General features: G+C 72.3%; 54 protein-coding genes (1 of these 54 running past the window's edge). 19 read left to right on the top strand and 35 right to left on the bottom strand.

Features of this window, described 5'->3' with window-relative positions; genetic code table 11:
• Positions 1–145: 145 nt before the first annotated feature.
• Genes ABEA43_RS45205 through ABEA43_RS45215 form a run of 3 tightly spaced genes read left to right on the top strand, consistent with a single transcriptional unit; the run spans position 146 to position 3,767 of the window.
• The gene (locus ABEA43_RS45205) at positions 146–1,195 is read left to right on the top strand and encodes an ABC-2 transporter permease (protein WP_345572236.1); all 1,050 of its coding nucleotides are present in this window, start codon (positions 146–148) and stop codon (positions 1,193–1,195) included.
• A complete protein-coding gene (locus tag ABEA43_RS45210) occupies positions 1,192–2,610 on the top strand; it encodes a S41 family peptidase (protein ID WP_345572237.1) in 1,419 nt (472 codons plus the stop codon). The genes ABEA43_RS45205 and ABEA43_RS45210 overlap by 4 nt, the downstream gene beginning before the upstream one ends.
• A gap of 11 nt (positions 2,611–2,621) precedes the next feature.
• A complete protein-coding gene (locus ABEA43_RS45215) occupies positions 2,622–3,767 on the top strand; it encodes an alpha/beta hydrolase family protein (RefSeq protein ID WP_345572238.1) in 1,146 nt (381 codons plus the stop codon).
• 3 nt (positions 3,768–3,770) lie between these two features.
• On the opposite strand, the gene ABEA43_RS45220 is transcribed toward ABEA43_RS45215, so the two are convergent.
• The 4 genes from ABEA43_RS45220 to ABEA43_RS45235 all read right to left on the bottom strand — a co-directional run bounded on the left by ABEA43_RS45220 (position 3,771) and on the right by ABEA43_RS45235 (position 7,273).
• Complete coding sequence (locus ABEA43_RS45220) at positions 3,771–4,499, bottom strand: TetR/AcrR family transcriptional regulator (protein ID WP_345572239.1); 729 nt, start codon at positions 4,497–4,499, stop codon at positions 3,771–3,773.
• Positions 4,500–4,535: 36 nt separating this feature from the next.
• The gene (locus ABEA43_RS45225) at positions 4,536–5,810 is read right to left on the bottom strand and encodes a cytochrome P450 (RefSeq protein WP_345572240.1); all 1,275 of its coding nucleotides are present in this window, start codon (positions 5,808–5,810) and stop codon (positions 4,536–4,538) included.
• Positions 5,811–5,932: 122 nt separating this feature from the next.
• Positions 5,933–6,793 carry an SDR family NAD(P)-dependent oxidoreductase gene (locus ABEA43_RS45230; protein ID WP_345572241.1) on the bottom strand — a complete coding sequence of 287 codons (861 nt, stop codon included), beginning with the start codon at positions 6,791–6,793 and terminating at the stop codon, positions 5,933–5,935.
• Between the two features lie 126 nt (positions 6,794–6,919).
• The gene (locus tag ABEA43_RS45235) at positions 6,920–7,273 is read right to left on the bottom strand and encodes a hypothetical protein (protein ID WP_345572242.1); all 354 of its coding nucleotides are present in this window, start codon (positions 7,271–7,273) and stop codon (positions 6,920–6,922) included.
• Between the two features lie 84 nt (positions 7,274–7,357).
• Between ABEA43_RS45235 and ABEA43_RS45240 the strand changes: the two genes are divergently transcribed.
• Complete coding sequence (locus ABEA43_RS45240) at positions 7,358–8,029, top strand: TetR/AcrR family transcriptional regulator (protein ID WP_345572243.1); 672 nt, start codon at positions 7,358–7,360, stop codon at positions 8,027–8,029.
• Positions 8,030–8,074: 45 nt separating this feature from the next.
• Here the strand turns inward: ABEA43_RS45240 and ABEA43_RS45245 are convergent, their stop codons facing one another.
• The 3 genes from ABEA43_RS45245 to ABEA43_RS45255 all read right to left on the bottom strand — a co-directional run bounded on the left by ABEA43_RS45245 (position 8,075) and on the right by ABEA43_RS45255 (position 9,719).
• Entirely contained in the window at positions 8,075–8,407 is a 333-nt protein-coding gene (locus tag ABEA43_RS45245) for a YnfA family protein (RefSeq protein ID WP_345572244.1), read from the bottom strand.
• 40 nt (positions 8,408–8,447) lie between these two features.
• Positions 8,448–9,236: an enoyl-CoA hydratase/isomerase family protein gene (locus ABEA43_RS45250; protein ID WP_345572245.1), complete on the bottom strand. Its 789-nt coding sequence runs from the start codon at positions 9,234–9,236 to the stop codon at positions 8,448–8,450.
• A 108-nt stretch (positions 9,237–9,344) separates the two neighbouring features.
• On the bottom strand, positions 9,345–9,719 hold the full coding sequence (locus ABEA43_RS45255; RefSeq protein WP_345572246.1) for a winged helix-turn-helix transcriptional regulator: 375 nt from the start codon (positions 9,717–9,719) through the stop codon (positions 9,345–9,347).
• Between the two features lie 133 nt (positions 9,720–9,852).
• On the opposite strand from ABEA43_RS45255, the gene ABEA43_RS45260 reads away from it, so the two are divergent.
• Positions 9,853–10,218, top strand: a complete 366-nt coding sequence (locus ABEA43_RS45260; protein WP_345572247.1) for a DoxX family protein — start codon at positions 9,853–9,855, stop codon at positions 10,216–10,218.
• Between the two features lie 100 nt (positions 10,219–10,318).
• Positions 10,319–11,185: an AfsR/SARP family transcriptional regulator gene (locus tag ABEA43_RS45265; protein WP_345572248.1), complete on the top strand. Its 867-nt coding sequence runs from the start codon at positions 10,319–10,321 to the stop codon at positions 11,183–11,185.
• Here ABEA43_RS45265 and ABEA43_RS45270 read toward each other — a convergent pair.
• The 3 genes from ABEA43_RS45270 to ABEA43_RS45280 are packed head-to-tail and all read right to left on the bottom strand — an operon-like array spanning position 11,106 to position 17,850.
• A complete protein-coding gene (locus ABEA43_RS45270) occupies positions 11,106–13,679 on the bottom strand; it encodes an NACHT domain-containing protein (protein ID WP_345572249.1) in 2,574 nt (857 codons plus the stop codon). The two genes, ABEA43_RS45265 and ABEA43_RS45270, sit on opposite strands and share 80 nt — an antisense overlap.
• Positions 13,604–14,296, bottom strand: coding sequence for a hypothetical protein (locus ABEA43_RS45275; RefSeq protein WP_345572250.1), 693 nt, complete (start codon positions 14,294–14,296; stop codon positions 13,604–13,606). Before ABEA43_RS45275 ends, ABEA43_RS45270 begins: the two co-directional genes overlap by 76 nt.
• Complete coding sequence (locus tag ABEA43_RS45280; protein WP_345572251.1) at positions 14,287–17,850, bottom strand: NACHT and WD repeat domain-containing protein; 3,564 nt, start codon at positions 17,848–17,850, stop codon at positions 14,287–14,289. Before ABEA43_RS45280 ends, ABEA43_RS45275 begins: the two co-directional genes overlap by 10 nt.
• Positions 17,851–18,048: 198 nt before the next feature.
• On the opposite strand from ABEA43_RS45280, the gene ABEA43_RS45285 reads away from it, so the two are divergent.
• The gene (locus tag ABEA43_RS45285; RefSeq protein ID WP_345572252.1) at positions 18,049–19,410 is read left to right on the top strand and encodes an NB-ARC domain-containing protein; all 1,362 of its coding nucleotides are present in this window, start codon (positions 18,049–18,051) and stop codon (positions 19,408–19,410) included.
• A 91-nt stretch (positions 19,411–19,501) separates the two neighbouring features.
• On the top strand, positions 19,502–19,963 hold the full coding sequence (locus tag ABEA43_RS45290; protein WP_345572253.1) for a YdeI/OmpD-associated family protein: 462 nt from the start codon (positions 19,502–19,504) through the stop codon (positions 19,961–19,963).
• 60 nt (positions 19,964–20,023) lie between these two features.
• Here the strand turns inward: ABEA43_RS45290 and ABEA43_RS45295 are convergent, their stop codons facing one another.
• Together ABEA43_RS45295 and ABEA43_RS45300 are read right to left on the bottom strand one after the other, a co-directional pair.
• Positions 20,024–21,727 (bottom strand): hypothetical protein, encoded by a 1,704-nt coding sequence (locus ABEA43_RS45295; RefSeq protein ID WP_345572254.1) that lies wholly within the window; start codon positions 21,725–21,727, stop codon positions 20,024–20,026.
• Positions 21,708–22,211, bottom strand: a complete 504-nt coding sequence (locus ABEA43_RS45300) for a MerR family transcriptional regulator (protein WP_345572255.1) — start codon at positions 22,209–22,211, stop codon at positions 21,708–21,710. The genes ABEA43_RS45295 and ABEA43_RS45300 overlap by 20 nt, the downstream gene beginning before the upstream one ends.
• A gap of 60 nt (positions 22,212–22,271) precedes the next feature.
• Here ABEA43_RS45300 and ABEA43_RS45305 point away from each other — a divergent pair, with 60 nt between their 5' ends.
• Complete coding sequence (locus tag ABEA43_RS45305) at positions 22,272–23,405, top strand: NAD(P)/FAD-dependent oxidoreductase (protein WP_345572256.1); 1,134 nt, start codon at positions 22,272–22,274, stop codon at positions 23,403–23,405.
• Between the two features lie 53 nt (positions 23,406–23,458).
• Positions 23,459–24,829, top strand: coding sequence for an MDR family MFS transporter (locus tag ABEA43_RS45310; RefSeq protein ID WP_345572257.1), 1,371 nt, complete (start codon positions 23,459–23,461; stop codon positions 24,827–24,829).
• Here ABEA43_RS45310 and ABEA43_RS45315 read toward each other — a convergent pair.
• Together ABEA43_RS45315 and ABEA43_RS45320 are read right to left on the bottom strand one after the other, a co-directional pair.
• Positions 24,819–25,292, bottom strand: coding sequence for an SRPBCC family protein (locus ABEA43_RS45315; RefSeq protein WP_345572258.1), 474 nt, complete (start codon positions 25,290–25,292; stop codon positions 24,819–24,821). The two genes, ABEA43_RS45310 and ABEA43_RS45315, sit on opposite strands and share 11 nt — an antisense overlap.
• Positions 25,289–25,531 (bottom strand): hypothetical protein, encoded by a 243-nt coding sequence (locus ABEA43_RS45320; RefSeq protein WP_345572259.1) that lies wholly within the window; start codon positions 25,529–25,531, stop codon positions 25,289–25,291. The genes ABEA43_RS45315 and ABEA43_RS45320 overlap by 4 nt, the downstream gene beginning before the upstream one ends.
• Before the next feature lie 42 nt (positions 25,532–25,573).
• Here ABEA43_RS45320 and ABEA43_RS45325 point away from each other — a divergent pair, with 42 nt between their 5' ends.
• Positions 25,574–25,843, top strand: coding sequence for a hypothetical protein (locus ABEA43_RS45325; protein ID WP_345572260.1), 270 nt, complete (start codon positions 25,574–25,576; stop codon positions 25,841–25,843).
• Here ABEA43_RS45325 and ABEA43_RS45330 read toward each other — a convergent pair.
• From ABEA43_RS45330 to ABEA43_RS45340, 3 genes are read right to left on the bottom strand one after another with little or no spacing between them, the layout of a single operon-like run.
• Positions 25,818–26,804, bottom strand: a complete 987-nt coding sequence (locus ABEA43_RS45330) for an NAD(P)-dependent alcohol dehydrogenase (protein ID WP_345572261.1) — start codon at positions 26,802–26,804, stop codon at positions 25,818–25,820. The genes ABEA43_RS45325 and ABEA43_RS45330 overlap by 26 nt on opposite strands.
• Positions 26,805–26,832: 28 nt before the next feature.
• Positions 26,833–27,057, bottom strand: coding sequence for a helix-turn-helix transcriptional regulator (locus ABEA43_RS45335; protein WP_345572262.1), 225 nt, complete (start codon positions 27,055–27,057; stop codon positions 26,833–26,835).
• Between the two features lie 2 nt (positions 27,058–27,059).
• Entirely contained in the window at positions 27,060–27,473 is a 414-nt protein-coding gene (locus ABEA43_RS45340) for a hypothetical protein (protein ID WP_345572263.1), read from the bottom strand.
• Between the two features lie 305 nt (positions 27,474–27,778).
• Here ABEA43_RS45340 and ABEA43_RS45345 point away from each other — a divergent pair, with 305 nt between their 5' ends.
• Positions 27,779–28,582, top strand: coding sequence for an IclR family transcriptional regulator domain-containing protein (locus tag ABEA43_RS45345; protein WP_345572264.1), 804 nt, complete (start codon positions 27,779–27,781; stop codon positions 28,580–28,582).
• A gap of 48 nt (positions 28,583–28,630) precedes the next feature.
• On the opposite strand, the gene ABEA43_RS45350 is transcribed toward ABEA43_RS45345, so the two are convergent.
• Genes ABEA43_RS45350 through ABEA43_RS45370 form a run of 5 tightly spaced genes read right to left on the bottom strand, consistent with a single transcriptional unit; the run spans position 28,631 to position 32,975 of the window.
• The gene (locus ABEA43_RS45350; protein WP_345572265.1) at positions 28,631–29,749 is read right to left on the bottom strand and encodes a quinone oxidoreductase family protein; all 1,119 of its coding nucleotides are present in this window, start codon (positions 29,747–29,749) and stop codon (positions 28,631–28,633) included.
• Positions 29,749–30,111 (bottom strand): hypothetical protein, encoded by a 363-nt coding sequence (locus ABEA43_RS45355; protein ID WP_345572266.1) that lies wholly within the window; start codon positions 30,109–30,111, stop codon positions 29,749–29,751. The genes ABEA43_RS45350 and ABEA43_RS45355 overlap by 1 nt, the downstream gene beginning before the upstream one ends.
• Entirely contained in the window at positions 30,108–30,974 is an 867-nt protein-coding gene (locus tag ABEA43_RS45360; protein ID WP_345572267.1) for a DODA-type extradiol aromatic ring-opening family dioxygenase, read from the bottom strand. The genes ABEA43_RS45355 and ABEA43_RS45360 overlap by 4 nt, the downstream gene beginning before the upstream one ends.
• On the bottom strand, positions 30,967–31,779 hold the full coding sequence (locus tag ABEA43_RS45365; protein ID WP_345572268.1) for a citryl-CoA lyase: 813 nt from the start codon (positions 31,777–31,779) through the stop codon (positions 30,967–30,969). The genes ABEA43_RS45360 and ABEA43_RS45365 overlap by 8 nt, the downstream gene beginning before the upstream one ends.
• Positions 31,776–32,975, bottom strand: coding sequence for a CaiB/BaiF CoA transferase family protein (locus ABEA43_RS45370; RefSeq protein WP_345572269.1), 1,200 nt, complete (start codon positions 32,973–32,975; stop codon positions 31,776–31,778). Before ABEA43_RS45370 ends, ABEA43_RS45365 begins: the two co-directional genes overlap by 4 nt.
• Before the next feature lie 210 nt (positions 32,976–33,185).
• On the opposite strand from ABEA43_RS45370, the gene ABEA43_RS45375 reads away from it, so the two are divergent.
• Positions 33,186–34,628: an amidohydrolase family protein gene (locus ABEA43_RS45375; protein ID WP_345572270.1), complete on the top strand. Its 1,443-nt coding sequence runs from the start codon at positions 33,186–33,188 to the stop codon at positions 34,626–34,628.
• Positions 34,629–34,632: 4 nt separating this feature from the next.
• On the opposite strand, the gene ABEA43_RS45380 is transcribed toward ABEA43_RS45375, so the two are convergent.
• Positions 34,633–35,298: an alpha/beta fold hydrolase gene (locus ABEA43_RS45380; RefSeq protein WP_345572271.1), complete on the bottom strand. Its 666-nt coding sequence runs from the start codon at positions 35,296–35,298 to the stop codon at positions 34,633–34,635.
• 78 nt (positions 35,299–35,376) lie between these two features.
• On the opposite strand from ABEA43_RS45380, the gene ABEA43_RS45385 reads away from it, so the two are divergent.
• Positions 35,377–35,970: a TetR/AcrR family transcriptional regulator gene (locus ABEA43_RS45385; protein ID WP_345572272.1), complete on the top strand. Its 594-nt coding sequence runs from the start codon at positions 35,377–35,379 to the stop codon at positions 35,968–35,970.
• Positions 35,971–36,089: 119 nt separating this feature from the next.
• Here the strand turns inward: ABEA43_RS45385 and ABEA43_RS45390 are convergent, their stop codons facing one another.
• The 4 genes from ABEA43_RS45390 to ABEA43_RS45405 form a co-directional block, all read right to left on the bottom strand.
• Positions 36,090–41,558 (bottom strand): ATP-binding protein, encoded by a 5,469-nt coding sequence (locus ABEA43_RS45390; protein WP_345572273.1) that lies wholly within the window; start codon positions 41,556–41,558, stop codon positions 36,090–36,092.
• Between the two features lie 380 nt (positions 41,559–41,938).
• Complete coding sequence (locus tag ABEA43_RS45395) at positions 41,939–43,183, bottom strand: hypothetical protein (protein WP_345572274.1); 1,245 nt, start codon at positions 43,181–43,183, stop codon at positions 41,939–41,941.
• Positions 43,180–43,845: an ABC transporter ATP-binding protein gene (locus tag ABEA43_RS45400; RefSeq protein WP_345572275.1), complete on the bottom strand. Its 666-nt coding sequence runs from the start codon at positions 43,843–43,845 to the stop codon at positions 43,180–43,182. Before ABEA43_RS45400 ends, ABEA43_RS45395 begins: the two co-directional genes overlap by 4 nt.
• Entirely contained in the window at positions 43,838–44,344 is a 507-nt protein-coding gene (locus tag ABEA43_RS45405) for a PadR family transcriptional regulator (protein ID WP_345572276.1), read from the bottom strand. Before ABEA43_RS45405 ends, ABEA43_RS45400 begins: the two co-directional genes overlap by 8 nt.
• A 71-nt stretch (positions 44,345–44,415) precedes the next feature.
• Between ABEA43_RS45405 and ABEA43_RS45410 the strand changes: the two genes are divergently transcribed.
• On the top strand, positions 44,416–45,006 hold the full coding sequence (locus tag ABEA43_RS45410) for a DinB family protein (RefSeq protein WP_345572277.1): 591 nt from the start codon (positions 44,416–44,418) through the stop codon (positions 45,004–45,006).
• Between the two features lie 211 nt (positions 45,007–45,217).
• A complete protein-coding gene (locus tag ABEA43_RS45415) occupies positions 45,218–46,219 on the top strand; it encodes a TerC/Alx family metal homeostasis membrane protein (RefSeq protein WP_345572278.1) in 1,002 nt (333 codons plus the stop codon).
• Positions 46,220–46,242: 23 nt separating this feature from the next.
• Here the strand turns inward: ABEA43_RS45415 and ABEA43_RS45420 are convergent, their stop codons facing one another.
• Positions 46,243–47,151, bottom strand: a complete 909-nt coding sequence (locus tag ABEA43_RS45420) for a LysR family transcriptional regulator (RefSeq protein WP_345572279.1) — start codon at positions 47,149–47,151, stop codon at positions 46,243–46,245.
• A gap of 107 nt (positions 47,152–47,258) precedes the next feature.
• Between ABEA43_RS45420 and ABEA43_RS45425 the strand changes: the two genes are divergently transcribed.
• On the top strand, positions 47,259–47,660 hold the full coding sequence (locus tag ABEA43_RS45425; RefSeq protein ID WP_345572280.1) for a carboxymuconolactone decarboxylase family protein: 402 nt from the start codon (positions 47,259–47,261) through the stop codon (positions 47,658–47,660).
• Here the strand turns inward: ABEA43_RS45425 and ABEA43_RS68325 are convergent.
• Together ABEA43_RS68325 and ABEA43_RS45435 are read right to left on the bottom strand one after the other, a co-directional pair.
• Positions 47,567–47,992, bottom strand: coding sequence for a lactonase family protein (locus tag ABEA43_RS68325; protein WP_425570494.1), 426 nt, complete (start codon positions 47,990–47,992; stop codon positions 47,567–47,569). The two genes, ABEA43_RS45425 and ABEA43_RS68325, sit on opposite strands and share 94 nt — an antisense overlap.
• 60 nt (positions 47,993–48,052) lie before the next feature.
• Positions 48,053–48,550: an FBP domain-containing protein gene (locus ABEA43_RS45435; RefSeq protein ID WP_345572282.1), complete on the bottom strand. Its 498-nt coding sequence runs from the start codon at positions 48,548–48,550 to the stop codon at positions 48,053–48,055.
• 73 nt (positions 48,551–48,623) lie between these two features.
• Between ABEA43_RS45435 and ABEA43_RS45440 the strand changes: the two genes are divergently transcribed.
• Positions 48,624–49,193 (top strand): TetR/AcrR family transcriptional regulator, encoded by a 570-nt coding sequence (locus tag ABEA43_RS45440; RefSeq protein WP_345572283.1) that lies wholly within the window; start codon positions 48,624–48,626, stop codon positions 49,191–49,193.
• Positions 49,194–49,301: 108 nt separating this feature from the next.
• Here the strand turns inward: ABEA43_RS45440 and ABEA43_RS45445 are convergent, their stop codons facing one another.
• The 4 genes from ABEA43_RS45445 to ABEA43_RS45460 all read right to left on the bottom strand — a co-directional run bounded on the left by ABEA43_RS45445 (position 49,302) and on the right by ABEA43_RS45460 (position 52,997).
• Entirely contained in the window at positions 49,302–50,516 is a 1,215-nt protein-coding gene (locus ABEA43_RS45445; RefSeq protein ID WP_345572284.1) for a cytochrome P450, read from the bottom strand.
• 67 nt (positions 50,517–50,583) lie between these two features.
• Positions 50,584–50,910, bottom strand: a complete 327-nt coding sequence (locus tag ABEA43_RS45450) for a hypothetical protein (protein ID WP_345572285.1) — start codon at positions 50,908–50,910, stop codon at positions 50,584–50,586.
• Positions 50,911–51,010: 100 nt separating this feature from the next.
• On the bottom strand, positions 51,011–51,862 hold the full coding sequence (locus ABEA43_RS45455) for an oxidoreductase (RefSeq protein WP_345572286.1): 852 nt from the start codon (positions 51,860–51,862) through the stop codon (positions 51,011–51,013).
• 100 nt (positions 51,863–51,962) lie between these two features.
• Positions 51,963–52,997, bottom strand: a complete 1,035-nt coding sequence (locus ABEA43_RS45460) for an alpha/beta fold hydrolase (RefSeq protein ID WP_345572287.1) — start codon at positions 52,995–52,997, stop codon at positions 51,963–51,965.
• 259 nt (positions 52,998–53,256) lie between these two features.
• On the opposite strand from ABEA43_RS45460, the gene ABEA43_RS45465 reads away from it, so the two are divergent.
• Positions 53,257–53,799, top strand: a complete 543-nt coding sequence (locus tag ABEA43_RS45465; protein WP_345572288.1) for a TetR/AcrR family transcriptional regulator — start codon at positions 53,257–53,259, stop codon at positions 53,797–53,799.
• Between the two features lie 74 nt (positions 53,800–53,873).
• Here ABEA43_RS45465 and ABEA43_RS45470 read toward each other — a convergent pair whose 3' ends face one another.
• On the bottom strand, positions 53,874–54,332 hold the 3' portion of the coding sequence (locus tag ABEA43_RS45470; protein ID WP_345572289.1) for a TetR/AcrR family transcriptional regulator. It continues 198 nt past the right edge of the window; the window shows 459 of its 657 coding nt (coding positions 199–657); the start codon falls outside the window, past its right edge — the gene reads right to left on this strand; it ends in the stop codon at positions 53,874–53,876.

Genomic DNA, 54,332 nt, shown 5'->3' on the forward strand with positions numbered 1-54,332 from the left:
GGCAGAGCACCTACGTCGTCCGCACCGACGCCCCGATCCACGACCCCGCCTGGATGGTCAGCCGGCTCAGCATGGAAGACCTCGTCCTGGCCTACATGGACCAGCGCACCGCCGAGAACCGCCGCACCGCCCTGGAGGTGCAGCGATGATCTGGCTGACCTGGCGCCAGTTCCGCGGCTCGGCCCTGATGGTGGCCGCCCTGCTCATCCTCCTGGCCGCCACCCTGGCGTTAACCGGGCCGGACATGGCGTCCGGTTACTCGGCCGGGATCGCCGACTGCACGCCGGACAACACCTGCGGTCGCTTCTTCGACCGCTTCTTCGACGAGTACGAGCTCCCCTTCCTGGCCGTCAGCCTCCTCGTGCTGCTGCTGCCCGCCCTCGTCGGGCTCTTCTGGGGAGCGCCGCTGATCACCCGCGAGCTGGAAGCGGGCACGCATCTGCTGGTGTGGAACCAGAGCATCACCCGGGGCCGCTGGCTGGCGGTCAAGCTGGGGCTCACCGGCCTGGTCGCGATGGCCGCCGCCGCCGTCTGCGGCCTCACGGTGACCTGGTGGTCCGGCCCTCTCGACAAGTCCGCCCCCGAGGGCTTCGCCGTGATGGATCCCCTGGTCTTCAGCGCACGGGGCATCGCCCCGATGGGGTACGCGGCCTTCGCGTTCGTCCTGGGCGTGACCGTGGGCATGATCGTGCGCCGCACGCTGCCCGCCATGGCGCTCACCCTGGCCGCCTTCGCCGCGATCCAGCTGGCCATGCCGCTGCTGGTCCGGCCGCATCTCAACGCTCCGGTCACCGCGGCCTTCGAGCTCAGCCAGGCGAACGTGGAGAACTTCGGCATACCTCAGGGCGGATCTCCCGAGATCTTCCTGAGGCTGGCCATCCCCGGCCACGCGGGCTCCTGGGTCCTGTCCAGCCGGCTGCTCGATCCGTCCGGACGTACGATCGCCGAGAGCGGCAGCTCCGGTCCCGTCCAGGTCTCCACGACGTCGGGCCCCTGCGCACCGCAGTCGGTGGGGCCGGGGGGCATGGACTCCTGCATGGTCGAGATCAACCGGCTCGGCTACCGGCAGCAGGCGACGTACCAGCCTCTTGAGCGGTTCTGGCCCTTCCAGTGGATCGAGACCGGCCTCTACGCCCTGCTCACCCTCGGCCTCACGGCGTTCTGCTTCTGGTGGATCCGCGGGCGCCTGTCATGACCGTCATCAGGACCGCGACCGCCGGGCTCGCCCTGCTCCTGGCGGCGGCCTGCACCGCGCCGACGCCGCCGCGCGCCGAGGCGAACACGTCGGCCGGCATGGTCTGCTCGCCCCCTCAAGGACCGCCAGGGGCGGAGACGGCCACCACGATCGACGTGATCGAACAGGCGTACTTCTGCATCCTCGGCACCTACTACAGCGGCGCCACCCTGGACGCCCGCCAGCTGCTGGCGGCCGGGTTCATCGCCCTGACGCAGGAGCTCAACCGCAACGGGCGTGACCTGCCCGAAGCCAGCATGCCCGCGCTGACCGGTGACCGCAAAGCCGACTGGGCCGCGTTCGAGGCCGTCTACCGCAAGACCACCGATCAGGTGCCCGGCCTGCGCGACAAGCTGGCCGTCGTCACCCTGGAGGCCATGGTCGCCGCCCTCGGCGACAACCACGCCAACTGGGCGCACGACATCAAGCGCCCGCCCGACTACTACGACGGCGACGGTTACGGCCTGGGTCTTCAGGCGAACATCAGTGGTCCGCAGGTGAGCGGCAACCCCGGTGTCGCCGTGCCGCCGCTGTTCGTCACCACCGTCCAGGGCGGCGCCGCGCAGGCGGCCGGGCTGCGGCCGGGCGACATCGTCGAATCGGTCAACGGGTCGGCGCCGTTCATCGACGGCAAGGCCACCCCCGCGATCGCCGTCCTCTACCCGCGCTATCCGGAGGCGCGCCCGGTCAAGCTGCGGCTGCTGCGGCAGTCCACCGGCCGCCGCTGGAGCGTGACGCTCAAGCCCGGCCTCTACCAGCGCGACCTGGCCGCCCTGCAGGTGGTGCGGTCGAAGCTGCTGGAGGACGACCTCGCATACGTGCGGTTGTCCGGGTTCGCTCCCGACTCCGCGAACCGGGTGCTCAAGGCCATCGCCAGGCTGCGGAACGGCCGGACGCTCAACGGCGTCGTGCTGGACCTGCGCGGCAACGGCGGCGGCAGCCCGGTGGAGGCGATCCGGCTGCTGAGCGCGTTCGCCCACGGCAAGGTCACCGCCTATCAGTGCACCGTGGACGGCAAGTGCGAGACCGGGCGGACCGACGACACCGTGGAGCTGCTCGGCCTGCCGCTGGTGGTGCTCACCGACCGCAGCTGCGCCTCGGCCTGCGAGCACGTGAGCGCCGCGGTCAAGGATCTGCGCATCGGCCGGCTGGTCGGCACCAGGACCGCCGGCGTCATCTCCGGCCCCGCGCAGCCGCACCTGCTCAGCAACAACACCACGCTGGGCTTCCCGACGAGACATCATCTGGGGCCCAATCGCGAGGTGATCGACCGGGTCGGCGTGCCGCCCGACCACTACGTGCCCCTTACGCCGGAGGACGCGGCCGCCGGGCGCGATCCCGCCCTGGCCAAGGCCCTGACCCTGCTGCACAAGTGAGGACCGCCTCCATGAGACAGATCCTGGCAGCCGCCGCGGGACTGGCCGTCCTCGCCACGTCGGCCTGCACCGCGCCCACACCGCCCCGCTCCGCCGCAAGCCCGTCGGCCACGCCGACAGGACCCGCCACCCTGCCCGCCCCCACCGGCGGCCGTCCGATCGGCACCACCGTCCTCTATCTGAAGGACACCTCCCGCCCCGACCCGTGGAACCTCGACGTCAACGCCAGGGAGCTGAAGGTCACCCTGTGGTATCCGGCCGGGCAGCGGGACGGAGAGCGCGCGCCGTACATGACGCCGAAGGAGTCGGAGCTCCTGGTGAAGGGCTTGCGGGTCACGGGCATCCCGTACGACACGTTGAGCAAGACGCGGACGAACGCCGTCAAAGACGCCGAACCCGCAGGGGAGAAGCTGCCGCTGGTGGTGCTCTCCCCCGGCTTCACCAAGCCGGTGAGCACGCTCACGTCCCTGGCCGAGGATCTGGCCGGACGGGGGTACGTGGTGGCCGGGATCGACCACACCTACGAGAGCTACGCCACGACGTTGGCCGACGGACGGGTCGCCGAATGCCTGGCCTGCGACAGCGACACCGACGCGGGCTTCGGCACGGCGGTGGTCGCGGGCCGGGCGGCCGACGTCTCCTTCGTGCTCGACCGGCTGCCCTCGAAGTGGCCGATCGACCGCTCCAGGATCGCGATGGTCGGACAGTCGATCGGCGGGGCCGCCGCCATGGCGGCCATGGTGAAAGATCCCCGGGTGCGGGCCGGGATCGACATGGACGGCACCACCTACGCCCGGATCCCCAAGGGCGGGTTCTCCCGGCCGTTCATGTTCCTGGGCTCGCCCCAGCACATCCCCGGCGGGCGCGACAATTCATGGGACCGCGACTGGAAACTGCTGACCGGGTGGAAACGCTGGCTCGTGCTGACGGGGGCCGAACACCAGTCCTTCACCGACGGCCCGCTGCTGTCGGGCGTACTCGGCGTCAAGACCCCCGCCAACGTCCTGCCGGCGGCGCGCTCCGCCGAGCTCACCCGCACCTACGTGGCGGCCTTCCTCGACCAGCACCTGAAGGGCAGGCGCCAGGCCGTCCTGGACAAGCCGTCATCGAGCTATCCCGAGGTCACGTTCTGCCCGGCGGGCTGTGCCCAGTCCTGAGTCTCAGGTGTCCGGGTGGCCCGGGCGGTCCAAGCCGGCGGCGAGCTCGGCGATCACCGCGTCGAAACGCGGCCCCAGCGTCGCCGTGGTCGGCGGCCCGTCCAGGCCGGCCGCCTGTTCGAGCCACTGGTCCACGACGACCCGCAGCGCGGCCAGGGCGGCGGCGGCGCACACCGCCGCGTACGCCGACGTCCGCCCACCGATCGGCCCCGCGACCGGCCCCGCGACCGGCCCTTCCGCCGGCCCGGCGCCGGTGCGGTCGGCGATGGCCTCGGCCAGTGCCTTCTCCTGGGCGGCGAGCACGGCCAGCTGGTGCGGCACCAGCGACGGCGCCGACCGGATCAGCCGCAGCGCCTCGATGTAGTCCCGGCTGGCGGCGTCGCTCTCGTTCATGATGACGAGCACCGCCTCCCGGAACGCCCGCAGCACCGACTCCGTCCGCGGCCGGGCACGGAACTCGGCGATGAGCGCCTCCGCCGCGGACGCCACGGAGGCCATCACGGCCTCTTCCTTGCTGGAGAAGTAGTTGAAGAAGGTCCGCAGCGCGATGTCGGCTTCCTCGGCGATCTGCTCCACGGTGACGTTCTCGACGCCATGGCGGATCGACAGGCGGAGCGCCGCCTCGCGCAGCGCGGCCCGGGTCAGCTGCTTCTTGCGCTCACGGCGCCCGACCGTGCCCGCCGCCGGGCCCGCCGGGCCTGCTTCAGTGCCGGTCGGTGCTAGGGGAACCATCGCACCAGCCTAGAGAACGATTGTCGTCCACCGTGCTCACGACCAGGTCACCGGCAGCGAGTGCACGCCGAAGATGAGCATCTCATCACGCAGCGGCACCTGGTCGGCGGGGACCGCCAGGCGCAGATCCGGCAGGCGGGTGAACAGCTCGCCGAGCCCGATCTTCATCTCGACGCGGGCCAGCTGCTGCCCCAGGCACTGGTGCACGCCGTGCCCGAAGGCCAGGTGCGGGGTACGGGGGCGGAGGAGGTCGAGCCGGTCGGGCTCGGGCCAGTGCTGGGCGTCCCGGTTGACCTCCGGGGTGGCGATCACGACGGTGGCGTCAGCGGGGATGTCCACGCCGCCCAGGGTGACGGGTTCGGTGGTGACCCGGTTGACGCCGAGCTGGATGATGGTCAGGAAGCGCAGCAGCTCCTCGACCGTGTTGTCGATCAGGCCGGGGTCGGCGCGCAGCGCGGCGAGCTGTTCCGGGTGCTCCAGCAGCGCGAACGTGCCCAGGCCGAGCATGTTCGCGGTGGTCTCGTGGCCCGCGCCGAGCAGGACGAGCGCGACGTCCACCAGCTGGGCGTCCGTCAGGGGCGGGTCCGCGTCGTGGACGAGGCCGGAGAGCAGGTCGTCGGCGGGCTTGGCACGCTTGCCGGCCACCAGCCGCTGCATGAACGCGTAGAGCTCCAGACCGGCCTTGGCCCGCTCCTCCTCGCCGGAGTTGGCGTTCAGCCCGATGGCCGTGCGCTCCTGGAACTCCTCCCGGTCGGCGTAGTCGACGCCGAGCAGCTCACAGATGACCAGCGAGGGCAGCGGCAAGGCGAACGCCGGGACGAGATCGGCCTCGGTCCCGGCGGCCTTCATCGCCTCGATGTGCTCGATCGCGATCTCGGTGACGCGCGACTCCAGCTCGCGCATCCGCCGTACGGTGAACTGGCCGGTCAGCAGCCGCCGCAACCGGGTGTGCTCGGGCGGGTCCATGAAGACGAAGAACCCGTCCTCGCGGCTCTCCACCGCGGGGGGCGGGGCGGCCTCGGCCACCTCGTGCGGCTGCAGGGAGGTGGCGTCGCGATGGCGTACCTTGTCGGCGCTGAAACGCGGGTCGGCCAGCACCGTGCGGGCTTCCTCGAACCCGGTCACCAGCCACGCCTGAGCACCGTTGAGCAGGTGCAGCGGCTGGACGGCGCCCTGGCCGCGCCGCTCGCGCAGACCCGTCGGCGGGTCGAACGGGCATGTGCCGCGCTCGACCATGTCGGCGGGCAGGATGCGGCGCATCGCCGTGGGGCTGGCGCTCGGGGAATCCTCGGTCATGCTGCTGTCGGTCATCGCCCCACCCTACAAACGTACACGGTGCGCATCAATGCGCGTCGTGCATCTATTTGCGGATCCCGCTGTCCCGAAAGCTGTACGGCCGGCGCCGGCCGTACAGCACATACGTCCGGGGCACCTCAGGCCGGGTTCCCGCTCTCCTGGCCGAGCGTGCCGTGCGCCGCCACCGAGAGGTCCTGCCAGTCGGCCCAGACCTTGAGCCGGTCGGCGTAGGCCTGCTGGATCATCGGGTAGAAGCCCTGACCGAACAGCACCCGCAAGGGCGGGTTGTCGGAGTCGACGAGCGTGAGCAGCGCCTGGGCCGCGGCGACCGGATCGCCGGCGGGCTGCTTCCCGGCGACCGCGCCGAGGCGCCGGCGCAGAGCGTCGTAGGCCGGGTCGAGCTGGGCCATGTGGCCGTTGGCCAGCGGATCCGGGTTATTGCCGGACCGGGTGGCGAAGCCGCCGGGCTCGATGATGGTCACCTTGACGCCGAAGTCGGCGACCTCACCGGCCAGGGCTTCGTTCAAGCCCTCCAGCGCCCACTTGGAGGCGTGGTAGGCGCCACCGAGCGGCATCGCGATGACCCCGGCCGCCGAGGACAGCTGGATGATGTGCCCAGAACGCTGCTCGCGCAGGTACGGCAGCGCGGCCTGGATCACCCACACCGCACCGAACAGGTTCGTCTCCAGCTGGTCGCGCAACTCCTGCTCGGTCAGCTCCTCGACCGCGCCGACCTGGGCGTAGCCGGCGTTGTTCACGATGACGTCCAGCCGGCCGAAGTGCTCCTTGGCCCGCCGCACGCTCTCCACGGCGGCGGCCCTGTCGCTCACGTCCAGCTCCAGCGCGAGCACCGCGTCGCCGTAGGCGGCGACCAGGTCGTCCAGGCTCGCGGTGTTCCGGGCGGTCGCGGCCACCTTGTCGCCACGGGACAGGGCCGCCTCGACGAAGTTACGGCCCAGGCCGCGGGACGAACCGGTGATGAACCAGACCTTGCTCATGATGTCTTCCCGTTCCTTGTGCAACGGCGGTCCCCATGGCGGGCACCGTGCTGCTGTCATCGACTGTCACCCCCCACAGACGAGACAGGCCGGCAAGCTGTGACATGCGTTGCGGCTGAATGCTCCTCAGCCGTCGAGGCGGACGGTGACGGTGACCCGCCCTGATGCGTCACGCCTGGCGACCGCGTGCCCGGTGCGGTCGGTCCCCTCCAGCTCCAGCGAGATCGGGCCGCCCTCGCCCAGGAAGTTGCGCCACCACTTCTTGGCGTCGGGGAGCTGCACGCCGATCGTGACGGTGTCGCCCGTCCGGCGGAAGGCGACGGGCGTGCTGAAGGTGCCCCCCGAGCGGCGTCCGGTGTAGGTGACGACCGTGAGGTGCCGGCGGATCCGGCGGCCCCATCGGGGAGAGGAGCGCAACGTCACGACACAGGAGTTGAACCGGCCGACAGCACGCTTGGGGAGCGGCGCCTGAAATATCACAGAACCTCCATCACGGGGAATCTCTCACCGCCAACGTATTACGGTAAGTGGAGAGCCCCGTCCACTTGAGCTGAAGTGAGAAACATGAGCGCTACGACCTCTCACATGCCCGCCGTCCCCGAAGCGGCGGAGCTGCGGGCCGACGCGCGGCACAACCGCGACCGCATCGTGGAGGTGGCGCGGGAGCTGTTCGCCGTGCGCGGGCTCGACGTGCCGATGGCCGCGATCGCCCGGCACGCCGGCGTGGGGGTCGCGACCCTCTACCGCCGGTTCCCCACGAAGGAGTCGCTGGTCACCGAGGTGTTCGCCGACCAGTTCGGGGAGTGCGTGTCGGTCGTCGACGACGCGCTGGCCGATCCGGACCCCTGGCGCGGGTTCTGCGCGGCCATCGAGAAGATCTGCACCATGCAGGCCGTCGACCGCGGCTTCAGCACGGCATTCGTCGCGGCGTTCCCCGACGCGGTCGACATCGGGCACGAACGCGACCGTGCCATCCGGGGCTTCGCCGAGCTGACGCGACGCGCCCAGGCGGCCGGGCGGCTGCGCGCCGACTTCGTGCCGGACGACCTGCCCCTGCTGCTCATGGCCAACTGCGGCGTCATCACCGCATCCGGCGAGGCGGCCCCGGCCGCGTCCCGGCGGCTCGCCGCCTACCTGCTCAGCGCCTTCCGCGCCGAACAGGCCGGCCCCCTCCCGCCGCCCGCTCCGCTCACCCTGCACGACATCCTGAACTCCACGGGCGCCGCAACCCGGTAGGACGCCGGTCACCCACGGCGACGCCGGTGCCGCGCCGACGGCCCGTCAGCTGCGCGGCGCGTACATGATCACCAGGACGCCCGCCAGGCAGATCAGTGCGCCGATCACGTCCCAGCGATCGGGCCGGAAGCCGTCGGCGACCACGCCCCACACCAGCGAACCGGCCACGAACACGCCACCGTAGGCGGCCAGGATCCGGCCGAAGTGCGCGTCCGCCTGCAGCGTGGCGACGAACCCGTACAGGCCCAGGGCGATCACCCCCGCGCCGGCCCAGATCAAGCCGCGCTGCTCGCGCACCCCCTGCCACACCAGCCAGGCACCGCCGATCTCGAACAGGGCGGCCAGCGCGAACAACACCAGAGAACGCACGATCGTCATGCCACCCATTGCAGCACTCCCCCGCAGCGTGACCGGCCGATCAGGGTCCGGACGCCGTGCGCCCTCCCGACCTGACCGTCCGGTCCATGAACGCCCGGATCCGTCCGTCGGCGGCCGCCCTCGTCCACAGCTCCTCTGTGGCCGCCTCTGTGGCCGACTCTGTGACACCGGCGAGCCGCTCGTTCGCCTCCTGCCGAAGCTGCGCCTTGGTGTGACGGAAGGCGTCGGCCGGGATGGCGGCGGCCAGGCCGCCAGCGACGGCCACCGCCCGCTCCAGCAGCGCGTCCGGCTCGGCCAGCTCGTCGACCAGCCCCAGCTCCAGCGCTGCCGCCGGCTCGTGGTTGGCGCCGCCGAAGATCGCGCGGCGGGCGGCGACCGGTCCCAGCGCGAACCGCATGATCTCCAGCGCCGCGGCGGGGAACGGCACCCCGACCCGCAGCTCCGGGACCCCGATCGTGCCCGCCCCTGAGGCCATGACGACGTGGTCACAGGCCGCGGCCAGCACGCAGCCACCGGCGATCGCGTGCCCGTTGACCGCGGCGACCACCGGCTTGCCGAGATCGAAGACGGCACGGAAGGCGCCGCTGAGCGCGGGCAGGAACTCCGCCACGTACGCGGCCCCGCCGTCCACGACCCGCTTGAGATCGACGCCCGCCGAGAACGCCCGCCCGGTCCCGGTCACCACCACGGCTCGTACGGGGCCCTCGGGCTCGTCCAGATCGCGCATCGTCCGCTCGATCGCCCGGCACAACTCCAGATCCAGGGCGTTGACCTTGCCATGGGCCAGCCGTACGACCCCGATGCCGTCCACCACGTCGACCTCGATCACCGTGTTCCTCCCGCGCCTCGGCTCCACCCGGCCAGTGACTCAGGACCATATGCCCGGCACCCCTGCCACCGCACCCGTCAGAGCACCCCTGGACCTGCCCGGGCCGGCTCAGCCCTTGGCCTCGTAGGCCTCCCGGCTGGCCTCGATGTGCGGAACGTGCTCGGTGGCCCAACCGGCCAGGGCCAGCGCCGGCGGGATGAGGCTCTTGCCGGTAGGCGTCAGCGCGTACTCCACCCGCGGCGGCACCTCGGCGTGCACCGTCCTGGACACCAGCCCGTCGCGCTCCAGGTTCCGGAGCGTCAGCGTCAGCATGCGCTGCGAGATCCCCGGAATTTGACGCTGCAGATCGGTGAACCGCACACTCCCCTGGTCAAGGGTCGCCACGACCAGCAGCGTCCACTTGTTGCAGATGCGGTCGAGAATGGCGCGGATCACCCGCCCGCCGTCCCCACGGATCATGCAGGTGTGCCGGTACTCCGACATGACGACCCCCCTGTACATAACGCACACGGATGTGCCTTTTGTAAGACTCTCAATAGTGACGCATCATAGGGCTGCTTACGACTGGTAACCATCGTGGCCAGCGCCACATCACCCAACCCCCGAGGTGTCCTCCATGGAGATTTCCTACTGGATCGTCGCGGCGCTCCTCGCCCTCGTCTACCTCTACGCCGGCGGCCAGAAGATCATCCAAAGCAAGGAGCAGCTCCAGCCGATGATGGGCTGGGTCGACACCATCCCCATGCCGTACGTCCGCGCCATCGGCGTCCTGGAAGTCCTCGGCGCGGTGGGCCTGATCCTGCCCCCGCTGACCGGGATCGCGCCCTGGCTCGCGATCGCCGCGGCGATCGGCTTCGTCCTGATCCAGATCGGCGGCATCGTGCTCCACCTGAGCCGCGGCGAAGCCCGCCTGATCGGTATCAACGTCGTCCTCCTGGCAGCCGCGGTGGCGGTTGTCTGGCTCGGGACCGTCTGGCTCTGAACCCAGCGCCTTTACAAAGTAGATCAATACTGGAATGCCCGGTCTATGCCCGGTCGCATGCCCTGGCGACGTGCTCTCCGCTGACCAAGAGTGGGGAAGCATGAGACTCGGACCTCAGCGCACGGCGGAGACGCGCGGATCACCCGCCGAATTCGGGCTGCTCGGCCCGCTGACCGCCCGGGTCGGCGGGCGGCAGGTGGACCTCGGCTCGCCGAAGCACCGGATCGTCCTGGCGACGCTGCTGCTGAACGCGGGGCGAGCAGTGGCCGTCGAGGAGCTGGCGAACGCGGTCTGGGGCGACGAGCCGCCCAGGAATCCCCGGCGCGCGATCCAGCTCTACATGGCCCGGATCCGGGCCTCCCTGGGCGGGGGGCCCGGCCAGGTGATCGTCACCGCGCGGAACGGCTACGCGATAGAGCCGGCGGCCGATCACTTCGACCTCCGCCGGTTCGAGTTCTGGCAGGGCCAGGCGCGGCAGGCGGCCGTCAGGCGGGATCTGGACGCGGAGGCGGCCATGCTGGGGCTGGCCCTGGCGCAGTGGCGGGGAGAGCCGCTGGCGGACGTGCCCTCGGACGCGCTGCACCAGGAGGACGCGCCCCGGCTGCGTGAGCAGCGGCTCAAGGTGCTGGACCGGCGCATCCAGGTGGACCTGCGCCAGAGACGGCACGCCGAGCTGATCGGCGAGTTACGTGCGCTGACCGCGCAGTACCCCTTCAACGAGCGATTCCGGGGCTACCTGATGACGGCGCTCCTCGCGGTCGGCCGCCGGGCCGACGCGCTGGAGACCTACCGCGCGGCCTGCGGGCAGCTGGCCGAGGAGCTCGGCATCGCCCCGGGCGCGGAGCTGCAGGCGTTGCACAGGCGGATCCTGGAGGACGGCGGCGAGCTCACCTGCCACCGGCGTCCTCGGACGGAGTCAGGAAGTGCTGGAGCTCGCGGTGCCGGAACTGGTATGTGGCACCGCTGACGCGCAGCAGCCGCGCCTCGCAGGCCCAGTCGAGGAACGTCCACAGCCGTAACGGCAGCAGCCCGCGCGTCGCCGCCACCACCAGGCCGATCATCGTACGGGCCCAGGCGATCGCGCCGAAGGCCAGCCCGAACGTCACGCCGCCGATGAGCGCGCACACCAGCGACTCCACGATGTCCTGGCTCATGACGAACACCAGGAAGGCGGCGACCCCGCCGGTGAGGCCGAAGGCCAGCCCGATCGTCGGGTTGCGGTGCAGCGCCTCACGCGGGTGGGCCAGCTCCGCGTCCCTGCTCCAGCCCCCGGTGGCGATCTTGAAGACGACCCCGAGCGCGAACGCCAGCGCGAAGGCCCCGGCGACCCCCACGGCCAGCGGCAGCGGGTCCGCCTGAGCCAGCCGTAGCGGCCGCAGCCCGGTGAGCGCGCCGCACAGCCCGAAGCCCAGCAGGACGAAGGGCTCGGCCCGGACCGCCTCGGACACGGTCATGCGCTCGGCTCCCCGCCGACCTGCCGCGGTCAGCCCGATGACCGCGCCCAGCACCAGTCCCCCGGTTCCCCCCGCGGTGACGGCGAAGGCAGGGCCGAAGACCCTCCCCCCGGTCAGGACGAGCCCGGTCAGGCCGCCGAGCACCCCGACCGGCACACCCGCCAGGCCGCCCAGCAGACCACCGATCACCCGCCGCCGCCGGGGGACGTCGGTCCGCCCACCGGCGGCGGCCGGCCAGGGCGACAGCGACAGGCCGGTGGCGATGGCCACCCAGCCCGCCATGATCGCCAGGGTGAGCAGCTGCTCGGGGCCGAACCCCCCGCCCGCGCCGTCCACCGCCGAGCCCGTCCAGAACGCCAGCATCGCGATGACCGCCAGGACCACGCAGCACAGGCAGTGCAGCACGCGGACCCGGCGCCGGCCGCCGATCGGCCACAGCAGGTGCGGAACGATGTCGATCGCCGTCAAACCGGGCGGCGGCCGATCGGCCTCGGCGCCGCGGGCGGCCTGCCGGCGCAGGTGCGCCGCCAGTTGCACGAGCCACGACCGCACCTGGTCCGCCTCGTACGGAGTGCCATGGGCGGCGCGCGGCGTGAGATCGGTCGCCGCCGGCACGTACGCCTCCAGCAGCCTCCTGGCGATGTGCGCCGCCCCCTCACCGGGATCGTCGCCCGGGTCGGCGCGGAGCAGCTCGACCGGGTCGGCGCCGGACTCCACGGCGGTCACGGTCAGCAGCAGCCGCCACGGGGTGGCCAGCGCGGCGTGCACGGCCTTGCCCGCCGGCCCGGACAGCGCCGCCTGGATGAAGTCGCGGTGCGGCCCGCAGGGGTGGGCGTCCGGCCAGCGGGCGGCCAGATATGTACCGATCTGCTCGATGGTCACGTTGTGCAGCTGGATCAGGGCGGCGTTGTCCAGCCCGGCACCGGCGTCGTGCAGCTCGGCGTGCCGATCGGCGCGGCAGGTCACGACGACCGCGCCGGGCCGCCGCCCGGACAGGTCGCTGTAGCGGTTGAGCTCGGCCAGCAGCCCGATCGCGCGGCGTGGCGGGCCCACCGACGGCTCCGGGTCGAGCTCGTCCAGCCCGTCCACCACCGGCAGCACCCGGCGATCCCGTACCAGCCGCCGCGCGTCCTTGTCCGCGAGCCCGAAATCGTGCGCCAGCTGCTCGGCCAGCCAGGCTTCGAACGGCCTGCCCAGGGTCCAGCGGGCCGCGTTCAGCCGCACCGGCACCAGCTGCCCGTGATCAGGTTGTCCGCCGGCGGCGAGCACGGGCTCCAGCAGCTGCAGCACCAGCTCGATCGCGAGCACCGTCTTGCCCGCCCCCGACTCCCCCACCACCAGCAGGCGCTGCGGGCGCAGGCCGCCGAAGAACCGGCCGATCGCGGGCAGGTCGTGCTCCACCTCGCCGGCGGCGTCGTACAGGCCGAAGGAGATGGGCGCGAGGCTGTAGCCGCCGAGCAGCCCCTTGCGCGCCCGGTCCTCCTCCCTGACCACGCGCCGCGCCAGCAGCTCGGCCGCGTGATCGGGCCCGGTCACGGGCCTCGCCGAAGCCGGAGCCGGCGGCTCCGGCTCCAGAGGCTCCGGCGTACGGACCGCCGGCCCCGCCAGGGCCGTCCTGGCCGCCCGCCAGCGTTCGAGCTCCCCGGGGATCAGCTCGGCCGGATGGTCGCAGAAGTGGAGGCAGGCGGTGACGAAGGCCCGCACGAAATCCCACCGCGGCAGCCGGTCGGCCTGCCGCAGGACGTGCGAGGTCGTGCTCTTCGGCAACGCGTCCACGGTGGCCCCGTCCGAGGCCACCGTCTGGCCGCCGAGCGTGCGCAGCCTGCTCAAGGACGGCTCGCCCGCCCACCGCCGGAGCCGGACCAGCGACTCGACGAAGTCCGCCGCGCTGCCCGCCTCGGTGGGATCGGGGGGGCTGGGACGCTGCGCGATCATCCGCCCGCCGTCCGCACCAGCGACCATCCGAACCTCGTCCTCTCCCGTCGCGGCCACCGGCCGTCCCGGCATCGGCCCTCCAGCGTCTGGACGTGGCGCGACTCCATCAGGAAGTTGCGCGCCTCGTCGGCCTCGACCAGCTCACGGCCGACCGCGATGGGCACGAACCCGTGCCGGGGGATGTAGACCCACCGGCCGCGGTCCCAGTCGTAGGGGTCGAACCAGCGGTGCCGGACCGTGCCGGACACCCGCACCTCCGGGCCGTCCCTGGTCAGGACGAACGAGCCCTGCGAGCGCAGCAGGCTCATCCTGCTGACGTAGAACAACTCCGTGCCGATGAACGCGTTGATCCGCGCATCCCAGTAGTCGTGCAGCCAGCTCGACCCGCCGTCGCCCAGCGACCGCGCCTCCCGGGCGAGCTGCCGTTCGAAGCGGCGCTGGTTCTTGCGCTCGGCCTTCTTGATCACTTTGAACGAGCGCAGCCAGCGCGGCGACATCGTCCTGGAGCCGCCCGCGCCGTCCATGAAGTGCTCCAGGAAGTCGGACGCGATCGGGTGGAAGTCGCGCCCGCCCTCGACGATCGACCGGAACAACGCGACCAGCTCCGGGACGGGCCTGCCCGTCCGCCGCTTCAAGCCTCGCAGGAACATGCTCGCTCTCTCCGTGGTGCGGTCCAGGGTCACGGACATGTCTGGCGGTACTCCTCCAGCGGCACGAGAATCTCCCATTCTTCCCGGGTGAGCGGGGTGCCCGCGTTGGCGCAGGCCGCGGCCTCCAGGTCGGCGGGCGTGCGGACGTTCCACAGCCGCGCCGTCTTGTCCCCCGCGACCGTGGCGACGGTCGTCCCGTCCCTGCTGTAGTCGAGTGCGATCACGCCGCGGGTGTGACCGGTCATCGGGGTCCCGAGCCGCCGGTAGGTGTGCAGGTCCCACATCTGCATGTCGCCGTTCGTGAGACCGGTGGCGAGGACCTCGCCGTCCGGGCTGAACGACATCGTGTTGAAGCCGCTGTCGGTGGAGATCAGGGCGACGCCGACCGGGCGGCGGCGCGGCACGTCCCACAGCCGGATGCTGTTGTCGGCGGCCGTGTAGGCCAGCCGCCGGCCGTCGGGGCTGAACGCCACCGCGTTGACGAACCCGCCCTGGACCGCCCCGGCCGGGCCCGGGATCTCGCGGCGGGTGGCCACGTCGAAGATCCGTAGCCGGTTGTCGAAGCCCGCGGTCGCCACGGTCGAGCCGTCGGGGCTGATCGCCATCCCCGTGACGATGTCGGTGTGGCCGGGTACGGTGACGTGCCCGATCTCCCGGCGGCGCGCGACGTCCCAGAACACGACGGACTTGTCCCGCTCGGCGGCGATGAGCCTGCCGTCGGCGCTGATCCTGGCGCCGGACAGGGCCGGCTCGTGGGCGATCTCGCGGCGGCTCGCGACGTCCCAGAACCGCAGGCCGTCCGAGTGGTCCGTGAGGAGCGTGCGCCCGTCGGGGGCGAAGGTGACCCGGTACACCGCGCGGCGCGCGCCCTCGGGTTTGAGCGGGGGGCCGAGCGGGCGCTGGGTGGCCGCGTCCCAGAGCTGGACCGCGGGGTCCATGTCGTCGGGCATGCCGGTGGCCAGGATCCGTCCGTCAGAGCTCATCGCGACGGCCGCCAGTGCGGGCATGGGGGTCCCGAGCTGCTGGTGGGTCCGCGTGTCCGCCAGCCGCGTCACGCCGTCGGCGCTGGCGGCGGCGGCCAGGCTCCCGTCCGGGCTGAACGCCACGCTCTCGACGCCGCTGTAGTTGTCGGCGAGCACGAACATCTGCTGCCGGCTGGCCGTGTCCCACAGGACGGTGCGGCCGCTGTCCCCGCCGGTGAGGATCCGGGTGCCGTCCGGGCTGAAGGCGATCGCGTGGTAGCCGGCGCGGCGGTCCTTGAGCGCGCCGGTCTGCTTGCGCGTGGCCACGTCCCAGAGCCGGCCGGTGCGGTCCCAGCTGACGGTCGCGAGGGTGGTGCCGTCCGGGCTGATGGCGACGCCGGTGACGGGCTGGTCATGCCCGGTGAACGGGGCGCCGAGCCGGCGGGACGTGGCGGTGTCCCAGAGCCGCGCGGTCTTGTCGTCGCTCGCGGTGGCCAGGGTCTTGCCGTCCCGGCTGAACGCCACCCCGTTGATCTTGCTCGAGGCGCCTGTCCTGTGGTCGGGGCGGCCCATGGGAGCGCCGTGCGGGCGGTGCGTGGCCGCGTCCCACTGCTGGACGACACCTAGGTAGTCGCCGGTCACGAACGTCTTCCCGTCCGGGTTGTACGCTAACGCCGACACGATCTGCTTACCCTGCAGCGGCGTGCCCAGCTCGCGCCGCGTGGCCACGTCGTAGAACCTGACGGTGGTGAAACACGCCACGGCCAGCGTACGGCCGTCGGGGCTGAAGGCCAGGCGGACGCTCGAGCATTCGTATTTCTCGCGGGTGATCGGGGCGCCGAGCAGCCGCCGCGTCGCCGCGTCCCAGAGCCGGGCGGTGCCGTCGTCGCTTCCCGTCGCGATGATCGAGCCGTCGGGGCTGAACGCCACCGCCGTGAGCTTCCTCGTGTCCCCGCTGAAGGTCCCCCGGCCGGTGCGGGTCACCGCGGACAGCAGGCGGTTGTGCGCCTCGTCGGTGTGCGCGATCTGCCAGGCCGCCACGGCGAGCTTCGAGGCCAGCGCGGTGTCGCCGGTGACCTCGCTCTGCGCCGCGAGCTGACGGGAGGTCGCCACCCTGCGCTGGTCGACGGCCAGCCCGCGCTGCTCGCCGGCCTCGTTCGCCGCGTTGACGGCGGTGCCGGCCGCGATGATGGCGAGCACCGACAGCGCTGCCAAACCGGCCACGACGAGACGGCGGCGGCGGCCCGCGCGACGCGCCTCTCGCGTGGAGGCGGCGACGAAGCTCTCCGCCGTGGGGCCGGGCGGCGGGAAGCTGTCGGGGTCGCGGTCCCAGCGGGGCCGGCTGTCCTGTACGGCCAGCAGCCGGGGGCCCCGGTAGAGGAAGGCGGGATCGCGATGGTTCCCGGCCCATTGCGCGGCGGCGTCCAGGAGCCGGTCGTACACCTCCTGCGCGGCCAGGTCGGGTTCGAGCCACTGCCGCAGGGTCGGCCAGGCGGTCAGGAGCGCGTCGTGCGCGATCTCGGCGGTGTCCTCGTGCAGGGTGAGCAGCCGCCGGCCGGCGAACGCGGACAGCAGCGTCCCGGCCCGCTCCCGTCCCTCCGCCGACGAGGCGGACGCGGCGGCGCGCAGCTCGGCCAGCGTGGCCCTGCGCCGGGCCACCTGCCCGCCCGCCGTGATCACCGTCATGCGCCTGAAGAACCTGAGCGCGGCCTTGCGGTCCTCCGGCGGCAGTTGTTCGAGGACCTCGTCGGCCGTACGCCGCACGGAGTCGCGGACGCCGCCGGATTTCTCGTAACCCCGGACGGTCAGGGTGCCGTCCTCGCGTCTCTCCCAGGTGTTGCGCAGCGCCTGCGAGAGCAGGGGCAGGGCGCCGGCCTCGTAGCGGTCGCCCGCGGCCGGGCCGGCGCGCAATTCGTCCAGGATGACGTCGACCAGGCCAGGCTCGAGCTCCAGGCCCGCCGCCGCCGCCGGACCGGCGATGGCCAGCCGCAGGTCGGGCTCCGCCATCGGCTCGACGATGACCTGGCCGTCCTGGATGGCCTCGGCGAACTGCGGGTAGGCGGCACAGCGGTCCCAGTAGTCCGCGCGCACCCCGATGATCACTCCGGCGCCGTCCTGGCCCGCGGCCATCGCATGCAGGGCCCGGACGAACGCCTGGCGCTCCCGCTCGTCGGTCACCAGGGTGAACAGCTCCTCGAACTGGTCCACCACCAGGATCAGCCGGCCGGCCGGCGCGACGGCGACCCGCGGATCGTCCCGTAATCGCTCGTCCACCGTTTCCGCGCGCCCCCCGAACCCCCGCGACCACGCTTCGGCGAGCGCGTGGCCCGGGTTCGCGGTCGGCGTGATGAGCAGGCGCGGCCAGCGCTGTGCTCCGGCGACCGGCAGCATGCCGTCGGCGAGCGCCGGCAGCAGCCCCGCCCGCAGCAGCGACGACTTGCCCACGCCCGAGGCGCCCGAGACCAGCAGGATGGAGCCGTGCTCCGTCAGCCGCCGTCCGAGGCGGTCGAGGAGGCTTCTGGTCGCCCGCGTCCGCCCGAAGAACAGCTCGGCCTTCCCGCTCTCGAACGGCACCAGACCTTGGTAAGGGCACACCTCATGTGCATGGTCGCCGTCCTCCCGATCGCCCATGGCGCTCATTCTGGCCAATCGCCGCCGCTCCCATCAATCACGTTTGCACGTTAGGCCGGAAAGGTCCGGCCTGTCCGCGTGCCGTCCGATTCCGTGCAAAGTCGTCCGACCAGTGGCCTGAACAGCCGGGACCCGGTTTTCATGGTCGTACTGCCCGCACCGGGCAGGCCGACGAGGGGAAACGGGGGTGTCGGAGTCGTGGGGGATCCCGGTGCTGGGCCGTCTGTGGGAGTGCTGCTGCGCGGGTGGCGGGAGAGAGCACTGCTGACTCAGGAGCAACTCGCCGAACGGGCCGGCCTCAACGTCAGGACCGTGCGCCGGCTGGAGAACAGCGGTCTCTGGCAGCCCCGCACCACCTCGATTCTGCTGCTGGCGAAAGCGCTGGAGCTGAATCGCGCGGAGCGGGCCATGCTGAACTCCGCCGTGCGCGGCGGGCCCGCCGAACGCGACGATCCTGCGGTGGCCGGCCCGCCGCCGGTGACCGTTCCGCGGCAGCTGCCCGCCGACGTCGCCGCGCTGGCCGGGCGGGAGCGCGAGCTGGCGATCGTGGAGGGTCACCGGAGCGCGGGCACGGTGCCGGTCGTCTGCGTCAGCGGCATGGCGGGGGCGGGCAAGACGGCGCTGGCGGTGCACGCCGCCCACCGGCTCGCTCCGCTGTTCCCCGACGGGCAGCTCTACGTGGACCTGCACGGCCACGCGACGGCACCGGTCGAGCCGGGCGCGGCTCTCGCCCGCGTGCTCCGCACCCTGGGCGTCCCCGCCGAGCACATCCCCGGGTTCCTCGACGACCGCGCCGCGCTCTACCGCAGCGTGCTGGCCGGCCGCAAGGTCCTGATCGTCCTGGACGACGCCGCCGACGAATACCAGATCCAGCCGCTGCTGCCGGCCGGACGGGGCTGCCGGGTGATCGTCACCAGCCGCCGGCGCCTGACCTGCCCCGGCGACGCCCGGAACCTGCCGCTGGACGTCCTGCCCGTGGCGGAGGCGGTCGCCCTGTTCGCCCGCTCGGCCGGGCCTGAGCGGGTGGCGGGCGCGCCGGCGGGCGAGCTGGCCGAGGTCGTACGGCGCTGCGGGCTGCTCCCCCTCGCCATCCGCATCGCCGCCGCCCGGCTCCGGGCGCGTCCCGCCTGGGGTGTGCCGCAGCTGCTCGACCGGCTGGCCGGCGACCGGCTGGCCGAGCTGTCGGCCGGACGGCACAGCGTCGCCGCCGCCCTGGACCCGTCCTACGAACGGCTTCCCGCCGAGCAGCGGCGCGCGTACCGGCTGCTGGGCTCGTTCGCCGGCACGGACTTCGACCTGGCCACGGCCGCCGCCCTGCTGGGCACGACCGCCGGCCGGGCGAGCCGGCTCCTCGACCACCTCCTGGACGCCCACCTCGTGCAGGAGCCGGTCCTGGGCCGGTACCGGCTGCACGACCTGGTCCGCGACCATGCCGCGGCGTTGTTCCGGGCGGCGCAGTCCGGCGTCCCTCCGGGGCGGCCGTGGGTCCAGCGCGCCGTCCCGCTGACGACGGTGCCGTCGTGCCCGCCCGTGGAGCCGGGCACGACGGTCCTGGTCTAGCAACGGGTTTCACCCTTCAGCCGGGCGGGGCGGCCGGCTCGTGACGGCACGGCTACCCGGCTCGGCGTTTCCGTCGTGGCAGGATCGGGGCGTGCAGGAGCAGAGGTACACCGTCCAGAGCCGGTCAGGCGGCCGGGGACGCATGTTCGTCCCGGTGCCGTTCGATCCGGACGTGGTGTGGGCCCCCAAACCGGTGCATCACGTGACGGGCACGCTCAACGGGAGGGGCGTCCGCGCGGTGCTCATCGAGCACGAGGGCGAGCGCGGCTTCCTGCTCGGCCCCGCCTGGCTGCGGTGCGGGGTGGAGCCGGGGACACAGGTGAGCGTGGTGCTGAGGCCGGAGGGGCCGCAGCGGGCGGATCTGGCCGAGGACGTGGCGGCGGCGCTGGCGGCGAGCCCGGCGGCGGGCGCGTTCTTCGACTCGCTCGCCCAGTTCTACCGGCGGGGCTATCTGCGCTGGATCGACGGCACCAAACGCCGTCCCGAGGTGCGGGCGCAGCGGATCGCCGAAATGGTGCAGCTGCTGGAGTCGGGAGTGAAGCAGCGGCCGTGACGCAGCCGTCGTGAGCCAGCGGCCGTGAAGCAGCCGTCGTGAGGCGCGCCTGACCGCCGGCTACTTCGTGGGAGGGCCGGGCCGTCGGTCGTCGTACTCGCTTCGCAGCCGGGCGATCGCCGCCGTGAGCGCGCCGGGATCGCGGGGCTCGGCGGCCTCTTCCAGCAGTTGCCTGCGGCGCGCGTCGAGGATGACGTTGCCTCCTGGGTGGTGCTCCAGATCCTGGAGCTGCTTGACGGCCTGGCCCCCTGGCAGCCGGGCGAGGAAGTCGCGGGCCCTGTCGATCGAGGCGAAGATGCCGCTGACCGACGTGCTCTCCAGCACTTCGGCGAGGCGGGCGGCGTACAGCGGCGCGGCCTCGTGCGGGGTGGCCAGCAGCGTGGCCAGCATGGCCGCGCCCTCCTCACGTGCGTCCTTCAGCCACAGCCCCATGACCTCGTCGCCGGCGAGGAACGCGTGCCGTTCCACCGGCTGGCTCATGTAGCCGCCCAAGCCGGCGGACGGTTGCAGATATCCCCGCTTGTTCAGCGCGAACAGCGCGGCCTGCAGGTGGCGCTGGTCCTCGGAGGTCATCACCTGCTCGGGGGTGAGCTGGGCGGCCAGCCACATCTGGTAGTGGTGCGTGTTCTCGTGGATCACCGTGTTGAAGACCTCGTCGATGTCGTTCCACAGCGACGAGCGCGGGTTCAGCAGGATGGCCCCCGTCACGAAGTCGTAGTTCCCGCACGAGCCGGTCTGCTCGTCCGCCTTGGGGACGAGCACCAGCGCCGGGGGCGCGCCGGTCATCCCCAGCGCCGAGCCGTGGAGGGACAGGGCCCGGTTCAGCAGGTCGAGCCGCACGCCGTCGTCGATGCGGGCCCACTGGCGGACCTCGTGCCTGAGCCGGTCGCGCAGCAGCTCGCGAGCTTCGCGCCGCATTTCGGCGTCGGCCGCGGCGAAGCCCGGTTCGAGGTCGATGGCCGCGTAGAGCAGGGCGAGGTCCGCCTCGCCGGGGTCCCTGACCTGGCCGCCGACGAGGTCGCGGAGCAGGTCGCGCTTGGCCGTGAGCGGCAGGCGGGCCAGGTCGTCGGGCCCGTGCCTGCGTACGGTCTGGGCGGCGGCGTCGTGCCTGCCCTGCGCTTCCTGCAGGATCGCCTCCATCCGGTCCGAGAAGGAGCCGATGGTGGCGGGGGCGGCGGGGGCGGCGGGGACGGCGGGGGCGGCGATGGCGGCGGCCAGCGCGTCCAGGATGGCGCGCCTGTGCTGCGGCTGCAGCCGCAGCACGACGCCCGCCTCCCAGACCGGCCGCTGCAGCCGCTCCAGGATGAGCTCGGCCAGGGCCTGGTCCGCCGGGTCCTCGATCGGGTACTGCGCGTTCAGCTCCTCCGCGAGGATGCCCAGGTCGAAGCCGGGATCGCGCTCCAGCCCGGCGAGGATGTGCGCGGTCAGCCGGTGATCGTCCAGGAGCGGCGACGCCGGCAACGGCGCAGCGAACGGTGTGGTCGGAGAGAGCTCTGCGAGCGGCTCAGCGAGCGGCGTCATCCGAGGTGGCTCGGCGAGCGGCTCAGCAAGCGGCGTCGTCCGAGGCGGCTCGGCGAGCGGGGGCGTCTGCGGCGGCGCATCGAGCGGCCCAGCGAGCGGCCCAGAGAGCGGTGTCGTCGGAGGTGGCTCGGCGGGTGACACGGGGGTGGCCATCTGCCGCTTGTTCCGGATCTTTCCGTCTTGGGCGGGCGGCGGCGCGGGGGTGCCGCTCGGCGCGCCCGCGTTACGGGGGTTGTTCTTCATCACGGCGCTCCTCCTGAAGGCGGCGGACCGTGCCGCCGGAACCCGTTCCTGCCGCCGAAAGCACGCACCCGTCCTCGTCGAGGTGCTGGAATTCGGCCGAGGTCTCCACGAGGCGCCGGTACGCAGGGCATTGGGTGAAGTCGTCGGCCTGGCATTCCATGAGGTGCTCGATCAGCGCCTTGGAGGCCGCGATCTCCCGCAGCCGGCGCTCCAGCTCCGCGTGGTGCCGCTGGAGGAGAGCGTGGCGTTCGGCCTGGCCGGAAACGTTGATGATCTCCCGGATCTGCTCCAGGCTCATCCCCGCCGCCTTGGCCCGGATGATCGTCAGGACCCGGACGGCGTGGTCACGGGTGTAGCGGCGGCGACCGTTCACCCTGGTGGCGGGGGTCAGCAGGCCCATCGCCTCCCAGTGGCGCAGCACGTGCGACGCGAGCCCGAACTGCTCGGCGAGCTCCCCGATCCGCAGGGAATCGCTTGACTTCATGTTGACATTAACTTGCAGACTTGCCTCCACGTCAAGTGATGACCGTTTTTGGAGGCAGACATGTCCGACGTCATCGTGGTCGGCGGAGGCCCGGCCGGGCTCGCCGCCGCCCTCGCCCTGGGACGGGTGCACCGCACGGTGCTCCTGCTCGACGCCGGTCAGGGCCGCAACGCCACCGCCGGGCACGTGCACAACTTCCTGACCAGGGACGGCACTCCCCCAGCCGAGCTGCGCGAGCTCGCCCGCGCAGAGCTGTCCGGCTACCCGGCGGTGCGAATCAGATCCGGTACGGTCACCGGCGTCCGCGCACTGGGCAAGGGCCGCCTCCAGGCAGACGTCTCCGGCGGCGAGGACCGCTTCCAGACGGACCTCTCCGGCAACGATGGCCGTTCCCAGGCGGATCTCTCAAGCCGCGAGGACCGCTTCCAAGCGGACCTCCCCGGCGGCGGCACGGCGGAGGCCCGGCGCCTCCTGCTGGCCACCGGACTGGCCGACGAACTGCCCGGCCCGCGCGGGGCCGAGGCGCTGTGGGGCCGTTCCGCCTTCCACTGCCCCTACTGCCACGGCTACGAATGCACCGGCAAACGCGTCGCGGTGCTCGGCGCCCAGCCGGGCCGCGTCCGGCTGGCGCTGCAGCTGAGCCGCTTCGCCGCCGACGTCGCACTCTGCACCGGCGGCGAGCCCCTCGACGCCGCGTCGCGCGCCACGCTGGAGTCGAACGGCGTCACCGTGCGCTGCGAGCCCATCGCCCGCCTGGAGGGAACCGGCGACCGGCTGGACCAGATCGTGTTCGAGGGCGGGCCGCCGCTGGCCAGGGAGGCGGTGTTCGTCGTCAACATCACCCGGCAGCGCTCCGGCCTGGCCGCCGGCCTCGGCTGCGCGTCCTTCGCCGACGGGTGCGTGGAGGTGAACGAGTTCGGCCAGACCAGCGTGCCCGGCGTGTACGCGGCCGGTGACATGGCGCGGCGGGCCACCGTACCGGTGCCGCAGGCCGCGGTCATCACCGCGGCGGCGAGCGGCACGGTGGCCGCGGCGATCATCGACCAGGACCTCCTGAGCGCCGACTTCGGCCTGAGCAACCCGTTCGCGCAGCCCCCGCTCAAGCCGGCCCCGCACGAACCAGCCACGCACGAACCAGCCACGCACCAGCCGGCCGCGTCCGAGCCAGCCCCGTCCACTCAGGCTGGGGGCTGATCGGCGTGGCCGCGAATCTCGTAGCGCCCAGCCCCCCACGGCGGGCGAGCCATGTGCCGCTCGCCACGGCCGGTCTCCTGATCGGCATGCTGCTGTCGGTCCTCGACCAGACGGTGGTCGCCATCGCCCTGCCCGACATCGCCGCCGACCTGGGCGGCATGAGCGCGATCGGCTGGATCGTCACCTCCTACGTGCTGGCCTCGACCGCCACCGGCGCGCTCTACGGCCGCGTCAGCGACCGGTTCGGCCGGCGGGCCGTCTTCGTCACCGCCATCGCCGTCTTCCTCGCCGGCTCCGCCCTGTGCGGCCTGGCCCAGACGATGCCCCAGCTGATTACCGCCAGGACGGTGCAGGGCATCGGGGCCGGCGCGCTGTTCGTCCTGCCTGCGATCGCGCTGTCGGAGCTGTACCCGCAGCACCTGCGCAGCAGGGTCCAGGGTTTCACCGGCGGCGTGTTCGCGCTGGCCAGCGTGGGCGGTCCGCTCGCCGGCGGTGCGATCACCGACGCCTGGGGCTGGCGCTGGATCTTCTACATCAACCTGCCCCTCGGCCTGCTGAGCGTGGCGTGCACCGCGATCGCGCTGCGGCTGCCCAGGACCGGCGGCGCCGGCAAGGTCGATCTGCCCGGAGCCGTCCTGCTGGCGGGCGCGACGGCCGGGCTGCTGCTGGTGGCCGAGTGGGGCGGCGGCGCGTACCCGTGGACGTCCGGCCTGATCCTCTCGCTCATCGGGGCCGTGGCGGTGGTGTCGGCGCTGTTCGTGTGGCGGGAACGGCGCGCGGCGAACCCGCTGCTGCCGCTCCGGCTGTTCGCCGACCCCGTGCTGCGCGTCGTGCTGCCCGCCACCGCGCTGCTCGGCGCGTTGCTCGGCGGCTCGATCGTCTACCTGCCCACCTATCTGCAGGCCGCGTACGGGATGAGCGCCACCCAGGCGGGCCTGGCGCTCAATCCGTACGTCCTGACGTTCATGGCGGTCTCCTCGCTCGCCGGCGCCCGCATCGGCGCGAGCGGGCGGTTCAAGCCGTACCTGCTGGCGGGGTCGGTGATCGCGGTGGCCGGGTTCGCCCTGCTCGGCAGGATCACTCCGGACGCCGCCTATGCCCTGCTCGCCGTGGAGATCGGCGTGCTGGGGGTCGGCTTCGGGCTGCTGATGCAGAGTCTCGTGGTGGTCGCGCAGAACGCCGCCTCCCCCGCGGATCTCGCCGCGACGACCTCCGCCGTGGTGTCCGTCCGCGGTCTGGGCCTCTCGCTCGGCGTGGCGCTCTTCGGCACCCTCCTCACCCGCGAGCTCCAGGGTCATGCCCCGAGCCCGGAGGCGACCGCGGCGGCCATCCCCGGCGTCCTGTTCTGGGGCGTGCCGGCCGCCGTCGTCCTGGTGGCGCTGATGGCGCTGCTGCCCAGAACGGTCAACCGCGTCACGCCTTGAGAGCACCGCGTGCGACCGAGCCGGCGGATGCCCGGTGGCGCGCGATGTCCTCCTCCCACGACGCCAGAAAGGCCGCGTATCCGGCGGCGAACTCCCGCAGCGTCCGCTCCCCCTCCGGCGACAGCGCGGTCAGCTCGTACGTCACGTCCACGACGCTGCCGCCCCGCCCGTCCTCCGTCAGCTCGACGGTGACGGTGCCGGCCCGCGAGCCGGGCGTCACCCTGGCGTACGAGACCCGCCGCCCCTCCTCGCGCCCGGTCACCACCCACGTGGTCGTCTCGCCGTGCGCCTCGGTCTCGAACACCGTGCCGGGCGCGGAGTCGTCGCCGGCGGCCGCGGGGAAGCGCGGTCGCCACCCGGCCACCCACCGCTCCTCGCCACGCGGCGTGAACAGCACGAACGCCTCCCCGGGCGGCAGCGCGACCGCCAGCCGCCCGGTGAGCGTGTACGGGGCGCCGCTCATCTCTCCACCAGCCGGTGCGCGTCCGCCGACGTCAGGGTCAGGTCGTAGACGACCTTGAGCTGCTCGATCTTCGCCAGCGTCTCCGGGGTGAAGGGCGCCTTGCCGTCGAAGGCGTGCAGCGCGATGCCTTCGACGAGGTCGCCGAGCGACATGTCGAGATATTCGGCCAGCCCCTTGAGCACCTTGAGCACGTTCTTCTCAAGGCGCAGCCCGGTCTGGGCCCGCTCCACTGTTACCATGGTAACAAGATAACACGCCGATCAGCCAATCCGCTGGAGGCCGTGCACCGCGACCGCGACCTGATCGGCAGGGCGCCGGCCGAGACCCTGCGCTACACGCCCCCGGTCCACGTGATCATGCGTCAGACCTCCGCCGTGGCGGAGATCGCCGGCGGCCTGGTGCCCGCGGGCGCCACCGTGATCTGCCTGATCGGGGCCGCGACGAGCGCCACTACGCCGACCCCGGCTCCTTCGACATCTGCCCGTACGGTTCACCCCCCGCATCCCCTGACGGGCATGCGAGCCGTCAGCCGCCGTCGTGCTCCATGGTGATCAGGACGCAGCCCTGCTTGTGGCCGGAGTCGACGCGCCGGTGCGCCTCGGCGGCCGCGGCCAGCCCGTAGCGTCCGTCGATGGCCGGCCGCATCTGCCCCGCCTGGGTGATCTGAGCAAGGAAGCGCAGGTCGTCGGCCTTGTCGGCCGCGGGGCGCAGGCCGGTGAAGGCGATGACCGCCCGCTTGTCGCCGAACCTCCGTGTCCAGAACGACTGCAGGAGGATCCCCGGCGTGGGAGCGGTGGACAGGTAGACGCCGCCGCTGTTCAGTACGCGTCTGCTCTTCGAGAACGAGCTCTTGCCCGCGGCGTCGAACACGACGTCATAGGTGCGGCCGGCGCGGGTGAAGTCGTGCGTGGTGTAGTCGATGACGTCGTCGGCGCCCAGCGAGGTCACCAGCTCCAGCTTGGGGGTGCTGCACACGCCGGTGACCCGCGCCCCGAAGTGCTTGGCGAGCTGCACGGCCGCCGCGCCCACGCTGCCGGCGGCGCCGTTGATGAGGACCTCCTGGCCCTCGCGTAAGCGGGCGTTGTCCCGGAGGAAGGGCAGGGCCGTGAGCACGCCGTCGAGGACGGCGACGGACTGGTCGTAGCCGAGGCCGGCCGGCAGGACGGCCAGCGCCCCGTCCTGGGGCAGGCACACGTACTCGGCGTGGGCGCCCATGGACGGGCCGGTGTCGCCGAACACCTGGTCGCCCACGGTGAAGCGGGTCACCTCCTTGCCGGCCGCCACGACCTGCCCGGCGAACTCGCCGCCCAGCGTCCTGGCTTTGGGCTTGACGGGGCCGGTGAACATCCGCGAGTAGAACGGGTCGCCGGCACGGAAGGTGGCGTCGGTCGCGGTCACCACGGCGGCGTGCACGCGTACCAGCACGTCCTGGTCGCCGGGCTCGGGCGTCCGCACCTCTTCGACGGTCAGGACGTCGGGGGTGCCGTACTTGCGGTAGGTCACTGCTTTCATGGGGGTGTCCCTTTCTCGGTGCGGGCGGTCAGTCTCCGGCGTCGGGGTAGTGGAAAACCTCTTCGAGGGGTACGCCGAACACCCTCGCGATCTGGAACGCCACCTCCAGCGAGGGCGAGTAGCGCCCCTGCTCGATGGCGATGATGGTCTGCCGGGTCACCCCGACGCGGGCCGCCAGGTCGGCCTGGGTCATCTCGTCGCAGGTGAACCGCAGGCGGCGGATGGAATTGGTGATCTTGGTGGGCTTGGGCATGGTCAGAAGCCGCGCCGGTAAGCGACGATCTTGACGGTCGAGGTGACGAGCGCGTCCAGGACGAACGCCAGATACAGGGCGTTGGCGATCCAGAAGTGCGCGACTCCCGCCAGCGTCAGCAGGAAGGCCCCGCCCGCTCCTGCCGCCAGGACGAAATAGCCGGCCCGGGTGGCGTGCCGGAAGATGCCGGCGTCCCGCTCGTCGCCGCGCCGGGCGTCTTTGGGTGCGCCGATCAGCATGGTGACCAGCATGTTCGCCGCGATCCCCGTGCCGGCGGCGAGGAGCAGCGGGCGCGCGTAGGGGATCTGCGCGACGTCGGCGCCGGTCAGCCGGCCGAGCACGGCCACGGCGTAGATCACCGGCACCACGACCGCGACCACCGCGTAGACCCAGGCGCGTTTCTCTTCGTAGGACATCTCAGCTCCATGTAAAGAATCCTTAACATGCTCCAAGGTAAAGCGGAGCAGACACCATGTCAATAATCTTTTACTTCTGACCTGCTGGGGAGCGTCTTCAGCGGCGATGGGGTCACGAGAGCGGTGGCGGACAAGCGTCCGCGTAACGACCGTCCGCGGAAACCTCGCCGTCACACCACCGGCTTCCCCGATCCCGTCTTCGTGGCTGAGCAGGGCTCCACTATGCTCAGCGCGGCTGCCGCTGTGCGGACATCCGGCCACGACGGTCTAGAGTCAGACCGGCGGCATCCGAACGGAGGCGTTTCATGGCACGTGCTGACACCGGCCCCGACTTCATCGAGGCGCTGGCGCGCGGCCTCGATGTCATCCGGGTGTTCCAGCCGGGGCGGCCCGTCATGTCCCTGACCGAGGTGGCGACCGCCACCGGCCTGGCCCGGCCCACCGCCCGGCGCATCCTGCTCACCCTCCAGGAGCTCGGCTACGCCAGGAGCGAGCAGGGCGGCTACGCGCTCACGCCCCGCGTGCTGGAGCTGGGGGTGACCTACGTGCGGTCGATGGGGTTGTGGGAGGTGGCCAGGCCGCACATGGAGGTGCTGGTCGCGCAGACCCGCGAGTCGTCGTCCATCGCCCAGCTCGACGGGTCCGACATCGTGTACGTCGCCCGCGTGGCCGTCCCGAAGATCGTCACCCTGTCGGTGCAGATCGGCACGCGCTTCCCGGCCCTGCAGACCTCCCTCGGCAAGGTGCTGCTGGCCGCGCTGCCGCCCGGGGAGGTGGACCGGGTGCTGTCCGAGCCCAGCCGCTCGGGGGTCGAGCCCCGCTGGCGGCCCGGCGCGGCCGAGCGGGAGTCGGCGCTGCGCGAGGTCCGGGCCAAGGGGTGGGCGCTGACGGACGAGGAGCTGGCCCTGGGCATCCGCAGCGTGGCGGCGCCGCTGCGCGACGGGCTCGGCAACGTGATCGCCGCGATCAACGTGAACGCGCACGCGGCGGAGACCTCCGTGGAGTGCCTGGCCGAGCAGCACCTGCCGCTGCTGCTGAAGACGGCAAGCGCCATCAGCGCCGACTGGGCGATGTACGAGCGGGTCCCGCAGACGACGATCACCTCGTGACACCCGCGCACGAGGCGGCCCGCCCTCACCGGAAGCTCCTCGCCCGGTTCAGGCCGACGGTTGCGGGGTCACGACGAGGCGGCCGGACGCTTGGCCCGCCGACTGGCGCTCCCAGGCTGACGCGATGTCCGCCAGCGGGACGGCCTCGTGCGCCACGTGCAGGCGTCCCTGCGCGACCAGCTCGGCGATCTCGCCGATGGCGGCGGCTCGCTGCTCAGGGCTGAGCTCGTTGTTGGTGTAGCCGAGCACCCGCAGCGACCGGCTGCGCAGGGTGGCGGAGTCGAGCGGGGAGGCCTCCCCCGCCGAGCCCCCCAGGTTGACCAGCCGGCCCGACGGCCGGAGCATGCGAGCTGCCGCCGCGGCGGGTACACCGAACAGCGGGTCCAGCACCAGGTCCACCGGCCCATCGCAGACGGCGGCCAGCCGCGCCACCAGCACGTCCACGCGATCCGCATCGCCAGCGCCGCCAGCGCCGCCAGCGCCGCCGCGACCACCCGCGCTGCCCGCGCCACCCGCGCTGCCCGCGCCACCCGCGCTGCCCGCGCCACCCGCGCTGCGCGCGTCACCCGCGTTGCCGCTGCCGGCCGCGTCCTCCGGGTTGCTCATGTCGAGCGAGACAACGGCGTCCGCGCCTGCTTGTTTCGCCCGGATGCGGCCGGCGGCCGAGCGGGCCGCTGCGACGACGCGGCGGGCGCCCGCGATCCTGGCCAGTTGGACGGCCGCCTGACCGACCACTCCGCCCGCGCCCAGCACGAGCACCTGCTCCCCCGCCGCGAGCTCACCGCGCCAGGTCAGCGCCAGGTACGCGGCCACGGCCGACAACCCCAGCGCCGCCATGGCGACCGGATCGACGCCGGCCGGCAGCTCGACCAGGTCCCCGGCCCGTACCAGGGCGACCTCGGCCATGCTGCCGTCCCCCGGCGCCATCCCGGCCGAGGTCGGGAACCAGACGAGCCGCCCGCCCGCCGTGCCCACGCCCTGCACGCCGGGCACGTAGGGCAGGGCGGGGGTGCCGAAGTAGGACGTACCGCTCGCGCAGAGCAGGTCCAGCGGGGTGATCGGCGCGGCCAGGACCCGCACCGGCACCCACCCCGGGCCCGGCACGGGCTCGGGGTGGTCGGCGAGGACGGGCGGCCGCCCGCAGCCCTCGATCAGCGCGGCGCGCATCACGTGGCGATGTCCGGATAAGGGAGGCTGTGGTGGGCGAGCCGCTGGGCGTATTCGAGCTGGAACCCCAGCGGCTCAGCATGGTCGCGCTCGAACATCGCGATGAACAGCGTCAGCGTCAGGAACGGATGCGCCCCCAGCTCGAACAGCGCCGGGTAGTCGTGCGCGGCCAGCGCCTCGCGCTCGGTGTCGTCGAAGCGCAGCCACGTGGACGACTCGACGGAGTGGCTGCCGAGTATGCGGTTGGCGTACTCGGACTCCCACCACTCCACCGTGGCCCGCGGCTCCTCCCGGTAGCGTTCGACCAGCTCGGGGTCCCGATCGACGGTGAACAGGAACTTGTTCAGCAGATACTTGCTCACGCGCGGCCGCCTCCGTCCGGGTACCAGGTGAAGTACGCCTCCATGGTGTGGAACAGGTCGAACGTGTCCACGTAGTCGGCCTTGCGGCCCTCCCCCGCGACCCCCATCATCAGCATGAAGTCCATGAACCCGTGAGTGGCGTTGCCCGGGCTCCACAGGCTGTCCAGGGTGACCTCCGACAGGCAGCCGTCGAGGTCCCCGGTGGAGATCCATTCGACGGCCTTGCGGTCGAACTCGGGATCGGGCCCGTGCGGCCCGAACTGGCGCGGCCCGCCCAGCTCCAGCGACAGGTGCCCGGTGCCGATGACCGCCACCCGCTGGTCGCCCGGCCAGGACTCCACGAGCGCGCGGATGGCCTCCCCGAGCTGGACGAACCGCTTGGGGCGCGGCAGCGGCGGGGCGAAGATGTTGGTGTAGACGGGGACGATCGGCAGGTCGTTCTGCGGGCGCAGGGTGAGGATCGGGCACGTGATCGAGTGGTCGATCCGCAGCTCGTTGGAGAAGGCCAGGTCGAATCCCAGGTCCAGGCCGCCGCGCAGGAGGTGGGCGGACAGGTCCTCATCGCCCTTCAGCAGCATGCGGGGCAGGCCGAACTCGCGTTCCTCGTTGTAGAAGTTCGCGTCGTAGAAGGGCGCCTTGCCGACCAGGAACTGCGGCATGTTGTCCAGCCAGAGCTGGTGGAAGTGGTCGGAGCCGACCATGACCAGCACGTCGGGCCTGGCCCTGGTGAGGGTCTCGCGGAACGCCTCGACCTTGCGCACCCATTCGTCGGCGAACGGTGGCCGGTCCTCTCCGGTGGCGGTGGAGGCGCGGTAGTAGAAGGGATGGTGGGTGGACGCGATGACCGCGACGAGTTCAGCCATGCAGGCCTCCGCTGGCGGGCTCTGGGGGGATGGACCGGTTGTTGAGGTCGACGGAGAGGAAGATGTCGTTGGCCACGGGGCTGCGCAGCTCCTCGGCGAGCTGCCCGATGAGCCCGGCGGTCCTGGCCAGCAGCGCGAAGGCGCGCAGCAGCTCCAGTGGGAGGCCGAGGTCGGCCAGCGCGGCGCCGCACACCCCGGCGCCGTTGAGCGGCAGGGTCCGGCCCAGCACCTGCGGGTGGACGCGGCCGATGGCGGCGAACAGCGACAGGTGCGGCCCGTACAGCCCTTCCTCCTCCGCGATCCGGAACATGCGCGGCGTGCGCGGGTCGCCGTCCTTGTGCACGTGGTGCCCGAGGCCGGGGATGAGCTTGCGCTCCTCGCGCCGGGCGCGGACGGTCTCCAGGGCGAGGGCGTCCCAGCCGGCGTCGTCGGCGGGGAGCGGCTCGCCGTGCGCACGCAGCACGTCGTCGAGGAAACGGCCGCAGTCCTCGGTGACGCCGAGGAACCGCGACCCGCCGCCGAGCAGTCCTGCCGCCAGCGCGCCCTGTACGGAGTCCGGCGCCGACAGGTACGTCAGCCGCGTCACGATCGCGGTGGGCGTGAACCCGTGGTCGGCGAGCGCGGCCAGCACCGCCTCGAACACGCGGATCTCGCCCGGGGCCGGGCGGCGCTGCGTGGCCAGCCAGAACGCCAGCTCACCGAAGCCCACCTGGCCCATCACGTCCTCGGCCAGGTCGTGACCGAGCAGAGTGATCGTCTTCAGCGACGACGCCCCGAGCGCCGTGGGGTATTCCCGCTCCGTCACGCCCGCTCTCCCTCGCCCGTGCCGGCCAGCCATTTGCGCAGCTCCGCGCCGTGCTCGTCCAGCTCAGGCGGCGGCAGCGGATAGCTGACCGGCGTCTCCGAGAACCGGATCGGGTGCCGCGCGCCGGGCACCGCCCGCTCCCCCTCCCCCACCTCCACGACCGGGTCCAGCCCGAACCGCTCGGCCATCGCGAACCCGCCGTCGATCGTGTTGATCGGCCCGCTCGGCACCCCGGCCTCGACCAGCAGCTCGAACCACTCGACCGCGCCCCGCCGGGCCAGCCGCTCGACCAGGATCGGCCGCAGCTCGCCGCGGCGCGCGGTGCGGTCGGCGTTGCGGGCGAAGCGCGGGTCGTCGGCGATCTCGGGGATGCCGAGCACCTCGCACAGCTTGCGGAACTGGCCGTCGTTCGCGGCGGTGACGATGAGGTCGTTGTCGGCCGTCGGCAGCGGCTCGTACGGGAACACGCTGGGATGCGCGTTGCCCATCCGGTACGGCACGACGCCGCCGGCCACGTACGCGGAGCTGTGGTTGACCAGCCCCGTCAGCGCCGACGAGAGGAGGTTGACCTCGACGTGCTGCCCCTGCCCGGTGGCCTCGCGGTGGCGCAGCGCGGCGAGGATGCCGATGACGGCGTGGTTGCCGGCCATCACGTCGAACACCGAGATCCCGGCCCGGTACGGCGGCCCGTCCGGGTCCCCCGTCAGGCTCATCAGCCCCGACATGGCCTGCACCATCAGGTCGTAGCCGGGCACCCGCGCCCCCGCCCCCGATCCGAAGCCGCTGATGGAGGCGTACACGATGCCGGGGTTGGCGGCGAGGACGGCGGCATAGCCGAGACCGTACTTGTCCAGCCCGCCCGGGCGGAAGTTCTCGATCAGCACGTCCGCGCGGCGGGCCAGCTCCCTGGCGGCCGTCGCGTCGGTCTCGTCCCGCAGGTCCAGCGCGATCGACCGCTTGCCGCGGTTGACCCCGAGATAGTACGTCGACACCTCGCCCCGCACCGGCGGCATCCAGCCGCGGGTGTCGTCCCCGGCGGGCCCCTCGACCTTGACGACGTCGGCGCCCAGGTCGGCCAGCAGCATCGTGGCGTACGGCCCGGCCAGGACCCTGGAGAAGTCGGCCACCAGCACGCCGGACAGCGGCCCGCTCCTCGCGGGCCCGTCCGATGCGGCGTCCGATGCGGCGTCTGTCATCCGGCTCCCTCTCTCCGCGCATTCATCAGACGGACATCTGTCCGTAATCGCGATTCTGGCACATCCTCCTCCGCCCAGGCCAGGGAGAGCCGGAGCGAGCCGGTGCGCTTGACAGCTCCCCGGGCGATCGTAGAGTTACGGCGAACGGAATGACCGTGTAGCGGACAACCGTTCGGAATGTGTCGCCCTGCGCCGTGAGGAGTCCCGACGATGAACGAGCGTACCGAGTTCGAGACCGGACGCCCCGTGGTGCTGCGTGGCGGCACCGTGTTACCTATGGACGGCAGACGGGTGCTGCCGCGTACCGACGTCCTCGTCAGCGGGGACCGGATCGCCGCCGTCGGCCCCGACCTGGACGCGCCCGAGGGCGCCGCCGAGATCGACGCGTCCGGCGGCATCGTCATGCCCGGGATGATCGACACGCACCGGCACATGTGGCAGACCGCGATGCGCGGCTACGGCGCCGACTGGACGCTCACCCAGTACTTCGTCTGGTTCTACCTGGAGTACGGCAAGCTGTTCCGGCCCGAGGACGTGCACGCGGGCAACACCCTGGCCGCGATCGAGTCCCTGGACGCCGGCGTCACGACCGTCGTGGACTGGTCACACGGCCTGCGGACCGTGGAGCACGCGGACGCTGCCGCCGACGCGCTGCAGGGGGTGCCGGGACGGTACGTGCTCGCGTACGGCAACATCCAGCAGCCGCCCGCCGAGTGGACCACCGCGCCGGAGTTCCGCGACTTCGTCAGCCGCCGGATCACCGGCGACGACCTGCTCGGCTTCCAGCTCGCCTTCGACGTGCTCGGCGACCCGTCCTTCCCGGAGCGGCCCGCCTTCGAGGTCGCCCGCGACCTCGGCGTGACGGTCACCACCCACGCCGGCGTGTGGGGCGCCACCGGCGACGACGGCATCCGGCTGATGTACGAGAACGGCTTCATGACCCCCGGCACCATCTACGTGCACGCCGCCTCGCTGTCGGCCGACTCCTACCACCGGATCGCGGCCACCGGCGGCTCCATCTCGGTCTCGACGGAGAGCGAGCAGAGCGCGGGCCAGGGCTACCCGCCCACGTGGGCCATCCGCTCCCACGGCATCCCGGTCTCGCTGTCCATGGACACCAGCGTCTGGTGGAGCGGCGACCTGTTCTCCGCCATGCGCGCCACCCTGGGCGCCGACCGCTCGCGCGAGCACCTGGAGGCGCACGCCAAGGGCGACACCGTCACCCACTGCGCGCTGCGCGCCGACCAGGTCGTGGACTGGGCCACCAGGGGCGGCGCGCGGGCGATCGGGCGCGACGACCTCGGCACGATCGAGCCGGGCAAGAAGGCGGACCTCGTGCTGATCAAGAACGACGCGTCGCCCGTGTCGTTCCCGCTGCTCAACCCGTTCGGCCACGTCGCGTTCCAGGCGCAGCGCGGTGACGTGCACACCGTCCTGGTCGACGGGCGGGTGGTCAAGCACGAGCACCGGCTGGTCGGCGTCGACCTCGCCGCCGCCCGCGCCCAGGTCGACCGCACCATCGAGTATCTGCGCGGCGAGATGGGCGAGGAGGCCTGGGAGAAGGGCATGAACCCCGACGTCCCCACGTCGAAGGTGCTCGACAACCCCTACACCTACACCGACTACCGCAGCGACTCCACCCACCGCCTCTGACCGGTCAGCCGGCTTCGAGCAGGATCTTCAGCAGGTCGTCGGGCGCGTCCCGCATGAGGTTGTGGCCGCTGTCCAGCGCGTGCGTCGTCCATCCGGAGTCCTCGCTCAGCCGCTGGTAGACGGGGGTGAACGGCGACTCGCCGGCCCAGGCGGCCGCGTACACGTAGACCTGGCGCGGGCCGCGCGCGCGGCCCGCCGGGCGGCTGAGCGGCTGGAGCAGCGAGGCCAGCGGGTGCGGGGTGGCACGGGCGTCGAAGAACGGCAGCGTCCGGACCGCGTAGCCGTTCTCCACCACGTCCGTGTACCACTGCCGCTCCCGCTCCGAGACCAGGCTCCAGCAGGAGTCGCCGTCCTCCGGCACCACGGCGTCCAGGTACACCAGGGCGCGCACCCGGCCGGGCAGGCGGTCGGCGACCCCGGTGATCACCATTCCGCCGTAGCTGTGGCCGACCAGCACCGCGTCCTGGATGTTCTCGGCCGCCAGCAGCGCGGTCACGTCCTGGAGGTGCGTGTCGAGGTTCACCGTGCCGTGCAGCAGGTGGCTGCGCTCGCTGAGGCCGGTCAGCGTCAGCGGGTACGCGCGGTGCCCGTGGCCGCGCAACCGCTCGGTGAGCTCCTCGAAACACCATCCGCCGTGGCACATGCCGGGAATCAGGACGAATGTCGCCATGACCGCACTCCTTAGATCGAACCGATCGGTACGATCTGGATGCTAGCAGCGATCGAACCGGCCGGTACCATCTCAGGTATGCCGGTTCCCAAGGGCTCGACGATCGACCCGGAGCGCACCCGCGCCACCATCCTCGAGGCGGCCTCCGCCGTGCTGTACGAGCGCGGCCTCGACGGCGTCGGCGTGGCCGAGCTGTGCGCCCGCGTCGGCGTGTCCAAGGAAACGCTCTACCGGCACTTCGGCACCAAGGACGGCCTGGTGGCGGCCATGCTCGAAGAGCGCAGCGAGCGGATCACGCACTGGCTGGCCCGGCAGGTCGCGGAGGCCGGCGACGACCCGCGCGACCAGCTCACCGCGGTGTTCGGCGCCCTCCAGCAGTGGTACGACGACCCGGTCTTCCGCGGCTGCGCGATGCTGAACGCGGCGGCCCAGCACCACGTCCAGGCCGTCCGCGACATCACCGCGCGCCACCTCGGCCGCTATCTCGATCTTCTGACCGGCATCGCCGGGCGCGCGGGAGCCGCCGATCCGCGCCTCCTGGGGCGGCAGCTGCTCATGCTGGTCGAGGGCGCCACGGTCGTCGCCGCGCATCACGAGGCGACCGGCACGGGCGAGGACGGTCGCCTGGCCGCGCTCACCCTGCTGGCCGCCGCCGGGGGTCCTCGGGGCTAGAAACCGTCGCGGCGGGCGGTGGGGCAGGTGCCGCCGTCGTCGCCTGGGGCCGCTTCGGCCCCTACGCCTTCTGAACAACGCCTTCTGAACGACGGCGACGGCGACGACGGCGGCTGGGCTCAGGCTCGGCGCAGCCGGGACTCGATGGCCTCGATGATCCGCGGGCGCAGCTCGGCGGCGCGGATCACGGCGTCGACGGAGCCGGCCTCGACCGCGCGCCGGATGTCGTGCACGCGGTCGAACTCCGCGGCCACCTCCCCGAGCTTCTCCGCGCGTACCGACGAACGCAGCTCGTCGAGCTCCGCGGTCAGCGTGGCGCGGTCGGTGCCGGAGGCGGCCGCGGCGCGGGCCTCCAGGTCCCGCACGCGGGGGTCGGCCGCCGTGCGGGCGTTGACGTCGCCGGCGAACACGACCGCGGCGGCGGGGGCGCCGCCGAGCACGGAGGCGAACGAGCCTTCGAGCGCGAGCACGGTGATGTTCGGGTTCAGGGCCTTCGAGAACACCACGAAGGCGCCGCCGTGGTATCGGGAGATCACGCAGAACACGATGGGCCCGCGGAAGTTAACGATCGCCCGGCCGATCTCGGCACCGTATTCGAGCTGCAGCTTCCGCATCGACTCAGGCGAGCCGTCGAAGCCCGACAGGTTCGCCAGCACCACCAGCGGCCGGTTGCCGCTGGCCGCGTTGATCGCCCGCGCGGCCTTCTTCGACGACCGCGGGAACAACGTGCCCGCGGTATAGGTGTCGGGGCCGTCGGTGGGCGGGAAGCCGCGCCGCGGCACCGACCGTGACTCGATGCCGAGCAGGCACACCGGGATGCCGCCGAGATGCACGTCCTGGACCGCCGCGGTCTCCGCGTCGGCCATGCCCGCCCAGCGTTCGAGCACGGGGTGGTCCTGGTCGGACAGTGCCCGCATCACGGTGCGGATGTCGAACGGCTTCTTGCGGTCCGGGTTGGCCTGGGCGGAGAAGATCTCGCCGACGGTGGTGAAGTCGCTGCCCGTCACGGTGTGCGGGAAGCCGGAGATGTCCCGGTCGATGGGGTCGGTCGTCCGCGCCCGCCGCGGGCCCTCCTCGCCCGGCGCGACGTAGGTGTGGTCGTAGTGCGACATCAGCACGCCGCGGGCGGCGGTCAGGTCCGGCGCCCAGTATTGGGCCTGCCCGTTCGGGCCCATCACCCGGTCGTAGCCGCCGATGCCGAAGTTGTCCTCGGCCGACACGCCGCCGGAGAAGTCGAGCGCGTGCTTGCCCGTGAGCACCATCGCCGAGTCCGGCGTCATGACCAGGATGCCCTTGGTGTGCATGAGCATGGTCGCCTCGGCGTTCCAGTACGGCTGCGCTCCGACGTTGATGCCCGCGACCACGATGTTGATCTCGCCGCCGTCCTGGGTGAACTCGACGATCCGCTTGAGCGCCGCGGCCACCCAGTCCATGTTCTCGGTGCCCGACTCCATGGAGATCCGGGCGCCGGAGGACAGCGCGTACCACTCCAGCGGCACCCGCATCCGCTCGGCCAGGTCCAGGGCGGCGATCACGCGCCGGCACTCCGGCTCCGACAGCGCGCCGAGCGACTTGGTCGGGTCGCCGAGCAGCACGACCCGGGTGACGCCCTCCGGGTAGCGCGCGGTCGGCGTGCTCACCACGCCCGCGACGATCGCCGCGGTGTTGCGCCCCTTCGGCCGCAAAACCGGCACCAGCGCGTGGTTCTCGTCGAGGTCGTGCTCGGCGAAGTCGCCCAGCAGGCCGGTCAGCTCGTACGGGTAGACCGTGTTGCGGCTGCTCGCGCGCAGCACCTTCTGGCGGTAGCCGTCGAGCGGCTCGACCGGCTCGGACGACGGCTCGCCGACGGTCAGCTCGGCCCCGCCGGTGGCGTCGAAGGAGATGCGTACGGCGATCTTCGTCAGCTCGCCGGTCACCCTGTCGCGCTGCCGCGCGATGAACAGGATCTCCTCCAGCCCGGCGCCCGCGGTCGTCGGCCGCACGCGCCCGGCGATCATCTCCATCTCCGCGCGGGTGATGTCGCTCGGCGGCCAGACGTAGACCACGATCCGGTTGGTGTTGAAGCGCTTGTTCGACGGCCGCCGCGACTGCGCGCGGCGGATGGAGTCGAGGCAGGTGGCGATGGTGTCCTCGGTCGTCGGCAGCGCGACCAGCCTGCCGTCGTGCTCGCGCAGCTCGGTCAGGTCACGCACCTGGGCGAACGCGACGAGGCGGTCGTCGGACGGGTTTTCCTTCGCCACGCACTGGAAGAGGTAGATCTCCTCGTCCGACGACGGCAGCCGGGTGAGGTCGAACTTGCTCAGCCGCTCCAGCTGCATCCGCTCCGCGATGTACGGGTGCAGGCCGCGGATCAGCCGGTCCTCGGCCATCCCGTCATCCGAGGGACGGAAGGTGAAGTGGTGATGCATCACCGCGCCGCCGCTGCCCGCGACGGTGGCGGTGAGCCTGCGGACCTGGCCGGGCAGCGGGTGGGCGCTGACGATCTCGTGCAGCGCGGCCGCCATGGCGTCGGAGTCGTCCGGCTGCCGCTCCCAGGCGAGATAGATGTCGGCGACGATGTCCTCCTCGCCGCTCGCCAGCTCGGCGAGCCCGCGCAGCGCGCCGCCCAGCGCGGCGAAGCTCACGGCCGCGGAGACCACGCACGATCCCGCGCGCTCGGCGACCACGAACGTGCAGCCGGCGGCCTCGCTGGTGCGGACGGCGGTCAGGCCCTTGTTGCCGTAGTAGCGCCGGGTCAGCACTTCCAGCATGACCGCGTTGTCGAGGTCGTCGCGGGTGAGCCGCTGGCCGAGCAGGCGTACCAGCGGTTCGGTGGTGCGTACCATCTCGGCGATGAGCTCGGTGCGGTCGGGCGCGTCCGGGTTCGCGTCCAGGTGGCGCAGGTGCTTGCGGACGTCGGCGTAGACGCGGGCGCGGTTGCGGCGCAGCAGCGGCTGGCCGAACCAGGCGAACACCACGCCGCGCGCCAGGTCGGCGACCACGGGGAAGCGGACCTGCGTCGCGGCCACCAGCCGCTCCAGCGCGAGGCCGGCGGGCTCGCGCAGCGTCTCGTCCGGCGGCGGCTCCCGCAGCCACGCGCGCAGCAACGCGGTGACGACCTTGACGTCGGCGGACGCGCGCTGCTGGGCGAGGAAGATCCGGAACACCGCGGCTTCGAGCTCGGGTGCGGGCTCCAGCCCGGTGACGCCGTAGTGGCCGAGCGCCTTGGCCAGCTTGGCCTGGAACGCCTCGGGCAGCCCGGCCCGCTCGACGTCGAGGCTCTGCAGGTAGGTGTGGAAGTATTCGCGGGCGCTGTGCAGGTGGCCGGCGACACCGCCGTCCTCACCCGCCGGCCGGTTGCGGCTCAGGTCGGCGAGGTCGGCGAACACCTCGGCGAGCTGGATCTCCTCGGCCAGCGGCGAGTGGCCGGCCTCGATGGACGCCCGGCGCGCGGCGAGGTAGTCGCCGAGCACCCGGCGTTCGTCGTGCGGGTCGACGTCGAAGCCCAGCAGCAGGCCGCGCAGGTCCTCCTGACCGCGCGCGGTGCGCGCCCGCACGGGAAGCTCGGCGGGCGCGGCGGGCAGGTCCAGCTCGACGGACTCCGTGACCGCGGCGGCCGCGGCTTCGGGGTCGTCGGCGAGCGGCTCCAGGCGCAGCAGCGGCGCGCCGGTCTCCACCTGGCTGCCGACGGAGACGACGCATTCCTTCAGCCGCGCCTTGAACGGCGCCCGCAGCACCGTCTCCATCTTCATGCTCTCCAGCACCAGCACCGGCGCGCCCGCCTCGACCTGGCTGCCGACCTTCACCGGCGTGGCGACGACCAGCGCGGGCGCGGGCGAGCGGATGACGCCGCCCTCGTCGCGGCTGACCCGGTGCGCCACGCCGTCCACCTCGATCAGATGGATCGGCCCGTGCGTGCCGATGAGCAGGCGGTAGCGGGCGCCGTTGACGATGATCTGCCCGGTGTGCCGGTCGAAGCGGTCGAGCTCGACGTCGGCGGTGCGGACGTCGCCGCCCGCCTCGACGCCGACCCGGAACCGGTGCGCGCCGATCCGCGCGACGCGCACGCGGTAGCCGGCGCCGCGCAGCTTGAGGTCCAGCGGCCGGCCGCTCTCGTGCTGCACCTGCGGGCGTCCGCCGAACGCGGTCGACAGCAGCCGCTGCCGCTCGGCGCGCTCCTCCTCCTCGTACGCCTCGATGGCGGCGGCCGCCAGCGCGACGGCGGAGTGACGGTGCGAGACGAGCCGGCCCTCACCGCGGACGCGGTCGATCCAGCCGGTGTCGGCGCTGGCGTCGATCACCTCGGGCTGGTCGAGCAGGTCGAGCACGAAGCTCTTGTTCGTCGCGCCGCCCTCGATGATGACCTTGGTCTGCGCCATCGCCCTGCGCAGCCTGCCGAGCGCCTCGTCGCGGTCGCGGCCATGCGCGATGATCTTCGCGATCATCGAGTCGAAGTCGGCGGGGATGGTGTCGCCCTCGCTGACGCCGGTGTCCACGCGGATGCCGGGCCCGGCGGGCAGGTCGAGCCGGACGATGCGGCCAGGGGAGGGCGCGAAGTCGCGGTCGGGGTCTTCGGCGTTGAGCCGGGCCTCGACGGCGTGCCCGCGCTCCACCGGCGGCGCGCCTTCGAGCCGGCCGCCCGAGGCCACCTCAAGCTGCGCCTTGACCAGGTCGAACCCGGTGGTGGACTCGGTGATCGGGTGCTCGACCTGCAGGCGGGTGTTGACCTCCAGGAAGGCGAACGTCCTGGTGCCGGGGTGGTAGAGGAACTCGACGGTCGCCGCGCCGCGGTAGCCGACCGCGAGGGCCAGCCGCTCCGCCGACGCCTTGAGCTCGGCCGCCTGCTCGGGGCTGAGCACCGGCGACGCCGACTCCTCGATGACCTTCTGGTTGCGCCGCTGCACCGAGCAGTCGCGGACGCCGAGCGCCCACGCGGTGCCCTGGCCGTCGGCGATCACCTGGACCTCGACGTGCCGGGCCCCGGTGACCAGGCGCTCCAGGAACACGACGCCGCTGCCGAACGCCCGCGCGGCCTCCTGGCTGGTGCGCTCGTAGGCGTCCGCGAGCTCGGCGTCGTTCGTGATCACGCGGATGCCGCGCCCGCCGCCGCCCGCGGTGGCCTTCAGCATCAGCGGGTAGCCGATCCCGGCCGCCGCCGCCAGCGCGGCGTCCAGGGTCTCGACCGCGCCACGGCTCCACGGCGCGACCGGCACGCCGACCTCCTCGGCGATCAGCTTCGCGCCGATCTTGTCGCCGAGCTTGCGCATGGCCTCCGGGCTCGGCCCGACGAAGGTGACGCCGATCTGCTCGCACAGCTCCGCGAACGCCGGGTCCTCCGCGACGAAGCCCCAGCCGACCCACGCGGCGTCGGCGCCGGTCTCCACCAGCGCGCGCTCCAGCGCCTTCAGGTCGAGGTACGGGCGCGCGGACGCGGGCCCCAGGTCGTAGGCGATGTCGGCCTCGCGCACGAACGTGGCCGTGCGATCGACGTCGGTGTGCAGCGCGACGGTCTCGATCCTGGTCCCGGTCTCGGCGGCGATGTCCCGTACGGCGTGGATGAGCCGCATGGCGGCCTCACCACGGTTGACGATGGCGACACGACTGAACACGCGACCGAGCCCTCCTGTAGACAACGATGTGCGCGCCGCGACACGGCGGGCCCGCACTTTGTACCTTTCCGTCTACCGGTTGGCAGCGCCATGTCGCAGACAGCGCAGGCTACCCGGCCCCAATTGTGGAAACCGACCAAAAGCCGTCTGCCGCCCGTGGCTTACCAGGGCCTGCCCGCGTCGCCCCGCCGCGGCACCCGTCGATGTTACTAGCCCGCGTGACCAGGCCCGTTCCGGCGACACGACCGCCGCCCCCGGCCTTCCCCCGGTGACCTGAGCCGCGGCGCCGCCCGCCGGGTGCGTGGCCTACCCGCGCAGCCTTTCCAGGCGGCGGGTGCGTGGCCTAGCCGCGCAGCCTTTCCAGGCGGCGGGTGCGTGGCCTAGTCGCGCAGCCTTTCCAGGCGGAGTGCGCCGTGGAGCAACGGGCGGGCCGCCAGGGCCACGAGCACCGCGGCGAGAACCCCGATGCCCGCCATGGCCACGGCCCTGGCGGCCGCCCAGCCCAGCCGCTGGACCTGGTACACGTCCGTCAAGGTGACGATCACCACGGCCGTGCCCAGGACGGCGGCCAGGGCGCAGACCGGCAGGGCGGCGATGACCGCTTGCCGGACGAGCACCCGGCCCAGTGCCCGCTCCGGCACCCCGGTGGCGGCCAGCGCGGCGAACGAGCGCCGATGGTCGATCAGCTCCTCCGCCTGGTGGACCACCAGGGCTACGGCCGAGGTGGCCAGGGCGACCAGGAGCGCGAGATCCACGAGCGCGTGGGCCTGCGAATAGCTCATGCCCGACTGCTGGGCTCCGGCGGCCCCGCCGAAGAACACGGTCAGGCTCACCACGGACAGCGCCCTGGCCCACGCCCTCGGATCCGCCTCGACCAGCCGCGCGGCCAGCAGCGTCTCCGGGGACCTGGCCCGCCGGCCGGCGCGGCGGGCGTACGCCCTGATCAGATACGTCGTGGCCAGGGTCACGCCGAACAGCATGAGCACCAGCCCGGCCGCCACGGCCAGCGCCGACCCGTACTTCCCGCCGATCGGGAACCCGCCCTTCAGCACCAACGCCGACACGTAGAGAGCGGCGCCGGCCACGACGAAGAGCAGGTCCCGCAGCTTCGGCCCCCGCGGACGCGAGCGGCGGGCCACTCCCAGCGGCGAGGAGACGACGTGCCGACCGGCGCGGGCCCCCGACACGACCCCGCCGATCGTCACCGCGGCCACGACCACCGGCACCTGGATCAGCGCTCCCGCGAGATGGGTGAGCACATAGAGGACGGCGCCGCCCAGTGAGCCGGTCAGCGCCAGTCCACCGCCCTCCAGGGCGCCGAGCCGGCGCACCTCCCCCGGCGTGGCCCCCGCCAGCCGCAGGCCCGCGAGCCGCCGCTCCCTGGTCGCCGAGGCCAGCCGGTTGGCCTGGTGAACCAGGCCGGCGACCGGCAGGGCCAGCAGCGCCAGCCCGAGCCCGGTCAGCGAGCCGCCCTCGTCGTCGAGGTCCGCCAGGCTGACCGCCGTGCTGACCAGGAACGCCGCCGCCGCCGCGCCGGCGGCGATCAGCCAGGCGCGCACCCGCTCGGTCCGCGACCGTCCCCTGTTCAGCATCCGCAGGACAGTGATCATCGGCATGGCGGTCATCGGCCGGCCTCCGCCAGGACGGCGCCGTCGCGCAGGGCGATCTCCCGGTCGGCGTAGGCGGCCACCCGGTTGTCGTGGGTGACCAGGACGACGGTCGTACGGCCGGCGCGGGCCGCGCCGATCAGCGCGCTCATCACCTGCTCGCCGCCGAGCGTGTCCAGCGCGCCGGTGGGTTCGTCGGCGAAGACCACACGCGGGCCGGTCACCAGCGCCCGCGCGACGGCCACCCGCTGCGCCTGCCCTCCGGACAGCTCGCCGGGCCGCTGATCGGCGCAGCCGGACACCTCCAGCCTGGCCAGCCAGTCCGCCGCGACGTTCATCGACTCCTGCCGGCCGTGCCGGTTGAACAGCATCGGTAAGGCGACGTTCTCCGCCGCGGTGAGCTCGGGCACCAGCCCGCCGAACTGGAACACCACGCCGAAGCTCGCGCGGCGCAGGCCGGTCAGCTCCGTCTCGGGCAGCGTGTCGATCCGCCTGCCGTCCAGGACGACCTCGCCGGACTCCGGCCGGATGATCCCGGCCAGGCAGTGCAGCAACGTCGACTTGCCCGATCCGCTCGGGCCGGTGATCGCCAGGATCTCTCCCTCCGCGATCTCGAGGGAGACGCCCGTCAGGGCCCTGGTCCTGCCGTACGACTTCACCAGGCCTCTGGCCTCAAGCATTGTCCTCCTCCTTCAGCCGCGAGAGTGCGGTCTCGATCCAGCGCAGGTCGGCGTCCAGATGCTGAAGCGCGTAGTCGGCCGCCAGTGTCCGGGCGGGCGAGCCGGACGCCTTCTCGGCGGTCAGCTCCCGCATGCGGGCCAGATGCGCCTCGCGCTGGCGTACGAGATAGCCGTCGGCCCGTGCCCCCGCGACGGCGACGCGGGCGAACAGCGAGCCGGAGACATAGGGCGCCGGCGGCTCCACGGTGTCCAGCCATCGGGCCAGCTCCGCACGTCCGCCGTCGGTGATCGCGTACATGGTGCGCTCGGGGCCGCCCTCCTGCTGCGTCTCGGCGACCTCCGCGAAGCCGTCGCGTTCCAGGCGCTGGAGCGTGGCATAGACCTGGCCGTACGCCAGCGGTCTGGCGCCGGGCAGGCGTTCATCGTGCTCCTTCTTGAGCTCGTAGCCGTGTTTCGGCCGTTCGGCGAGGAGACCGAGCAGCACATGACTGGTCGACATGATCGAAACTATACATTGAATGAATAGTGGGGCGAAACCGCGAGCCGCGAGCCGGGTGGCACAATGCCCGCATGACCGCATGGGACCCCAAGTCCGATCTTCGTCGTTACCTGCAGATCGCCCGTGATGCCCTGCTGTGGAAGCTCGACGGGCTCTCCGAGTACGACATCCGCCGTCCCCTGACGCCCACCGGAACCAACCTGCTGGGGCTGGTCAAGCACGTGGCCGGCGTGGAGCTGGGGTACTTCGGCGACAGCTTCGGGCGGCCGTTCGCGGAGCCGTTGCCGTGGACGGCGGACGACGCCGAGCTCAACGTGGACATGTGGGCGACCGCCGACGAGACGCGCGAGGAGATCGTGGGGCTGTACCACCGGGCGTGGGCGCACTCGGATGCCACGATCGACGCGCTGGCCCTGGACGCGACCGGCCAGGTGGCGTGGTGGCCCGAAGAGCGGCGGCAGGTGAGGCTGCACCAGATCCTCATCCACGTGATCGCCGAGACCAACCGGCACGCCGGGCACGCCGACATCGTCAGGGAGCTCATCGACGGCACCGTCGGGCTGCGGCAGGACAACGGCAACATGTCGCCGGGCGACCAGGCGTGGTGGGAAGGCTATCGGAGCCGGCTGGAGCAGGTGGCGCGGGAGGCCGGTCAGCGCTGAGCCACAAGGGCATCCGCCCCCGCCTGGACAAAGTCTCTTTGATCAGAGGTTTCGGGAATGTCGTGATCTCGTCTACGCTCAGGCAAGGCGAGGGGAGTACTTCTCAAGCGTCGATCCGGTCAATACGGACGTACCCACGTCCCCGGACGGCCGCCCGCTACCCCCGGGTGAAGGAGACCTCGAACGGTTGAGTCACGTTCGAGGAGGTTCCATGTCACCGGGGATACTTACGGCTGCGTCTGCTCCGAGCAGCGTCGCCAGCGTCACTCTGTGGTCGGTCACCGTCGCAGGCCTGCTCCTGCTGCTGGCGATCGACATCGTGCTGACCAGGCGGCCGCACGAGGTCCACCTGCGCGAGGCCGTCACCTGGTCGGTGTTCTACCTGGTGCTGCCGGTCGCGTTCGGCGCCTATCTGTGGGGCGCCTTCGGGACCACCGTGGCGGTCGAGTTCTACACCGGATACGTGGTGGAGAAGTCGCTGTCGGTGGACAACCTGTTCGTGTTCATGCTGCTCCTGGCGGCCTTCGCGGTGCCGGCCGAGCTGACCCAGCGGGTGCTCCTGTACGGGATCGTCGGGGCCCTGGTGCTGCGGGCGATCTTCATCGCGCTGGGGGCGGCGGCCCTGCAGAGCGGCACCTGGGTGTTCCTGCTGTTCGGGGCGGTCCTGCTCGCGACGGCCGGCAAGGTGCTCAAGGAGGCCAGGCAAGGAGAGGCGCACGCGGTCGACATCGACTCCATGCGGAGCGTCCGGCTGCTGCGCCGCTTCGTCCCGGTCACCGGCGGCTACCGCGGTTTCCGCCTGGTGGTGCGGGAGGGAGGCCGCCTGGCGATCACTCCCCTCGCGCTGGCCACCGTGGCGGTGTTCGCCACCGACATCGTCTTCGCCGTCGACTCGGTGCCCGCGGTGTACGGCGTGACGGAGGACCCTTTCCTCGTCTTCGCCACGAACGCCTTCGCCCTGCTCGGCCTGCGCGCGCTGTACTTCGTCCTGCGGAGCGCGCTGGCCCGGCTGCGGCATCTCAACTACGGCCTGGCGATCATCCTGGCCTTCATCGGCGTCAAGCTGCTCCTGCACTGGGCGCACGGCGTCTGGGCCTGGATGCCGGAGATCCCCACGGCTGCCTCGCTCGGCGTCATCGTCGTCGTCCTGTTCACCGTCACCGTCACGAGCCTGCGGGCCGAGCGCGCGGCGGAGCCTCCGGCCGACGCCTGACGCCTGACGCCGCCGCTCGTGGCTCAGCCGGAGGCTTGCTGAGCGGTGCCCGGCAGGCTGGTGAGCGTCTGGAGGACGCGGTGGAGCAGCGGGCCGGTGTCGCCGGCCCGCCACACCAGGTGCAGGGTGGTCGTGGTGCCGGCCAGCGGGCGCGGGGTCACGCCCACCCGGCGCAGCGCACGGTGCGAGTCGGCCAGGACGGCGGCCCCGAATCCGGCGGCGACCAGGGCCAGCAGGGTCTGGCTGCTACGGCCTTCCGCACCGATGCGCGGCACGACCCCGGCCTGGTGGCACAGCGCGATGATCTCGTCGTAGGAGCGGGGCGAGACGTCGCGCGGCCAGACGACCAGCGGGATCTGGCCGAGTGCGGTCAGCGGGGCGGGCTCGCCGCCGTAGGCGAGCGGGTGCCCTGCGGGCAGGAACAGGGTGAGCGGCTCGTGCCACCACACCTGGGTGGCCAGACGCGGGTCGTGGGCGGGAAGCCGCTGGACGGCCAGGTCGCAGCGGCCGCCCAGGACGGCGTCCGACATCTCGGTGTCGTTGAAGCTCTCCTCCAGGCGCAGGTCCACGCGGGGCAGCTGGCGGCGCAGCCGCCCGAGTGCGGCGCCGAGCGGCCCGTTGATGCCCGAGCCGGCGAAGGTGACGGTGAACCGCCCGGTCAGCCCCTGGCCGGCCAGGCGGGCGTCGTCGATGGCCGCCTGGGTCTCGGCCAGCACGGTGCGCGCCCGGCGCAGGAACGCCTGTCCCGCCGGGGTCGGGCTCAGCCCGCGTCCCGTACGGGCGAAGAGCGGGCTGCCCACCTCCCGCTCCAGGTCGCGGAGCTGGCGGCTGAGGGTCGGCTGGGTCAGGTGCAGCCGGCGGGCGGCGCCGCTCAGGCTGCCCTCCTCTTCGATGGCCACCATGTACGTGAGCAGCCGCAACTCCATGTCCATACCTCCCAGGCATGGCAAGTATAGGAATGTTGCGCACTCAGGCAGAGCCCAGCCCGACCGACGACAGGATGAAGTCATCCAAGCAGCACAACAATAGGAGAAAACGGATGAACCGCCAGGAGCGCTACGAGCACGGCATGAAGGTTCTGGAACAGGTCGACGGCGAGGCCGGGCAGCGCGTGGTGGACTCACTGGCCGACGTCTCCCCCGAGCTGGGTCACCAGGTGGTGGCGTGGGCCTTTGGGGACATGTACGCCCGCCCGGAGCTGCCGCCCCGCGACCGCCAGCTGGTCACTTTGGGCGTGCTGACCGCTCTGGGCGGCTGCGAGATCGAGCTGGAGGTGCACGTCAACGCCGCGCTGAACGTCGGGCTGGCCCCCGCGGAGATCTCCGAGGCCCTGCTGCACTCGGCGGTCTACTGCGGCGTCCCGCGGGCGATCAACGCGACCCTCGTGGCCAAGAAGGTCTTCGCCGAGCGCGGCCTGCTGCCGATCACCAACGCCGGCTGACCTGCCGACTGACCTGCCGACTGACCTGCCGACTGACCTGCCGACTGACCTGCCGACTGACCTGGCGGCGCCGCGGCGGATCGCGGCGCCGGGCCTCCGGCCTGGCCGAACGTGACGCAGTCCGGGTTCGGGATGGGCATGGACGTCCCGGTGTCCGTCAGCCTCCCGGACCGCGGATCGCGGGCGAACAGGCTGACGGTGCTGCTCACCTGGTTCGCCACGAGCAGCCACCGGCCGCCGCGGTGGATCGAGAAGGTCCACGGCGACAGGCCGCCGCAGGGGACGCGCTGGACGAGCGTGAGCCCGCCGGTCCGCCGGTCGGCCGCGAACACGACGATGGTGTTCTCCCCTCGGCGCAGAAATCTCCTTTCTCAGTGACCTGAGACGGCCCGTTATTGGGTGACCTTGTCAAGGAAGGCGCGCAGGGCGGACTGGGTGCGGGCGACCTTCTGCTCCGGCGTGAGGGTCTCCTCGGTGACCCCGCCGCCCGCCGCGTCCTTCTTCCCGCGGGTGTAGAGGGAGCAGGCGAGGTCGGTGCACATGTACTGCCCGACGGAGTTGCCCAGGCGTCCGGCCTCGCCGGTGCGGCGCGCGGTCATCAGCGCCACGCCGCCGCCGGTGTGCGTGGTCAGGCACAGCGAGCACATGCTGCGCGAGGTGAAGACGCGCGACGCCCCCAAGGTCACCCGCAGGGCGATCCCCACGAGGCCGGCGTCGCGTTCGGCGACCAGATAGGCGCGCCCGGGCGCCCCCGGATCTCGCCAGCCGAGGAAGTCGAGCTCCTCCCAGGGCTGGTCCGCGAGGTCTTTGGGCACGCCGAGGCGCTTGGCCTCCCCCTTGGAGCAGTTGACGAAGGACGTGCGGATGTCGCGTTCGGTGACGGATCTCATGAGTGTGGAGGCTAGTCATTCTTAACGGTAGTATGCAAATACTTAAAGGTCGTAAGCAATGAGAGAGTGACCCTTGGCGCGCGCAGGAGTGACCACGGAACGCCTGACCCAGGCGGCGGCGGAGCTGGCCGACGAGATCGGCTTCCAGAACGTGACCGTCTCGGCGCTCGCGCGCCACTTCGGGGTCAAGCCCGCCGCCCTGTACTCCCACGTCAAGGACCTGCGCGACCTGCGGGTCAGGACGGCCGCGCTGGCCCTGACGGAGCTCGCCGACCGGGCCGCCGCCGCCCTCGCGGGCCGCGCGGGCAAGGACGCGCTGGTGGCCTTCGCGAACGTCTACCGCGACTACGCCAAAGAGCATCCCGGCCGGTACGCCGCCACCCAGATCGAGCTCGACCTGGGGACGGCGGCCGGCGACGCCGCGGTCAGGCACTCGCAGATGACGCGGTCGATCCTGCGCGGATACGAGCTGCCCGAGCCCGCCCAGACGGACGCGGTCCGGATGCTCGGCGGGATGTTCCACGGCTATGTGAGCCTGGAGCTGTCCGGCGGGTTCCGCCATCATCCGCGTGACGCGGACGTCTCCTGGGCCAGGACGCTGGACGCCCTCGACGCCGTGCTCAGAAACTGGCCACCGGCCTAGCCGCGAGCCTGGCGGACCGTGCTGACGGCGGGGCCGTGACCCGCCGCACACGTCAGCCCGCCTTGACCCCGCTGTGTGCGTCAGCCCGCCTTGACCCCGCTGTGTGCGTCAGCCGGCCTTGACCAGCAGTTGCACGGGCCGGTAGACGAATCCGCCGTCGCTCCACCGCACGCCGGCCGGTTCCTCCCGCGCCCGCAGGCCGGGCAGGCGCGTCACCAGGGCGCGGAAGGCCTCCTGCAGCTCCATCCTGGCCAGGTTCGCGCCCAGGCAGTAGTGGGGGCCGTGACCGAAGCCCAGGTGCGGGGTGGCGGGAGCACCGGCGAACCGGTGGACGTCGAACCGCAGCGGGTCCTCGAACACCGACGGGTCGTGGTTGGCGGCCGAGAGGTTGGGCAGCACGACGGCGCCGGACGGGATGGTGCCCGCGGACGTTTCGACGTTCTCGGTGACGCGCCGGAGCATGCCGTTGCTGCCGGGCGCCTCGTGGCGCAGGATCTCCTCGACCGCCGGGGCCAGCAGCTCGGGGCGGGCCACGAGCTCGGCGTACTGGCCGGGGTGCAGCAGCAGCCGGAACGTGCCCCGGATGATCATCGAGGCGGTGGTCTCGTGCCCGGCCAGGATCAGCGTGAACACCATGTTGACGAGCTCGTCCTCGGTGAGCCCGTCCTCGTCGTCACGCGCCGCGATGAGGAGGTCGATCAGGTCGTCGCCCGGCTCGGCCCGGTGCCGCTCGATCAGCTCCCCGGCGTAGGCGGCGAACGCGGTCATGCTCTCGGTGCGGGCCTCGGCGGTCGCGTCCGACGTGGACAGGAACATCTCCGTCCAGCCGCGGAACTGCTCGAAGCGGTCCATCGGCACGCCGAGCATCTCGCAGATCACCCGCGCGGGCAGCGGCAGCGCGTAGTCCGTGACCAGGTCGAACTCCTCGCCGGCCGCGTCGATCAGCTCGACGGCGATGGCCGCGGCGCGGGGCCGCCAGCGTTCGATGTGCTTGGGCGTGAACGTGCCGTGCAGGATGCGGCGGTAGCGGGTGTGCTCGGGCGGGTCCTGGTTCATCAGCGCCGCGGGGTCGTCGTCCAGGAACGGGCCGTTGACCATCCTGGGCAGCCCGGGTTCGCGCAGGTTGCGGCTGCAGGCCGGTGAGGTGAGCAGGCCGCGGACGTCCGCGTACCGGACGATCATGGGAACCCGGTCGCCGCTGGGCAGCGTCGCCGCCTCCATCGGGGCTTCGGCGTGCCGCCGGGTCAGGTCGGGTGAGAGCGTTCCGTACGGCCCTGGGGGAAGGTCGGGCCAGGTCGATGTGGTGCTGGACTGCTCTGTCATGGCCGCCTCCGGGCGTTGCCGTCGTCCAACAAGCTCGCTGGCAACGTACGAAACGGCTCGGCGCCGGTCAAGGCGGCGTACGGCCGGCCGCGCGGAGTGCGGACCTGGCCCGTGCCGCCATGGCCCCTTCAAAGGTGATCGCCCCCTCGCCGCGAGCCTGCGCCGCCTCCATGGCGGCGACCATCCGGGCGTAGCGGCCGAGCTCCTCCGGCGACGGCGAGAAGACCTCGTTGATCACGGGGATGTGCGAGGGGTGGATGGCGATCATGCCTTCGTAACCGAGCGCGCGGTTCTGCTCGGCGAAGGCGCGCAGCCCGTCGAGGTCGGCGGCGCTCTCCAGCAGCGGCACCAGCTCCGGCGACGCCCCCGCGTGCCTGACCCGCGGCCAGGTCAAGGCCGTGCGGGAGATGTACGCCCGCGACCCGCGTACCGGGAAGCAGGTCTACCCCGGCGGGCGGCGTCGAGACCACCCACGTGCTGAAGCCCTTCACGTGTTAGCGGGCCCGTCGCTCGTCCGCGGGGAAGTCGGCCGAGCGGCTCACGCCGGCCCACTTCTCGGTCTCGGCGGCGCGGACGCCGGCCGCCCTCTCGGCGGAGGCGACGGCGTCGCTGCCGAGGAGGAGCCGCCGGGGCGGGTCGCCGCCGGCCACGACGTCGATGATGATCCTGGCGGCGCGGGCCGGGTCGCCGGGCTGGGTGCCGTCGTTCTCGCGCCGGTAGCGGTTGATGACGCCCACCGTCTCCTCGTAGCCGGGGCCGACGGGGTGGATCTCCATCGAGGAGCCCTGCCAGTCGGTACGGAACGCGCCCGGCTCGACGATGACCACCTGCACGCCGAACGGCGCGACCTCGCTCGCGAGCACCTCGGAGAAGCCCTCGACCCCGAACTTCGCCGCCTGGTACGCGCCCATCCCCGGTGTGCCGCCCACGCGTCCGCCGATGGAGGAGAACTGCACGAACATCCCCGAACGCTGCGCGCGCAGGACGGGCAGCGCGGCCCGGGTCACGTTCACGACGCCGAACAGGTTGGTCTCGATCTGGGCGCGGAAGTCGTCTTCGGCCATCTCCTCGATCGGCGCGCTGTTGGCGTAGCCGGCGTTGTTGACGACCACGTCGAGGCGGCCGAAGGCGTCGGTGGCCTCCTTCACCGCCTGGACGGCCGCGGCGGCATCGGTGACGTCCAGCGCGACCGCCCGGATCCGCTCGCCGTGGCGGGCGACCAGGTCGTCCAGCTGCTCGGGGCGGCGTGCGGTGGCGACGACCTGGTCACCCGTCTCCAGGACGGCTTCGGCGAGCCGGCGTCCGAAGCCGCGCGACGCCCCGGTGATCAACCATGTCCTGGCCATGAGCTCTTTCCTCTCGTTCATTAACTGTCCCATCAATGTAGCACTTAACTTGCCAGCCTTCGCATTGATGTGACCATAGTCTCCTGATCTGCCGCGCCGGTCAGAAGTGGGCGACGTCGGCGACGGCCTGGGCGAAGGCCGCGGGCGCTTCCTGCGGCACGTTGTGGCCGATGCCCTTCAGCGTGCGGTGTTCGTAGGCGCCGGCGAACATCTCCCGGTAGGACGAGCCGTCGCCCGGCGCCGTGAAGGGGTCGCGCTCTGCGTCGAGGGCGATGGCCGGCACGTTGACGCGCGGCCGGGCGGCGAGCCGCCGCTCGTACCCGTCGTAGCGGCGCTCGCCACCGGCCAGGCTGAGCCGCCAGCGGTAGTTGTGAATGACGATGGCGGCGTAGTCGGGGTTCTCGAAGGCCGCCGCGGTGCGCTCGAAGGTGGCGTCGTCGAAGTCCCACGTCGGGGAGACGGTGTCCCAGACGAGCCTGGTCAGGTCGTGCCGCTTGGTCTTGTCCTCCATGGCCAGCCGGCCGCGCTCCGTGGCGAAGTAGTACTGGTACCACCACGCGTGTTCGGCCTTCGGCGGCAGCGGCTGGAGATTGGCTTCGAGGCTCGTGATGAGATAGCCGCTCACCGACACCAGGGCCGTGCACCGCTCCGGCCAGAGCGCCGCGATGATGTCGGCGGTCCGCGACCCCCAGTCGAAGCCGGCGAGCACGGCTTTGCCGATCTTGAGGGCGTCCATCAGGGCGATGATGTCGAGGGCGATCACTGACTGCTGGGCGTTGCGGACCGTACGGGCGGACAGGAAGCGCGTCGTGCCGTGCCCGCGCAGGTAGGGGACGATCACGCGGTGGCCCTTGGCCGCCAGCAGCGGCGCGACGTCGACGAAGCTGTGGATGTCGTACGGCCAGCCGTGCAGGCAGATGACCACGGGCCCGCCGTCCGGGCCCGCCTCGGCGTAGCCGACGTTCAGCAGGCCGGCCCTGATCTGCTTGAGCGCGGCGAAGGACGTGTGCGCGCCTGGTCCGGTCGCGGTGGCGGGCCGGGTCGCGGCCTGGGATCCCGGCAGGCCCGCCAGCGAGGCCGCCGCCGCGCCGGCGGCCAGGCCCAGGGTCTTTCCGAAGGTACGCCTGTTCATCATGTGGAGCACTCCGTTCGTTCTTCGACGCGGGGCGGTCTGGGGCATCGAGTCGCCCGGCTGGTCCTGCCGGGAGCGCGCCCGGCCGATCGGGCTTGCCATCGGACTGCCACCGGGCTGCCATCGTCTCCGCACCCCCTTCCCCCACGCCGGCTCAGCACTGAGCTTAACTGCGCCAAAAATGTGACACTTAGTTAATTTAGCGCCACATCGAGGTGCTGTTAGTTTCTCTTTCTGCTACATGTGCCGGTATCTTTGACCGGTGAGAGCCGACGCGACACGCAATCTGGAGCTGGTGCTGAGCGCAGGCGCCCGCATGCTCGCCGACGACCCCTCGGCGAGCATCGCCGCCATCGCCGCCGCGGCCGGGGTGGACCGCCGCACGGTCTACCGGCGCTTCGCCAATCGCGAGGAGCTCCTGGCGGCCGTCTACCGGGCCCGGTACGACGCGGTCGAGCAGGCCATCGAGGCCGCCAGGCTGCGCGCGGCCCCGGTGGCGGTCGCGCTGCACCGTTATGTCGAGGGGATCATCGCGGTCAACCGCACATGGCCGGTGGAGACCAGCCGCATGCTCGCCGAGAAGTCGATCAGCGAGCGCCGCCGGCGCCTGATCGACGAGGTGGACGTCTTCCTGCGGCGCGCCACCGACGAGGGCCTGCTGCGCTCCGACCTGCCGCCGGGCTGGGTGGGCACGCTGCTGCCGCCGCTGCTGCTGCACGCCGCGGAGGAGCTGTCCGAGCTGAGCGCCGCGCAGGCCGCCGACGTGGTGGTCGACACGCTGCTGCGCGGCGTCGGCACCCCATAGACGTCCGGCTTCGCGCCGCTCCGTGGACGTCCGGCTTTCCGCCACTCCCGTGGACGTCCGGCTTTCCGCCGTTCTCAGGCGGGGTCGTCGCCGCGGTAGAGGGCGAGTAGCAGCGGCCTGGTCAGGGCGGCCATCTCGGCGGGCGTGCGCGGGCATCCGTGCAGCAGCCAGTCGGTGGCCACGCCGATGAGCGCGCCGGCGGTGAACGCGGCGGGCACGTCGTGCGGGACATGCCCCATGTCGTCGATGAGCGACGGGACGGTGCCCGTCGCGGTGCCCGTGCCCGTACTCGTAGCGGTGCCCGTAACGCTGCCCGTAACGCTGCCCGTGGCGTGCCTTTTGGCGATGCCGCGGGCGCCGGCGTAGCCGGCGGCGGTGGCGCGGCGGCGTACGTGGTCGATGACGCGGGCGCTGCCCTGGGGCCCGAGCACGCTGCGGTAGAGCCCGGCGTGCTCGGCGAGGTGGGCGAAGAAGGTCAGCAGGGTGTCGGCGGTCGTGTCGCCCGTGCCCGGCTCGGGGATGGCCTCGACCAG

This window comes from Nonomuraea rosea (assembly GCF_039539705.1).
Taxonomy (GTDB): Bacteria; Actinomycetota; Actinomycetes; order Streptosporangiales; family Streptosporangiaceae; genus Nonomuraea; species Nonomuraea rosea.

Excerpts from the sequence above, each read along its gene's own strand:
- ABEA43_RS45305 (WP_345572256.1), top strand. The coding sequence starts at position 22,272 with ATGTCCGACGTCATCGTGGTCGGCGGAGGCCCGGCCGGGCTCGCCGCC.
- ABEA43_RS45330 (WP_345572261.1), bottom strand. The coding sequence starts at position 26,804 with ATGAAAGCAGTGACCTACCGCAAGTACGGCACCCCCGACGTCCTGACC.
- ABEA43_RS45205 (WP_345572236.1), top strand. The coding sequence starts at position 146 with ATGATCTGGCTGACCTGGCGCCAGTTCCGCGGCTCGGCCCTGATGGTG.
- ABEA43_RS45410 (WP_345572277.1), top strand. The coding sequence starts at position 44,416 with ATGACCGCATGGGACCCCAAGTCCGATCTTCGTCGTTACCTGCAGATC.
- ABEA43_RS45315 (WP_345572258.1), bottom strand. The coding sequence starts at position 25,292 with ATGAGCGGCGCCCCGTACACGCTCACCGGGCGGCTGGCGGTCGCGCTG.
- ABEA43_RS45300 (WP_345572255.1), bottom strand. The coding sequence starts at position 22,211 with ATGAAGTCAAGCGATTCCCTGCGGATCGGGGAGCTCGCCGAGCAGTTC.
- ABEA43_RS45245 (WP_345572244.1), bottom strand. The coding sequence starts at position 8,407 with ATGACGATCGTGCGTTCTCTGGTGTTGTTCGCGCTGGCCGCCCTGTTC.
- ABEA43_RS45370 (WP_345572269.1), bottom strand. The coding sequence starts at position 32,975 with ATGACAGACGCCGCATCGGACGCCGCATCGGACGGGCCCGCGAGGAGC.
- ABEA43_RS45295 (WP_345572254.1), bottom strand. The coding sequence starts at position 21,727 with ATGAAGAACAACCCCCGTAACGCGGGCGCGCCGAGCGGCACCCCCGCG.
- ABEA43_RS45435 (WP_345572282.1), bottom strand. The coding sequence starts at position 48,550 with ATGAGATCCGTCACCGAACGCGACATCCGCACGTCCTTCGTCAACTGC.
- ABEA43_RS45270 (WP_345572249.1), bottom strand. The coding sequence starts at position 13,679 with ATGCCGGGACGGCCGGTGGCCGCGACGGGAGAGGACGAGGTTCGGATG.
- ABEA43_RS45210 (WP_345572237.1), top strand. The coding sequence starts at position 1,192 with ATGACCGTCATCAGGACCGCGACCGCCGGGCTCGCCCTGCTCCTGGCG.
- ABEA43_RS45260 (WP_345572247.1), top strand. The coding sequence starts at position 9,853 with ATGGAGATTTCCTACTGGATCGTCGCGGCGCTCCTCGCCCTCGTCTAC.
- ABEA43_RS45455 (WP_345572286.1), bottom strand. The coding sequence starts at position 51,862 with ATGGCCAGGACATGGTTGATCACCGGGGCGTCGCGCGGCTTCGGACGC.
- ABEA43_RS45275 (WP_345572250.1), bottom strand. The coding sequence starts at position 14,296 with ATGTCCGTGACCCTGGACCGCACCACGGAGAGAGCGAGCATGTTCCTG.
- ABEA43_RS45380 (WP_345572271.1), bottom strand. The coding sequence starts at position 35,298 with ATGGCGACATTCGTCCTGATTCCCGGCATGTGCCACGGCGGATGGTGT.
- ABEA43_RS45345 (WP_345572264.1), top strand. The coding sequence starts at position 27,779 with ATGGCACGTGCTGACACCGGCCCCGACTTCATCGAGGCGCTGGCGCGC.
- ABEA43_RS45460 (WP_345572287.1), bottom strand. The coding sequence starts at position 52,997 with ATGATGAACAGGCGTACCTTCGGAAAGACCCTGGGCCTGGCCGCCGGC.
- ABEA43_RS45230 (WP_345572241.1), bottom strand. The coding sequence starts at position 6,793 with ATGAGCAAGGTCTGGTTCATCACCGGTTCGTCCCGCGGCCTGGGCCGT.
- ABEA43_RS45425 (WP_345572280.1), top strand. The coding sequence starts at position 47,259 with ATGAACCGCCAGGAGCGCTACGAGCACGGCATGAAGGTTCTGGAACAG.
- ABEA43_RS45220 (WP_345572239.1), bottom strand. The coding sequence starts at position 4,499 with ATGGTTCCCCTAGCACCGACCGGCACTGAAGCAGGCCCGGCGGGCCCG.
- ABEA43_RS45340 (WP_345572263.1), bottom strand. The coding sequence starts at position 27,473 with ATGTCCTACGAAGAGAAACGCGCCTGGGTCTACGCGGTGGTCGCGGTC.
- ABEA43_RS45405 (WP_345572276.1), bottom strand. The coding sequence starts at position 44,344 with ATGTCGACCAGTCATGTGCTGCTCGGTCTCCTCGCCGAACGGCCGAAA.
- ABEA43_RS45395 (WP_345572274.1), bottom strand. The coding sequence starts at position 43,183 with ATGACCGCCATGCCGATGATCACTGTCCTGCGGATGCTGAACAGGGGA.
- ABEA43_RS45420 (WP_345572279.1), bottom strand. The coding sequence starts at position 47,151 with ATGGACATGGAGTTGCGGCTGCTCACGTACATGGTGGCCATCGAAGAG.
- ABEA43_RS45225 (WP_345572240.1), bottom strand. The coding sequence starts at position 5,810 with ATGACCGACAGCAGCATGACCGAGGATTCCCCGAGCGCCAGCCCCACG.
- ABEA43_RS45265 (WP_345572248.1), top strand. The coding sequence starts at position 10,319 with ATGAGACTCGGACCTCAGCGCACGGCGGAGACGCGCGGATCACCCGCC.
- ABEA43_RS45400 (WP_345572275.1), bottom strand. The coding sequence starts at position 43,845 with ATGCTTGAGGCCAGAGGCCTGGTGAAGTCGTACGGCAGGACCAGGGCC.
- ABEA43_RS45360 (WP_345572267.1), bottom strand. The coding sequence starts at position 30,974 with ATGGCTGAACTCGTCGCGGTCATCGCGTCCACCCACCATCCCTTCTAC.
- ABEA43_RS45385 (WP_345572272.1), top strand. The coding sequence starts at position 35,377 with ATGCCGGTTCCCAAGGGCTCGACGATCGACCCGGAGCGCACCCGCGCC.
- ABEA43_RS45375 (WP_345572270.1), top strand. The coding sequence starts at position 33,186 with ATGAACGAGCGTACCGAGTTCGAGACCGGACGCCCCGTGGTGCTGCGT.
- ABEA43_RS45320 (WP_345572259.1), bottom strand. The coding sequence starts at position 25,531 with ATGGTAACAGTGGAGCGGGCCCAGACCGGGCTGCGCCTTGAGAAGAAC.
- ABEA43_RS45335 (WP_345572262.1), bottom strand. The coding sequence starts at position 27,057 with ATGCCCAAGCCCACCAAGATCACCAATTCCATCCGCCGCCTGCGGTTC.
- ABEA43_RS45350 (WP_345572265.1), bottom strand. The coding sequence starts at position 29,749 with ATGCGCGCCGCGCTGATCGAGGGCTGCGGGCGGCCGCCCGTCCTCGCC.
- ABEA43_RS45215 (WP_345572238.1), top strand. The coding sequence starts at position 2,622 with ATGAGACAGATCCTGGCAGCCGCCGCGGGACTGGCCGTCCTCGCCACG.
- ABEA43_RS45415 (WP_345572278.1), top strand. The coding sequence starts at position 45,218 with ATGTCACCGGGGATACTTACGGCTGCGTCTGCTCCGAGCAGCGTCGCC.
- ABEA43_RS45445 (WP_345572284.1), bottom strand. The coding sequence starts at position 50,516 with ATGACAGAGCAGTCCAGCACCACATCGACCTGGCCCGACCTTCCCCCA.
- ABEA43_RS45255 (WP_345572246.1), bottom strand. The coding sequence starts at position 9,719 with ATGTCGGAGTACCGGCACACCTGCATGATCCGTGGGGACGGCGGGCGG.
- ABEA43_RS45280 (WP_345572251.1), bottom strand. The coding sequence starts at position 17,850 with ATGGGCGATCGGGAGGACGGCGACCATGCACATGAGGTGTGCCCTTAC.
- ABEA43_RS45240 (WP_345572243.1), top strand. The coding sequence starts at position 7,358 with ATGAGCGCTACGACCTCTCACATGCCCGCCGTCCCCGAAGCGGCGGAG.